Here is a 56,613-nt window from a genome sequence, read left to right on the forward strand (position 1 = left end):
GGCGGCGAATCGATCGGCAACCGAGACATCGCCGGCTATGCCGACGGCCCGGGTTTCCGGCTCGACGACGGCGTGCCACGCACCGAGACGCACGCGTTCGAGCTCGTGGCGATGTCAGAGCCCGGCGACGAGACCAGCATGTCGGGCGAGGGCTACTGGATCCTGCCCGTGGGCCTGGATGCCGATCGCTTCTCGGTCAACTACATCCGCGATCAGGCGGGCAACAGCTACGGCTCGACGGTGCAGCAGACGACATCGTCGCCGGCTGGTTTTGGCGCCCGCGCGCTCAGAGGCCCGATCGGCGCCAAGGGCACGATCCAGTACACGGTCGACGGTGCGGGCTCGGCGCTCAACGTGCAGGTCCACCTCTCGCCCGGCGGCGTCGACACCGCCGACGCGTTCCTGCGTGCGGCGCGGCCGGACCTCTGGACCGTCGACCACAAGCTCTCGGGGTTCACCTACCTGGTCGTGACGGTGGACCTGCGCCTGGAGCGCTTCCAGGGAGGCGTCCCGGAGATCACGGCGCGCGTGCGCGGCAAGAAGGTCTACGACTACCGTACCGGTCAGACCGTCTACAGCCGCAACCCGGCGCTGTGCCTGGCCGACTTCATCCGCTCTGAGGCAGGCTACAAGGCCGGAGCCGATCAGATCGAAGTGGACGCCGTCATCGGCGCGGCCAATGCCTGCGACGTCGCCGTCTACGACCCGGCCGTCGTCAACGTGGATCCGGCGACGTTCGGCTTCAGCACTGCTCGCTACACCTGCGACGGCATGTTCCGCTCCGACCAGGACCGTGACGCCACCCGCCAGCAGATCGAAGACGCGATGGTGGGCTTCAGCCTGGAATCCGGTGGCGTCTGGCGCATCCAGGCCGGCGCCTGGTCGACGCCTGTGCTCTCGCTGACCGACGACGACATGGTCATGCCGATGGCGATCGTGCAGACCTGCAATGTCGGCACCGCGCGCTACAACGGCGCCAAGGGAAGCTACGTCAACGCCACGCGCCTGGGCGTCACCGAGGACTTCACGCCCTACGTCAACGCGAACTTCCGGGCCCAGGACGTCAAGGACAAGTTCCTCGACACGACGCTGTCGTTCACCGGCAACCACATCCGCACCCAGCAGATCAGCCGCGTGCTGGTCGAGCAGAGCCGGGGCGGCTTCGTGGTGCAGGTCTTCCCGAAGATGTTCGCCTGGAACCTGCAGCCCGGCGACCGCATTGTGCTGAGCTCGGGGCTGTACGCGTTCACGAACAAGACGTTCCGCGTCCAGGACTGGACCTACCAGGCTGGCACGCCTGTGGCGCTGCAATGCGTCGAAGACGTCGAGGACTTCTACGACCAGATCGACGAGACGCGCGCGGACGCCGCGCCGAACACGAGCCTGCCGTCGCCCTTCCTGAAGCCTGCGCCGCCGCTCGACCTTGTCGTGCTCAGCGGCGAGAGCCAGATGGTCCAGCAAGACGGCGTGATGATCGTCCGCGCCAAGGTGCAATGGGCACAGTCGCCGGATCAGTATGTGCGCCAGTACGCGAACGGCGTGTGGATCGAGTGGCGTGCTGCTGGCACCGACGACGCCTGGCAAAAAGTGACGCTGCCCGGTGATTCGACTGAGCACTACCTGCTGGGCCTGCAGGTCAACCGGGTCTACGTGATCCGAGTGGCTTTCGTCACCCCCTACGCGTCCAGCGCTTGGTCGGTGGTGTCGCACGAGCTGCACGGCCTCGAGGGTCCGCCCGACAGCGTGCTCGGACTGGACGTGCGGCCCGAGCTCACCGGCATCTTTGCGTACTGGGACGAGCCGGCGGGCATCGACCTGCTCGGTTGGTCCGCGACGCAGATCCGCCGCGGCCTGACCTGGGAGTTGGCCGAAGACACGGTCCTGTTCGACGGCCGCGCCAGCAGCGCGAACCTCGGCTGGTTCCCGGCTGGCAGCCAGATCGTCTGGGCGGCGCACCACAACACGACGGGCAAGTGGTCGGCACCGGTCTACGACACGATCGAAATCCTGAGACCGAAGCAGCCGCTGCCGACGGCCTCGGCCGTCGACGGCAACCGGATCATCGTCCTGATCCCGAACGACGTGAAGGGCACGCAGCCGATCGCCTTCCTCGAAGTCAGCCTGGGCGAGGAGTACGGGGGGTCGGTCGTCCTGGCCCAGTTCCAGGGCAAACGCTTCGAGACCACCCAGTCGGAGTTCGGCCGCAAGGTGTTCTGGGTGGTGGCCGTCGACGTGGCGGGCAACCGCAGCGCGCCGGGCTATGCCGCCGTGGTCGTGCTGTCCTCGCCATCGAGCCAGATCGGCAGCATCAAGGGCACGCTGCAAGGCGCCATCGACGAGCTTGCACTGGCGCAGCTCGAGGGCGTGGTGATCGCCGACGAGAAGCTCGGCACCGCACAGGCCGGCATCTATGAGCGGGTCGAAGCCATCGTCACGGATCAGAAGGCGATGGCGACCCAGTTCGAGGGCATCACCGCCTCGTTCGACGACTTCCAGGCCTTTGCCACCAGCAAGATCACGGTGCTGGCCGACCAGTCTTCCGCCTCGGCCTCGCGCGTGGACATCCTGGCCGTGAAGACCGAGACCGCGCTGGCCGGCATCGTTGAGGAGTCCACCACCCGGGTGAGCGCAGTGAACGCCGTGGCCTCCCAGGTGACGACGGTGCAGTCGAGCGTGAGCGCGCTCGGCGGCACCGTCGGCGCGCTCACCGCCACCGTCCAGATCCAGGCGAACACGGTGGCTAACCTGGATGGCAACCTGGGCGCGCAACTCATGCTGCGCACCGAGGTGATCGGCAGCACGGGCAAGCGCGGCCTCGCAGGCATCTCCACGGGCGCGACGAGCTCCAGCGGTGGCACGCTGGTGCAGTCCGAGATCATCCTGTTCGCCGATCGCGTGCTGGTCGCCAACGACCCCACGGCAACGGTGCTCACACCGCTGCTGAAGGTCGAGGGCGGCATTGTCTACATCGAGACGGCGCGCATCAAGAACGCCGACATCGACACGCTCAAGGTGGCCGGATATGCGCTGTCTGTCACGTTATCGGCCTCGGGCGCGGGTATGGCTTCGGTGTCGTTCACGGTGCCGCCTGGTCAGATCTGGCGCGTGTCGCCACACGCATTCGCGCTCAATGGGCCCTCTGTCACGCGCAACTCGGCCAGTCCCTACACGGCCTATTTGTCCCTCACGGACGCGCCAACCTCTGACGTCACAGCCTCGCTCATCGGTGGCGGCGGTGAGAACGGAGGGGGAATTTATCGGTCAGGTGCCGTCATCAATGAGACGACAACCGACTACCCGGCGGGCGCCCGCACGATCACTGCTGCCTGGTCAGCCGACATCGGGACGGGTGACGGCTCGCCCCCCACCGTGCGCCTGACGGTGCGCATCGAAAAGCGAGGTGCTTGATGGCCGATACGCAACCCCTTGCGACGCCACGCGATTTCTGCGTCATCGACGCCAATGGCAAGGTGGTCATGCGAGGACAGACCCTGGACCTGCCGCAGATTGCTGGGCGCACCACCCTGGCGGAAAGGGCGCCAGAGAACAGCTTTCGTCTCGGGAATGCCTGGGTGCAGATGCCGCTCCAAACCGATCCAGCGCAGGTCTTTGACTGGCTCACCAAGACCTGGATCTACCCGGTCACGATCGCCGTGGGCAAGACCCTCGGCTCACTTGGCATCAAGCCGTAGGAATCACGCCATGCTCGAAAACACACGTCAGATCATCGGCCTGGAAAAGGCGATCGTCTCCAACCAGAGCGGTGCCGTGGCGCACTTCCACGTCGTCAAGCAGTACACCGTCAGCCACATCAGCAAGTCGTCGGCCGTCACGCTGGCCGGCTATGTCTCGCGCGAGATGTTCGATGCGGGCAAGGACCCGGTGCTGTTGGCGACCACGCAGATCCCCGCCATGCCAGTGTCCGGGAGGATCGAGGATCTGCCCACATGGTTCATCCAGCAGCTGCTCGCCGCCTCGGGGCATGACTACGTCGGCGCCACGCCGGTCCATGCGCCGGTCGACGGCATGGCCGAGCAGGCGGTAGGGCCTGGTGTTGAGGAGCCAGCCGCATGAGCAATTGGTATCGCGAAGGCACCATCAGCCTGGTCAACGGCAGCACGACTGTCACTGGCACCGGCACGAGCTGGCTGGAGAACGTGGCCGAATCGAACGGCCTGAAGACGCCGATCGGTCCCGAAGAGATCGAGAGCGTCACCAGCAACACCGTGCTCCAGCTGGTGACGCCCTACGCCGGGCCTACCATCAGCAACGTGGCCTACTCGATCATCCCGACCCAAGGCGTGGCAGTGTCGCTGGTCAAGAAGGTCGTTGCGCTGCTGTCCGCTTCGGGTGTCGTGAAAGACGCCTTCGCTGCTGGACAGCTGGCCAAGACCATCGACATGGAGAAGCGTGTCACCCTGACGCAGCTGGCTGCGGCGGCTGGCGTCGACCTAGTGGGTTATGACGGCGGCAGCCTGCAAGACATCGCGGATGGTGCCAAGACGATGCAGGGCTACGTGGCCCTGCGCGCCTACACCGGGCGCGCCAGGAGCGTGCGGCTGACCGCCGCGGGCATCGCCGGCATCTTCGAGCGCGACTTCGGCGACACCACGTCGGTGGACAACGGCGGCACCATCATCGTGGACGCGGGCAGCCGGCGCTGGAAACGCAGCTTCGCTGGCGACGCCAACATCCTGTGGTTCGGTGCGGGCGCCTCGGGCTCGACCGACGACACGGCGGCCATCCAGGCGGCATTCAACGCCGAGCCGCACATCTTCATCCCCAAGCGCGACTTCATCGTCAACGCGGTCGATCCGAACTACCCCAACGCCTCGTATGGCGGCGGCGTGAAGTTCAAGAACGGCAGCTTCGTCACCGCCGCCGCCGGTGCCCGATTCCTGGCCAAGAGCAACGCCAACACCGCGCCGGCCTACGTGATCGCCAATCTGCGCGACACGACCAACGTCACGATCTACAACCTGGAGGTGGTGGGCTCCGTCGACACCCACACCGGCTCGCCGGGCGAGTGGGGCATGGGCTTCTACGTCGCCGGCGCGATCAATCCGCGGCTGTTCAACTGCGTGGGGCGCAAGTGCTGGGGCGATGGCTTCTACGTGGGCAACTCCATCGAGACCAGCACCAACCCGACGACCGGCGGCATCCTCTCGAACTGCCTGGGCGATGACAACCGCCGCCAAGGCCTGTCGATCGTGTCATGGTCCAAGGGACTGGTCGACGGGGGCGAGTACAACAACACCGGCAAGACGAAGTTCGTGCAACCGGCCTATGGCATCGACATCGAGCCGGACCCCTCGGGCCAGGACGTGATCGATGTGGTGCTCATCGGCGTGCGCACCTTCGGCAACAAGTACGGCGGCCTGCAGCTGGTGCCGGGCTTCATGACCTCATCGAACTATGCGAGCCGGAACTACAACGTCACGGTGATCGGCTACGAGTCGCGCAAGGACGGCAGCTATGGGGCGCTGCGCTTCGCGAATCCGGACCTGAACCAGAGCGGCATGGTCGTCGCCAACAAGATCAACGGGTCGATCCGGCTGTCGGGCGTGAAGATCGTCGAGAGCGTCGGGCGCGGCGTGGACTTCGCACGCTGGATCCCAGCCTCGCCTGACGTGATCATCGACGGGATCGAGGTGATCGATCCGAACACGTCAGGAGGGGCGGCAACGCTGGAAGACCAGTCGGGCCTCGTCATGTTCATGGCCGCTGCGGATGCTGCAAAGCAGACCGGCCACGGCAAGGTGACGATCATCAATCCGCGCATCGTCGACACGCGCTCGCCGCCCAAGATCGTCCTGGCCATCCAGATGGGCGCCAGCGCAGGGCAGACCTTCTCGGGCATTGAGATCCGCAACCCATCGGGCTCGGGCTGGTCCTCGACCGCCAACGGCCTTGTGCGCGCGGTAAACGCGTCAGGTGTGTCGGTGACTTTCGACACGCCGCCCAACAGGGACTTTGCTGGCAGCACAGGGTCGACAAATGCTGCGTTCGCGGGCTATTCGATCGCGCTGTCAGCCAGCGGGGTCTTCACACTGCCGCCTGCGAACACATCGATCGGCCTGACCTACATCTTCCAGAACCGCTACGGCGTCACGATGCAGATCCGACCCGATGCGTCCGACACGGTCTTGGATCTTGGTCGCACGCCAGGCAACGACGTGGTGCTGACCGACAAGGGTGACCAACTGGCCATCAAGTCGATCGGCGGCAATGCCTGGGAGGTGGTGCGCTGCGTCGGGCGCTGCCGTGCGCTGGGCTTCTCGCGTCCTCCCACGATCGTCTATGTCGGCGCGATGCCGACGACCGGCGCCTGGGCGCGGGGCGACCAAGCCATTCGGATCGACGCCACGGTCGGGCAGCCCAAGGGCTGGATCCGCATCACAACGGGCAGTGGCAACGCGCTCGGAACCGACTGGGTTAGCCTGGGCAACCTGTGAAGCCCGATTGAGATTGACGCCCATCCCATGAAACCCGCTTCGGCGGGTTTTTCTTTGGCTGCGCCACGTGTGTCCCCGCGCGAGAGGGCTCTTCCTAGCATCGATTAGAACCCCCTCCCTGAAGGACCTGACCTATGAAACGCACCCTCGCCGTGCTCGCCGCCCTCGCGCTGGCGGGTGCCGCTTTCGCCGCGCCACCAGCCGGCACCAAGCTGGCCGACGAGGCCAACGCTGCCAGTACCAACTTCAAGCTGACGGCACCTGCCGTTGTCAGCTACGGCGCTGGCACGGCCTGGACCGAGAAGACGTTGGACGCTGGCGCCTACGTGTGCCACCCGGCGACGTTCGGGCTTTCTGGTGGGATGACGGTGCCTCGCAAGCAGTGCAAGTTCACCCTCAAGCGCGGTGGTGTTCCCGTTTCAGTGCCTGCCACCGATCCGATCCTCGGCGCCAAGCTCTCCGACGAGGGCGGCAGCTTCGAGTTGGCTGCGCCGACGCGCGTGGCCTGGGGCCTGGCGGGCAAGTGGCGCGTCGCCGAGTTGCCCGTCGGCAAGCACGCCTGCGCGGCGCCGACCTGGGGTGGCGTCGATCCGTTCGTCGGCATGCTCAAGGCTTGTCACGCTCCCACGACACTGCCGGTGTCTGTGGTCGAGCCCGTGCTGCAGCCGAAGCCCTCGCCGGAGCAAACGCCGACGCCGACGCCGCCCGTCGTCGTCGCGCCCACTCCCCCGGCAACGACCGATGGGGCGTGGCTCGCGATGGCAGAGAGCATGCACACCCTCAAGGGCCTCGAGTACCGCTTCGGCAAGAAGAGCGTCAAGGTGCAGAACCGGCCGACGCTGCAAGAGCCTGAGCACAAGCTGATGCCGCTGGGCGACATCCGTGGCTACGAGTTCGGGACGTTCAACAAGGACGCAGGCGACTACGCGTCCAACGTCCTGCATGCGATGTTTCTGCCCACCGACCCGAAAAAGCACTTCGGCGTGTCCGACCTGCAGGGCTCGGTCAGCGTGCACTACACGATCGGCACGAAGCCAGAATTCTCCTGGACCCGCTACATCCGCAACGATGGCGACGAGCGCTACAACGGGATGGAGCTGCGCCGCATGCGCGACGCCCAGGGTGTGAAGTTCGAGAACCCGGTCTGCACGGCGACCGGACATGGTCGTCCGACGTGGGGCACGATGTCGCTCAACTTCTTCGCCGACGGCACCTTCGGCACGCTGGGCGCCAACACGATGACGAACAAGACGCACGGCAAGCTGCCTGCGCATCTGAAGCCGGTTGCCTGCGCGATCAGTTCGTCCTACGAATACGCCGCGGCGGTGGTGTGGAACATCCAGACCAAGGCGAGCGAGGTCGCCGTCATCTCGCTGACTGGCCTGGGCGAAGGCAGCACGGTCGAGAAGCCCAACGCCGGCGGCGCCAATGGCGGTGAAGGCTGGTGGGGCGAACGGAACGAACCGCATCCCGGCATGCACAACCTGGGCAACATCGCGTTCGCCAAGTACCTGGGAAGTTTCCCGACGGGTTTGAAGTCCGCCACCTCGATCAGCTTCACGACGGGCCACCCGCGCCACGGCTACCTGAACGGCAGCGGCGTCGCTGAAGGTCAGAACGGCACGACGGGCAACACCGCCCGCTGGAAGGCCAACGAGCAGCAGCGCCAGGACTGGGCCACGGGCAAGTTCAGCAATCGCTACCCGCGCCAAGGTCTGATCATGGTCGGCTCGAAAGATGAGGCGACGGCGGTCCTCATCGACGCGTCGCCGCTGTTCCAGTTCATCAACAAGATGTACTTCAGCGACCGCACCACGTTCCTGAAGACGACGGACGTCGGCCCAGGCGCCGACCAATGGCCGTACAGCTTTGCGAAGGCGCCGGAGCAGATCCCGAAGATCGCCAAGGTGATCAAGACCGACAGCCCGGTCACGTCCGTGTTTCTGACGCCGATCTCCAACAAGGTCGAGTACTACGCAATCTACGGCACGGCGAAGGGCGACGCGCACGTCGTCACGCTCGGCGGCTTCCCCAGGGCGGTCGACCCGAGCAAGTGGGTCGAGACGGACAAGAAGTTCCTGGGCGAAAACCTGACCTGGATCACTCACGTGCGTGAGAAGGCCATCGGGCTGCAGACCGACCTCGTGGCCGATGTGATGCAGCAGTACATCTTCGTCTCGCGCGAAGAGAACGCGGCGACATGGGCGGACATCAACGGCGGAAAGATGACCGTGCGCCGGACGATGCAGGACAGCCGCATCCAGGACATGGTGGTCGCCGAAGACTACGACAACCACGGCACCGAGCAGTACCTGCTCGCCGTCGCCGACTTCGAGGGCGAGATGGTGCACAACGTCCTCTGGGGTCCGATGATCATGCACACGTACCCGGGCAAGCCTCGGTTCGAAATGAAGCCGGCCGGGGCCCAGTTCATGTACGGCGGTGGGATGAAGATGCCGGGCAAGGTGTTCAACATCTGCGTGGCGAACATCTCCTGAGGTGCTGGCCATGTCCCCCGACCTCAAGCAGCGCCTGACCGACTTCTACAACGCGCGCATCGTCGCCGGCTGGTACGCCAGCTGGGCAATGTGGCTGGGCCTGCTCGGCACCATGCTGCCGATCCTGCTCGACGGCGCACAGATGGCGCTCGACCACTGGCCCGAGCTGGCGCAGATGCTGGAACTTTCGCCGCGCAACACGCTGGTGCTGCAGCTGGTCATCGCCGCGCTGATCCCGCCAGCGCGCGCCTGGCAGCAGCGCTCGATGCAGGTCGCCGCGCTCAAGCAGGCGGCGCAGACCGGCAACGTCACTACGCGCGTGGGCCTGGACGCCGTCATCGTGGCCGTGCCCGGCACGTTCCCCCAAATGGTCCGGCCGGAAGAAAACGGGTAGCCGATGAGCCAGTCCTCTGTCATCGACGCCGTGGGGCTGTCGATCATCGTGGCCGCGTCGGTGTTCTCGCCGAAGATGGCTGAGGTGGTCGGGCCCTATGTGCTCATCGCCACGGCCGCCGTGATCGGCGCGTCCTTCGCGCTGGCCCGACGGTCCACATCCAGCCGGTGGGCGGCGGTCTTCTACTTCCTGCGCGTGGTCGGCCTGGCCATCCTGCTCACGGTGGGGCTGTCGGCCTGGCTGTCGACGAAGCACCCTGACTTTTCCGAGCGTGCACTGCTCGCGCCGGTGGCACTGCTCATCGGCTTCGTTGGTGACGGTTGGCCAGCGCTGCTCAGCAAGATCGTCTCGATGCTCTACGGCTTCATCGACATCGTGCGCGGCAAGGGGGGTGTCCAGTGATGGACTTCCTCATGCACCTCGAGACCAACCAGCCATTGGTGCTCTGCCTCAACGCGCTGCTGTGTCTGACGATCATGGGCATCTGCGTCTGCCGCCTCAACGCGATGGATCGCTACGTGCTCCTGCGCGTGCGCTTCGAGTACGTCTTCTGCATGACGGCTGGCTTCGTCAGCATGGCCCGGCCTTGGTGGGGCGAGAACGTAGGCTGGGCCAGCCTGATGCTCGAGACCGCCATCCTCATCATTTTCCTGTCGAGCTCGCACGCATGGCGGCCGGTTAGGACCACGGCGGGCGTCATCGACACCCCCCCGGAAAGCGCCCGGACCGACCTGGCGCCACTGGAGACCACACGATGACTTTTGACGAAGCTTTCGATCGCCTCATCGGTCATGAGGGCGCCTTCAGCCAGGATCCGCGCGACGCGGGCAACTGGACCAGCGGCCGCGTCAACGTCGGTCAGCTGAAGGGGACGAAGTTCGGGATCGCCGCCAACACCTACGGCGACCTCGACATCCGCAACCTGACGCTCGAGCAGGCCAAGGCCATCTACTACCGCGACTGGTGGTTGAAGGCTGGCGCCGACGAGCTGCACCCGGCCGTCGTCTTCCAGATGTGGGACTTCGCAGTCAACGCTGGCATGGGCACCGCCAAGCGCGCGCTGCAGTACGCCGCCGGCGTGGCCGTGGACGGCCAGATCGGGCCACTGACGATCGCAGCGGTCAAGGCCGCAGCCCTGAATGACATCCTGCTGCGCTTCAACGCCTTCCGTCTGCGGCACTACACGTCGCTGAGCACCTGGTCGACCTACGGCAAGGGCTGGACCAATCGCACCGCCGGCCAGCTCGACTATGCCGCCAAGGACAACTGATGCTGCGGCCCTACGCCATCCTCGCCGCCGTACTGGCGTGGGCCGCGTCTGCTGGCGGTGCCTTCCTGTATGGGAAGCACGTGGGCGCCGAGCACGAGATCGCCACGCAGGCCCGCATCGATAAGTCCATCGAGACCACGCGCGACGCCGCGCAGCAGGGAGCCGCCAATGCCATCGCCGCACTCAAGCCGGTCAACAAGACCATCGTCCAGAAGACTCAGCGCGAGATCACCGAGAACGTGGTGTATCGCGATTGCCGGGTTCCTATCGACGGGGTGCGCCTTGCCAACGAGGCCATCACCGGACAGCCAGCCGAGCCCGCTCGTGATCAGTAGCTGTCCCGCGCCCACGCCGCTGCTCGACAACTCGATGGGCAGCCTGCTCGCGAAGGTCGTCGAGCAGGGCAACACCTACCGCGAGTGCCGAGCCGCTGCGCTGGCTGGCCGCGCCACGCCCTGACCCCCTTCCTTCACCACACCCCAAAGGACCCACCATGGCCATCACCGCCGCCCTCGTCAACTCGTTCAAGCGCGAACTGCTCGCGATGTCTCCGCACACCGCGGCGGACGTCTACAAGATCGCGCTCTATCCCAGTTCGGCCACCCTGAGTAAGGCCACCGCTGCCTACAGCGCAACGGGTGAAGTCACGGGCGCCGGCTACACCGCTGGCGGTCAGACGCTCGCTGGCTTCGCTGCGACGTTGGACACGGACACCGCCATCCTCGACTGGACCACCGACCCGAGCTGGGCGAACGCCACGATCACGGCGCGCGGCGCGCTGATCTACAACTCGACGCGTGCCGGCGCCGCCGTGGCGGTGCTCGACTTCGGCGCCGACATCACCAGCACGAACGGCGCGTTCACGGTCACGCTGCCTGCGCCCACTGCCGCCGCTGGCGTGATCCGCATCGCCTGACATGCCGACGCCCCGTTCGCTGCTCCACCTGAATGGAGCCAATGGCTCCACGACGGTCACCAACGAGGTGACGGGCGGCTCGGCCGTCCCGTGGGCGTTTGTGAACGGGGGGTCGGTCTCAACCGCCGGGCCGTACCTCGGCTCGGGCATGGCGCTGTTGAACCGCGAACAGTCGCTCGCGACCACGGCCGCGATCGTGCCGACGGGCGACTGGACGCTGGCGTTCCGGCTCGGCATTGCAATGAACTCGGACAACGGCCGGGCGATCATTGCCACGCAGGGCAAGGACGGCGACCCCGGATCCTGGGTGCTGCAGACGGGCGGCGGCGGCGATACCGACATCTACTTCTACAAGCCGGGCGGTCCGGACATCGACGGTGCACTGGCATCTGGTCAAGCCGTCGCGATCAACAACAAGCTGAAGGCTGGAAACTGCTTCCTGGTCATTCAGTACATGTCCGGCGTCATGTCGGTTGGCTTCGCTGGCTCGGATGACACGCAGGTCACGCGGATCCTGAACGGACCCTACCCGGGCGGCCAGACGCCGCAGGGCATCCTTCGATTCAATACCCACATCACCTCCAGCGGCGGCCTGGAGGCGGACACCGGCACGTCGCGCGTCGATGAAGTGGTGTTCCAGGACGGCGGGGCGATCTACCCGACGTACCCGTTCACGAAGCCGACCACGGAATACGCGTTTGCGAGCGGGAGCACGGCGACGCCCGCAGGGGTGAGTGCCGCGGCGGCAATCGGCTCGGCGACTGCAAGGGGCGTGGCCCGGGCGACACCGGCGGGGCTGGGCGCCGCTGCAGCTGTTCGGGCGCCGGTGGCTACCGCCGGTGCGAGGGCGGCCGCTGCTGGTGTGGTGGGTGCTGCTGCGGTCGGCCAGCCTGCGGCGAGCGGCACGGTGGTCGTCTCTGCGGCGGCCGTGCCGGCGGGCGTAGCGGCTACCGGGGCGATCGGTCAACCCGTCAGCAGCGCCGCTGCGCGCGCAACACCAGCCGGTGCCGCCGCCAGTGCAGCCATTGGGACGCCAGCGGCAGCCGGCGGCATGGTCATCCCGGCGACTGCAACGCCGCCAGGCATCAGCGCGGGCAGCAGCACGGGCCAGCCGGCTGCCGGTGGCGCTGCTCAAGCGCAGCCGACTGGCGCCAACGCCGTCGCTGCGGTAGGCGCACCAACTGCAACGGGCGGGATCAGCAATCCCGGCGCCGCACAGCCGTCGGGTGTCGCAGCTGCCTCCGGCATCGGCGCAGCCGCAATCACGGGCCGCGCCCAGGCCGCGCCCGCAGGTGTCTCGGCGGCTGGCGCGACCGGTTCACCAGCAGCAAACGGTGGCACCAACGTTCCCGGCATGGCACAGCCAGGCGGCGTGGCCGGCGTGTGTGCCGTGGGCACACCATCACCCAGCGCCACGGCGCGCGCGCAGCCGCTTGGCGCAGCAGGCACCGGCGCGGTGGGCACTGTTGCCGCGAACGGTGGTTCGAACATTCCGGCCACTGCTCAGCCCGCCGGGGTGGCTGCCGCCGGCTCGGTGGCCACGCCCAGCACGGCCGGCGCAGCACAGGCTCTAGTGCCGGGTGTGGCAGTCGCCAGTGCAGTCGGCGCGCCGGCCGCTGCCGGCATCGCACGCGCCATGCCTGCGGGGACCGGTGCTCAGTCGAGCGTCGGCGCCGCTGCTGCATCGGGCGGCACCAGCACGCCAGCCATGGCGCAGCCGGCTGGGATCGCTGCAGCGGCGAGCGTTGGCCAGGTCGTCGCGCGCGCGGAGGCGGTGGTGCTGGCTGCCGGCGTGCAGGCGCAGGCCTTCATCGCACAGGCCGTCGCCAGGGCAGCCGGTACGGCCGGACCTGCCGGCGTGCAAGCCATCGGCCTGGTGGGCAGCTTCATCACCACGATCGATCCCACCGATTGGATCCGCACTGTCATTCCCGCCGAGCGCCGGGCCTGGGTCATGAGAGAGCCCTGAGCCACCGCATCCACACCTCCCTCAAACCCAATTCCGGAATCCCACCATGAGCGACAACGTTTCCATCACACCCGGCACCGGCGCTGCCGTCGCGACCGACGACGTCGGCGGCATCCACTTCCAGAAGATGAAGCTCGACGTCGGCGGGGACGGTGAGTCGAAGCCGCTCGGCCAAGCCAACCCGTTGCCGGTGAATGTCATCGGGGTGATCGCGCTAGATGCGGCCTCGCTCGCTGCCCTCGAATCGATCGGCGTCTCGAACTTCCCGGCTAACCAGCTCGTCACCTTGGCAGGGCCAGTCGCCCTCGACGCATCGGCGCTGGCCGCGCTGGAGTCGATCACGGTGCAGCAGTCGGCGCTGCCTGCGGGGGCGAGCACCGAGGCCACCTTGGCGGCGCTCCTGACAGCGCTCACCAGCACGCCGGCCGTCAACACGCTGGCCCAGCCTGGGGCTGCCCGCCAGCTGACCGCAACGACCACAGGGTCCGGCATCAGCACACCCCTGACAGCCCGCCGCATTTCGATGGTCGCGCTCGGTTCCGCCATCCGCTACTCGATCGGCGCAGGCACCCAGACGGCTGCACCCACCTCGCACTACATCGGCCAGGGCGAGCGGCTCGACTTGAGCGTGCCGGCAGGCGCGCAGATCGCCGTGGTCTCAGCGACGCCCACGGCGGGCGTGCTCGAGCTGACGGAGCTCACCTGATGCGCCAGCGTGCGACCTCGATGAGCGCGATCCGCAACCTGCTCATCGCCGCGCCGTCGCCCGCGGTCTGGACGCCTGCGTCTGAGCCGGCCGGCACCTTCTCGCTGTGGCTTGATGCCCAGGACCGGGGCTCCTACACCTCGTCGGGCGGCTTCATCGCCATGCTGGGGGACAAGTCCGGGTCGGGCAACCATGCGGTCCAAGCGGCCGACTCGCTCAAGCCGATCGAAATGGACGATGGCTTCAAGATCCAGGATGGCAGGTACTTCAACTCCGCGCTGTCCGCTTCGAACAACAGCGAGACCGCGTTCGTGGTCTGCAGCAACTTCGACCTGGGCGGCAACCGGACGATTCTGGGCGCGAGTGCGAACGGCGGCCGGCAGTTCCGCACCACGTCGAGCAACATGCAGCTGGTGCGAGCGTCGGTCGCGGCGGTGGCGACCAGTTCAAGCCTTCCCGTCCAGACCAACATCAACTGCATCCTGGAGTGCCAAGTGGAGCTCGGGGCGCCGGTGGTCTTCGGCTTGAACGGGGCGCTCCAGTCGACCGCCTCGCACACGACGGGCTTCAGCGCTGGCACGGTCACACAGATCGGGGCCAGCTTGGGCGGGCAGGGTGCCCAGATCACGGGCCGCGAAGTCCTGATCCTGCCGTCCAAGCCATCGGCTCAGCTGGCCGACCGAATCCGTACCTACTTGAAGTCCAAGTGGGCGATCAGCTGAAGGGCCAACGATGTTGCTGCTGCTTCGAACCCCATCCACCGTCCCGCCCGTTCTGATTCGCCCGTCGCGTTGGATCGTCTACGTGATCCCGGCGGAGAGCCGTCACTCCAACATCGAGAAGCTATGAGCCAAATTCGCTCCCCCGAACCCTTCTGGCGCACGACGGGCGTGAAGACGCCCTGGGGCCCGTTCGACCCCGATGCTCGGCTGAACTTCTCGTTCGATGTGAGCCCGTGGGTCACCTCGGCTGGAGTGGGGCTGGCTTTGGCGGACTGCGAGGTCCTGACTGACCAGAAGCTCCAGGCCAGTCGCGAGATCGACGGGCAGATCATCACCGTGCGCATGCAGGCGGCCGCGGGCCAGACCCTCGTCCCCGAGACCTACCTGTCGTTCCGCCTGCGCATGACGCTCAGCGACGGCCAACGCGATGACCGGACCTTCTGGCTGCTTGTGCGAGAGAGGTAAGAGCTTGAAAAAAGCCCGTTGACCTGGTGGAAGTCAACGGGCAAGACGGGCTCTCGACAGCCCCATGCATGAAGAAGATGGCGTCACTCGCATCAAGCAGCGTTCTTAAGCAAGGTCTACCTTGAGACTTTCACCCAAAGTCCGGCGCTAACCCGGTCCTGACACCATCAGGTCGAAATCTTACGGCAGCTACATGCTGTCCCCGAAGATTTCAGGCTGTGACTGCAGTGCGGGTATTGGCAGAGCATGCGGTTCCGCTTGGGTTATGACGTTGGCGACGGGCTAACGGATGTGACGTTCTACCTATACGTGCGAAAGGGGTAGTGCCTTCACAATGGCACGCATGAAAGATGACACCGAACCTGACAAGCTGCACATCGTCTGCCCACATTGCCACACCACCAACCGCGTACGCGCTGACCAGCTAGGCAGCGCGCCCGACTGCGGCAAGTGTCATCAAGTACTTTTCACTGGGCATTCGATCGCTCTGGACGAGGCGTCGTTCGACCGCCATGTGGCACGCAACGAGATTCCAGTGCTGGTAGATTTTTGGGCGCCTTGGTGCGGCCCCTGTCGTCAGATGGCGCCCGGCTTCGAAACGGCTGCCACCAAACTTGAACCGCACGTGCGTCTCGCCAAGGTTGACACCGAGGCCGTGCCGGCCCTCGGCAGGCGCTTCAACATCCGTAGCATCCCGACGCTCGCGTTGTTCAAAGGTGGTCGGGAGATTGCGCGACAGGCTGGCGCTATGGGGCCAGCCGACATAGTTCGCTGGGTTGAGGCCAATCTGCGCTGATCGACGGTCGCAAGAGCGTCCACACCACCAACACTGTATTCGCCGACAGCGTGGCGACGATGCAGATGAGGGCAGTTGATGGTCAAGCGCTGGTGTTAGGCTCATCCCTGTAGTTCTGTTTGCGCATGCTCGTTAGTGAGGGACAGCGAGATGATCAAACGTTTTGGCTAGTGGCGAAAAGACGTTAGTTAAATTCAGAATAGACTATTGATCTATTTAAAAATTTTATTATCAATTCAAGAATTTATGTAAGCTGCAGATCTGATGCAGATTTCGTTCATAAAAACTGTCATTTTGTAGGTAAAAAAGGAACAATTTATGCAAAATAAAAAACAATCAGCCGGCAATTCATCAAACAATGTGGATTTAGTCGGCGAGGGGGTTGTTGTTCCTTTTAAGCTTCATGGAATGTCAAATCAAGGAAGTTTGACAAGGGCGACCGCAGTTGTCGATCTTTCTGGTGCAGCTGCGCCGACTCGAAAGTTTGTAGCTGACTGTTTTGAAATCAGAAAAGAATTTGGGGAATATAGATTATTGTTTGGTCAACGCAAAGTTGACGGTAAATCTCTGAGGGCTATGTTGGATGTTAGATTTCCTATAGAACCAATGCCTGGAATGGCAGCGACTGTTTATGCGGGAATAGTCAGCATTCCCCTTGATGAAAAATTACAAAGCATCAATTATTTGATGGAATTTCTGGAAGAGCCTGAGCAATCTATTGCGTTGGCTGCGAATTTCACTCGAACGAATGCTGGTCCTGGTGCTACAACTATGGATTTTTTCAACTCTTCTGGGTTGGCATTGGCAAATTTTTTTACAACACAGAAATTATTCACCGATCCAGTTGTAAGATTAACTATGCCTAACCCCATGATGCTGCAATTCTCGAAAGAGCTTGAGAAAATTGTCCCTAAAAATATTGCGGTGCCAACATGAGTTTTGCAACCTTTGGGGATTTCCAAGATTTGAGCATAAGCAGCTGGATTAAAAATGCTTTTTCTGAAACGCAAAAAAAGTCTAAGATTTCTAGCTCTATAAAAAACAAATCAGAAAAGAAAGTTGATAAACCCAAATCAACTGTAAATTTTTTAAGGTTTGTTGCGGCTGGTGCAGCTCTCGCGCTTGCTGCAAATGTTCAAGCGGAAGTGAAAAATGACAAGGTCGAAGATCACGCATTCCAGTTTTCTATAGAAACTGAGAACCATCAAGACAACAATCAAAACTTCGCTGCTGAAGTAATCAGAAAAGAAGCAAGCAATGCAACTACTCAGCTGTCATTTGTAGCAAATAAAAACTTACTCACTCCAACTGCTTTTTCTATTGGTGAATTGCTGTTGCCGTCGACAAAAAATGCGTTGGGCGCTAGTGGTTTAATAAGACTTGAGCAGTTTCTTGCGCTGGAAGCGGGATGGGACTCAGGTTATGGAGAGCCATTAAATATTCGCTCTCTTGAAAAGCTCAGTTTTTTTCTAGAAGAATCTAGAATCCAGCCGCCGCGGCTGGGAACTTTTATGTCTCAGGACGGCAACTTAATAATAAACTGGCTTGACGCGAATAACAAAATAATAGAACTGGAGTTTTCTTCAAATCAAGTTTCTATATTTAAAGAAAAAGATAGCAGATCTTATGAACTGTTGTTAAAAAATTCTGGTTCAGTTGAAAAAATACTAAGAATTATCAATTCATGAGCGTAGGAAACGACGAGATTGTGGTTCGCGCTTTGCATGCTCCTTTTTGGAGTGAAGAACTCCAAAGAGGCACAAAAAGCGCATTTCAACAAACAGATATTTCTGTAAGCAGAGAAAAAATTGTTCCTTATGAAGACATAGTAAGAATTTTCAAGCATGATCTTGATAGACCAGCTTCTGACTCAAAGCCTGCTCGTCAGGTCCGTGGAACTGCTTCTCTAAGGGTGGATCAGGTCTTAACTGCTTGTGAAATAGAGAAAACCAAGCGTAAAGTCAATTTTGTAGAGAAGCCTGAGGCTGGATCTTTGGAGAAAGAAAAAAATCTTTCCCATGCTTTGATGACCGTCAGGGACAACAAAGATAATCCTAAAAAACTTCCTGATGCGGCAGCTTTTGCTGTTTTAGAATTGGCAACTATCAAAATAGTAAATTGAAAGAACTGCAGATATCGGTTTTAACTGGGTGAGATTCAATTTTTAACAACGAATAATCTGAGAGGCTTTCAACCATTAGCGCAGCACGAAGCAGTCCCACTCTTGGACATGCCAGCTCAGGTTGTCGACGTCCCACCCCATGAAGCGGATCTCGTTGTCCTGGACGGCAGTAATGCGGGCCTCGAAGAGTTCCGGACCGGGTGGGCGGATGTCGGTCTCACCGGGCGGGAAGTCCACGCGCACGGACAAGTACATGACCTCGCGGTCCTGGACTGTCTGACGGGCTGTGATCAGGTGACCCGTGAACCCAGTCTGCGGGCGATAGCGCGCGATGAAGCGGCCTTCTTTGCGGCGGAGTTCGACCCGTACTTTCATGCTGGATGAATGTACAGCAGTCGAGCTATTTTGATTTGTGCTGCGCCCGCATCGTGTCCACGTGGTCCGCCCAAGCCTGCATCATCTCCGCGCGCTGCGGCAGGTAGGTCGCGAAGTTGTAAGCCGCGCTGATCTTGTCGCGCTCCTGGTGCGCCAGCTGCAGTTCGATCAGGTCGTGCCGATGGCCAAGTTCATGCAGGATGGTCGAGGCCACCCCGCGGAACCCGTGCCCCGTCATCCGTCCCCGGTAGCCCATCCGGTAGAGCGCGAACAGGATCGTGTTGTTGCTCATGCAGGCCTCGTGGTCTCGCTCGCCTGGAAACAGGTAGTCTGGGCCGGTTCCTGACTCGCGGATCTGCTCGAGGACCTGCAGCGTCTGGCGCGACAATGGCACGAGATGGTCGGTGCGCATCTTCATCCGGCCGGCGGGCACACGCCAGAGCTTTGCTGCCATGTCGATCTCGCTCCACTGCGCCTGGATCAGCTCGGTGGTGCGCAGGAACGTGAGCGTCATCAGCTTCATCGCCAGCCGGGTGCGCGGATAGCCGGCGTACACCTCGATCTTGTTCAGCAGCTCGGGCATCTCCCGGGCGTCGAGCCGCGCGAAGTGACGTTCCTGTTTCGGCTTGAGGGCATCGCCAGGCTTCACCTGGGCCGCGACGTTCCGAGTGGCCAGCCCATGCGCCACCGCATACCGCAACACCTGTCCCGCCACCTGGAAGGCACGCCGAGCCAGATCGTTCGCGCCGCGTGCCTCGACTTTCTTCGCCAGCGCCAGCAGCATCGGCGCGGTGATCTTCGCCACGGGCAGTGCGCCGATCGCCGGGAAGATGTCGCCCTCCAGGCGCTGCATGACCTGGCCGGCGTGCTTGGGCGTGCGTGTCACGGACCAGGCCTTGTGCCATTCCCGCGCGATGGCCTCGAACGAGTTGTCGGCCGCGATGGCGGTGCGTCGCTTCTCTTCCTTGCGCTCGGCGCTCGGGTCGACACCCGTGCGGAGCAGGGCGCGTGCCGCGTCTCGCTTGCCTCGGGCTACCGCGAGGGTGGTCTCAGGGTAGGTGCCCAAGCTCAGACGCTTCTCTCTGCCCTCGAAGCGGTACTTCAGCCGCCACCACTTGCCGCCAGCCGGCGACACTTCAAGGTACAGCCCTTGGGCGTCAGAAAGCTTTCGGGTCTTCTCGGTCGGCTTGGCCTGTCGGATGGCAGTGTCGGTGAGGGGCATGGAGGAGGGCAGTGGGGGCAACAGGCTCTGGGGGCAACTTCCTGCCCCCTGACTTGCCCCCAATATAGTCCGGATGCCCCCGGGTTCCTGCGGTCCTTGGCGAACAAAGAAAAAGCCCGGCTCCCTATGAGGGACCGGGCTTTTTGGTGGTTCGCGAATGATCACGAACACTAAACTGGCGGAGCAGGCGGGATTCGAACCCGCGGAGGGCTATTAACCCTCACACGCTTTCCAGGCGTGCGACTTAAACCGCTCATCCACCGCTCCGCGAAGCCCTCGACTATAGCAGCGTTTCAAACCGGAGGCGCCGGCTTGCCAGCCTGCACCATGCGCATCGCCGACGCGATCAGCGCCGCGGTCTCGGTCATGTTGCCGGGCACGATCAGGGTGGTATTGGAGTCCGCGGCCACCTTGCTGAAGGCGTCGACCGCACGTTCTGCCACCTTCAGTTGAACGGCCTGTTGGCCGCCGGGCTGTCGGATGGCAGCGGCCACGCGCTCGATCGCGTCGGCGGTGGCCTCGGCCAGCGCGGTGATTGCCGCCGCCTCGCCCTGGGCGTTGTTGATCTGTGCCTGCTTCTCGCCCTCGGAGCGCGCGATGAACGCCTCGCGCTCGCCCGTCGCGATGTTGATCTGCTCCTGGCGCCGACCCTCCGAAGCGGCGATGAGCGCGCGCTTGCCGCGTTCGGCCGTGATCTGCGCCTGCATCGCCAGCAGGATTTCTTTGGGCGGCGTCAGGTCCTTGATCTCGTAGCGCAGCACCTTCACGCCCCAGTTGAGTGCCGCCTCGTCGATGGCGGCGACCACCTGCGCATTGATCACGTCGCGCTCCTCGAAGGTCTTGTCGAGCTCGAGCTTGCCCACCACGCTGCGCAGCGAGGTCTGGGCGAGCTGCGTGACGGCGACGATGTAGTTGGAAGAGCCGTAGCTCGCGCGCATCGGGTCGGTCACCTGAAAGTACAGGATGCCGTCGACCTGCAACTGTGTGTTGTCGCGCGTGATGCAGATCTGGCTGGGCACGTCGAGCGGGATTTCCTTCAGGCTGTGCTTGTAGGCGACCTTGTCGATGAAGGGGATCAGGAAGTTGGCGCCCGGTGTCATGGTGCTGTGGTACTTGCCCAGGCGCTCGCGCACCCAGGCGTTCTGCTGCGGCACGAACTTCACCGACTGGCTGATGAAGATGACGGCGATGACGAGGAAGACGATGGGAACGGAATATTCCATGCGACGCTTTCGATGACGGACAACGGATGAAGGAAGGGAGGCGAGAGGGAACGAGGACGTCGGTCGATGGCAGGATCGGGGCGAACCGTGCGGGACGCGGTCAGATCCGTTCGACGACCAGCCGGCTGCCGACGATCTCGCCGACGCGGTGCTCGCCCGGCGCGGTCGCCTGGCCGTCGCGTGGAATGGCGGTCCACTGGGCACCACGGTGACGCACGCTGGCGGTGCCATCGGCGTTCCAGCGTTCGATGTGGACGTGCGAGCCGATGTCCAGGTTGACGTCGCGGTTCGAGCGGCTGGGCAGCGGGGCGGGCCGGCGCCGGCGGATGGCGTACCAGACGGCCACCGCGCCGACACCCATCACCGCCGCCGCCGAGATCTGCGCGCCGAGCCCGAAACCCGCGTGCGCCGCGATCGCCGCGGCCGCGAAACCGATGCCCAGCAGCAGCAGGTAGATCGTGCCGGAGAGCAGCTCCAGCACGATCGTGCCTCCCGATATCAGCCACCAGAAAGTGGAATTGGCCATGTGCGCTTCCTCATTGAGCAATGACTGTCATTCTCGGTGCATCGAGGTACGTCGGCGTGTCATGCGGATTCCGTACACTTCGCGCCTTTCCCGATTCCCCACCACCGTTTTATCGCCTGCTTCCTGGAGCCTTGCCGCATGAAATTTCGCTTTCCCATCGTCATCATCGACGAGGACTTCCGCGCCGAGAACACCTCGGGCCTGGGCATCCGTGCGCTCGCGCAGGCCATCGAGAGCGAGGGCTTCGAGGTGCTGGGCGTCACGAGCTATGGCGACCTGAGCCAGTTCGCGCAGCAGCAGAGCCGCGCCAGCGCGTTCATCCTGTCGATCGACGACGAGGAGTTCACGCCCGGCCCCGACCTCGACCCGGCCGTGCTCAACCTGCGCAGCTTCATCGAGCAGGTGCGGCGTAAGAACGCCGAAGTGCCGATCTACATCTACGGCGAGACGCGCACCTCGCGCCACATCCCCAACGACATCCTGCGTGAGCTCCACGGCTTCATCCACATGTTCGAGGACACGCCGGAGTTCGTGGCGCGCCACATCATCCGGGAGGCCCGGAGCTACCTGGAGGGCGTGCAGCCGCCGTTCTTCAAGGCGCTGATCGACTACGCGGAGGACGGCTCCTACTCGTGGCACTGCCCGGGCCACTCGGGCGGCGTCGCCTTCCTCAAGAGCCCGGTCGGCCAGATGTTCCACCAGTTCTTCGGCGAGAACATGCTGCGCGCGGACGTCTGCAACGCGGTGGAAGAACTCGGCCAGCTGCTCGACCACACCGGCCCCGTGGCCGCCAGCGAGCGCAACGCGGCGCGCATCTTCAATGCCGATCACTGCTTCTTCGTGACCAACGGCACCAGCACCAGCAACAAGATGGTCTGGCACCACACGGTGGCGCCCGACGACGTGGTGGTGGTGGACCGCAACTGCCACAAGTCGATCCTGCACGCGATCATCATGACCGGCGCCATTCCGGTGTTCATGAAGCCCACGCGCAACCACTTCGGCATCATCGGACCGATCCCGAAGAGCGAGTTCGAGCCGGCGGCGATCAAGGCCAAGATCAAGGCCAATCCGCTGCTCGCCGGCGTCGACCACGACAAGGTCAAGCCGCGCGTGATGACGCTGACCCAGTCGACCTACGACGGCGTGATCTACAACACCGAGACCATCAAGACGATGCTCGACGGCTATGTCGACACGCTGCACTTCGACGAGGCGTGGTTGCCGCACGCCGCCTTCCACCCGTTCTACGGCGCCTACCACGCGATGGGCAAGCGCCGCGTGCGGCCCAAGGAGTCGCTGGTGTTCGCCACGCAGTCCACGCACAAGCTGCTCGCCGGCATCAGCCAGGCCAGCCACGTGCTGGTGCAGGACTCGCAGAACCGCGCGCTCGACCGCGACCTGTTCAACGAGGCCTACCTGATGCACTCGTCGACCAGCCCGCAGTACGCGATCATCGCCAGCTGCGACGTCGCCGCCGCCATGATGGAGCCGCCCGGCGGCACCGCCCTGGTGGAGGAGAGCATCCTGGAGGCGCTCGACTTCCGCCGCGCCATGCGCAAGGTCGAGGAAGAGTTCGGCAAGGACGAGTGGTGGTTCAAGGTCTGGGGTCCGGAGAAGCTCGTCGACGAGGGCATCGGCCGCGCCGAGGACTGGATCATGAAGGGCGAAGGCAGCACCGACAGCAAAGCGAAGAGCGCCAAGCGCAACTGGCATGGGTTCGGCAAGCTGGCCGACGGCTTCAACATGCTCGACCCGATCAAGTCGACCATCGTCACGCCCGGGCTCGACCTGCAGGGCAAGTTCGCCGACACCGGCATCCCCGCCAGCGTGGTGACGAAGTTCCTGGCGGAGCATGGCGTGATCGTGGAGAAGACGGGCCTCTACAGCTTCTTCATCATGTTCACCATCGGCATCACCAAGGGCCGCTGGAACACGCTGCTGACGGCGCTGCAGCAGTTCAAGGACGACTACGCGCGCAACCAGCCGATGTGGCGGATCCTGCCGGAGTTCTGCCAGCAGCACCCGGTCTACGAGAAGCTCGGCCTGCGCGACCTGTGCCAGCACATCCACAAGCTCTACGCGCGCTACGACGTCGCGCGCCTGACCACCGAGATGTACCTGAGCGACCTGACGCCGGCCATGAAGCCGAGCGACGCCTTCGCCCACATCGCGCACCGCAAGACCGAGCGCGTGGAGATCGACGAACTCGAAGGCCGCATCACGACCAGCCTCATCACGCCGTACCCCCCGGGCATCCCGCTGCTGATCCCGGGCGAGGTCTTCAACAAGAAGATCGTCGACTACCTGCGGTTCGCGCGCGAGTTCAACCGCGAGTGCCCGGGCTTCGAGACCGACATCCACGGCCTGGTGGCACGCATCGACGAGGCCGGAAAGAAGCGCTACTACGCCGACTGCGTGCGCCGCACGGAAGTCTGAGCGTCGTCGGCCGCGGCTTCAGCGGGCCGCTGCCGTCGCTGGCAGATCCTCCCGCACGCGCAGGAAGCGCGCGAAGCGCGGCAGTCCCCCCGCGTGGACGCCGTTGTACCGGTAGGTCACCCAGGCGCCCACGGGCGGCGGATCGTCGCGCTGGGCGTCGGTGAAACCGCCGCCCAGCCGGAAACGCTGGCCGTCGGGCATTTCCACCAGCAGCGCGCCCAGCCGGCCGGCATGGCGGCCCTTGCCGTCCAGGTGCGCGATCACGCGTGCCTCCGCGTCGTCGTGGGGCTTGACCTTGAGCAGATCGGCGTTGCGTTCGCCCCGGTAGGGCGACGCGCCGCGATGCAGCATCAGCCCCTCGCCGCCCATCCGCACGGTCTTGTCCATCAGCGCGCGCAGGGCTTCGTGCGTGGTGGCGCGTTCCTGCGCCACCGGCACGACCCATGGCGCGGCGACGATGGGCAGCAACTTGCGCAAGGCGTCCAGACGGGTCGTGAAATCGCCCGGCTGCCGCGGCAGGTCGAACACCATGAAGCGCATCTCGCGCCAGGCGAGGTCGTTGGGCGTCTGGCTGCGCACCGTCGAGACGGCGAGCGCGAAGCGGCCGCGGCCGGCCCACAGTTCCCCGTCCAGCGGCACGCGCGGCAGGGGCGCCACGAACCAGGCCGGGGCCACGACGCGCTCTCCGCCACGGGTCCAGAGGGCCGTGCCGTCCCAGTAGCCGCGTACGCCGTCGTATTTCTCGCTGATCCAGTAGTCGGCCAGGGGCAGGCCCTGGCGATAGACATCCGCCAGCATGAGCGGGGGCGGCGATGCCGCCAGCGAGTCGCCGGCACCGGCCGCGACCAGCAGGGCGAGTGCCGTGCGCAGGAAGGTGCGCCGTTCGAGCGTCATCGGGAAAGCGCCGGAGGCGTCTGGACCCGCCCGTCGCGTCGCAGTGGGTCGGGTCGCGCCACGGCGGTCGGGCTCAGGCCTCGGCGATGCCGCCGACCACCTGGCTGAAGCCGCCGTCCACGTAGGTGATCTCGGCCGTCACGCCGCTGGCGAGGTCGCTCAGCAGGAAGGCCGCGACGTTGCCCACCTCGTCGATCGTCACGTTGCGCCGGATCGGCGAGACGTCCGCGACCACCGACAGGATCTTGCCGAAGCCCTGGATGCCACTGGCGGCCAGCGTCTTGATCGGGCCGGCGCTGATGCCGTTCACGCGCGTGCCCTTCGGCCCCATCGACTCGGCCAGATAGCGCACCGACGCCTCCAGGCTCGCCTTGGCCAGCCCCATGGTGTTGTAGTTCGGCAGGGCGCGTTCCGACCCGAGGTAGGTGAGGGTGAGCAGGGCCGACTTGTCGTTCAGGTAGGGCCGGGCCGCCTTGGCCATGGCCGGGAAGCTGTAGGCGCTGATGTCGTGCGCGATGCGGTAGCCCTCGCGCGACAGGCCGTCGAGGAAGTCGCCGGCGATCGCCTCGCGCGGGGCGAAGCCGATGCTGTGGACGAAGCCGTCGAATCGCGGCCACGTCCGTGCCAGGTCCGTGAAGAGCTTGTCGATCTGGGCGTCGTCTGCGACGTCGCAGTCGAAGATCAGCTTGGAATCGAAGTGGGACGCGAACTCGGTGGTGCGGTCCTTGAAGCGCTCCCCGACATAGCTGAACGCCAGTTCGGCACCCTGCTGGTGGCACGCGCGGGCGATGCCGTAGGCGATCGAGCGGTTGCTCAGAACGCCGGTGATCAACAGCTTCTTGCCGGTGAGAAAACCCATGGATCCGTCTCCTGAAAATCGTGGGGCAGAATTCTCGCATGCGAATCTGGCTGCTCTCGGTGCTGGCTCTGGCGGCACTCCCGGTGAATCCCGCCTGGGCGGCGCACGCCTATGCCCAGTTCGGCGACATCCGCTATGCGCCCGGTTTCACGCACTTCGACGAGGCGAACCCCCAGGCACCCAAGGGCGGCGAGATCCGGCTGGTGCCGCCGACGCGGCCGACGAACTTCGACAAGTTCAATCCGTTCACGCTCAAGGGCGCGGCGCCCTACGGCATCGGCACGCTGATGATCGAGAGCCTGCTGACGGGCAATTCGCAGGAGCCCACCACCGCCTACGGCCTGCTCGCGGAGGACGTGGCGGTGGCGCCCGACAAGCGCTCGGCCACCTTCCGGCTGAATCCGAAGGCGCGCTTCCACGACGGCTTGCCGGTGCTGGCGGCCGACGTGGTGCATTCGTACGAGACGCTCGTGAGCCCGGCGGCGGCGCCGCAGTTCCGCACCATCTACGCCGAGGTCGCGGGGGTCCGCGCGCTCGACGAGCGCACGGTGCGTTTCGATTTCGCCAGCGCCAACCCGGAGCTGCCGCTGGTCGTCGGCGGCATGGCGGTGTTCAGCCGCGCCTGGGGACGGGGCAAGCCCTTCGATCAGGTCGTGACAGAGGTGCCGATCGGCTCCGGGCCGTACCGCATCGCCGATCCACGCATGGGCCGGGACATCACCTACACGCGCGATCGGGGCTATTGGGGCACCGACCTGCCGGTGCGGAAAGGGCTGTTCAACTTCGACCGCGTCAGCTTCAAGATCTACCTCGACGACACCTCGCGCTTCGAGGGACTGAAGGCGGGCGAATACGACTTCATGCGCGAATTCACCTCGCGCAACTGGGCGCGTCAGTACAAGGGCCGCCAGTTCGATTCGGGGGAGGTCGTCAAGCGCGCTTTCGAGAACCGCAACCCCGGCGACTTCCAGGGCTACATCTTCAACCTGCGCAATCCGAAGTTCCAGGACGTGCGGGTGCGCCAGGCCATCGGTCTGGCGATGGACTTCGAGTGGCTCAACCGGCAGCTGTTCTACGGCCTGTACAAGCGCGTGACGGGGTACTTCCCGAACAGCGAATTCCAGGCCGAAGGCCTGCCCAAGCCCGACGAACTCGCGTTGCTCGAGCCGCTGCGCGCCCGGCTTCGGCCGGAGGTCTTCGGGCCGGCGGCCGTGCCGGCGAGCACGGCGCCGCCGGCCAGCCTGCGCGAGAACCTGCGGCGCGCGCGCGGGCTGTTCGCCGAGGCCGGCTGGACGTACCGCGACGGCGCCCTGCGCAACGCCGCGGGCGAGCCCTTCACCATCGAGTTCCTCAACGACCAGCCCTCGCTCGTCCGCGTGGCGACGCCGTTCCAGACCGCGCTGCAGAAGCTGGGCATCCAGATGAGTTTCCGGACGGTGGACTTCTCCCTGGCACAGCAGCGCATGGACGACTTCCAGTTCGAGATGACGACGACCCGGCTGCCGGGCAGCACGGCGCCCGGAGGCGAACTGATCGAGCGTTTCGGCTCGAAGGCGGCGGCCACCCCGGGCTCGTCCAACGTCTGGGGGATCGCCGATCCGGCGGTCGACGTCCTGCTGGGCAAGGTCGTCGCGGCCACCACCCGGCCCGCGCTGTCGGCCGCGGTGCGCGCGCTCGACCGCGTGCTCGCGCATGGCCACTACTCGGTGCCGCAGTACTACGGCGATGCCTTCCTCATCGGTTACCGTCCGGGGCCGTTCGTGCTGCCCGCCATGGTTCCGCCGTACTACCAGCCCGACACGTGGGCGCTGAGCACGTGGTGGGCTTCGCCCGCCAACCGCTGACGCACCACCCGTCCCACCCGCTCCCATCCTTCCCGCCCGCCCGCCCGCCGATGACCAGCTACATCCTCAAGCGCCTGCTGCTCATGGTGCCCACGCTCCTGGGCGTGCTGCTGCTGACCTTCGTCGTGATCCAGTTCGTGCCGGGCGGTCCGGTCGAGCAGATGGTGGCGCAGCTGCAGGGGCGCGACTCCGGCGGCGAGCGGGCCGCCAGTTCGGGCGCCGGCTACCGTGGTCGGCAGGGGCTCGACGAGCGACGCATCGAGGACATCCGGCGGCTCTACGGTTTCGACAAGCCACCGGTGGAGCGCTTCTGGGACATGCTCAAGTCGTTCGCGCGTTTCGACCTCGGCACCAGTTTCTACCAGCGCAAGGACGTCTGGCAGCTGATCAAGGAGAAGCTGCCCGTCTCCATCAGCCTGGGTCTGTGGACCTTCTTCATCAGCTACCTGATCGCGGTGCCGCTGGGCGTGGCCAAGGCGGTGCGCGCCGGCTCGCGCTTCGACTTCGTGACCACGCTGTTCGTGCTGATCGGCTATGCGATCCCGGGCTTCGTGCTGGGCGTGGCGCTGCTGGTGGTGTTCGGCGGCCAGCTGCAATGGTTTCCGTTGCGCGGGCTCACCTCGCCCAACTGGGAGAGCCTGGGGTGGGGCGCGCGCATCGTCGACTACCTGTGGCACATCGCGCTGCCGGTGACGGCGATGGTGCTGGGCAGCTTCGCCGTGACGGCGATGCTGACCAAGAACTCCTTCCTGGAGGAAATCCGCAAGCAATATGTGCTGACCGCGCGCGCCAAGGGCCTGAGCGAGCGGCAGGTGCTCTGGACGCACGTGCTGCGCAATGCGCTGATCCCGATCGTCACGGGGTTCCCGGCCGCCTTCGTCGGGGCCTTCTTCACCGGCTCGCTGCTCATCGAGACGCTGTTCTCGCTCGACGGCCTGGGGCTGCTGAGTTACGAGAGCGTGATCCGCCGCGACTATCCGGTGGTGCTGGGCACGCTCTATTTCTTCACGCTGATCGGACTGGTGACCAAGCTCGTCTCCGATCTCTGCTATGTCTGGGTCGATCCCCGTGTCAAGTTCGATTGAGCCGGGCGCGCCCGCGCCGGTGTCCACGGCGCCGGTCACGGTGTCGGCGAGCCCGGGTCGCCGCGCCTGGCAGCGCTTCAAACGCAACCGCCTGGGCTTCTGGAGCCTGTGGGTGTTCGGGGTCCTGGTGGTGCTGAGCCTGTTCGCCGAGGTGCTGTCGACCGACAAGCCGCTGATCGTGCGTTATGAGGGCCAGACCTATTTCCCCGTGTTGCGCGACCACTCGGAGAAGACCTTCGGTGGCGACTTCGAGACGCCCGCCGACTACCTCGATCCCTTCATCCGCGAGCGCATCACCGGTGGCGCCAACTGGGCCGTCTACGCGCCCAATCCCTACGGCCCGAAGACGCTGAACTACTTCGCCACCGCGCCCAATCCGGCGGCACCCTCGCGCGAGAACTTCCTGGGCAGCGACGACCGTGGGCGCGACCTGCTGGCGCAACTGGTCTACGGCTTCCGGGTCAGCGTGCTGTTCGCGCTTGCCCTGACCGCCATCGGCGTGGTGCTGGGCGTCCTCACGGGCGCCGTCCAGGGCTTCTTCGGCGGCCGGACCGACCTCGCGTTCCAGCGCTTCATCGAGATCTGGGGCTCGATGCCCGAGCTCTACCTGCTCATCATCTTCAGCGCCATCTTCGCGCCCAGCGTGGCGCTGCTGCTGGTGCTGCTGAGCCTGTTCGGCTGGATGGGGCTGTCGGACTACGTGCGCGCCGAATTCCTGCGCAACCGCCAGATGGACTACGTTCGCGCCGCGCGCGCGCTGGGCGTGTCGAACCTGCAGATCATGCGGCGCCACATCCTGCCCAACAGCATGACGCCGATCGTCACGTTCCTGCCGTTCCGCATGAGCGCGGCGATCCTGGCGCTGACGTCGCTCGATTTTCTGGGCCTGGGCGTGCCGCCGGGCACGCCGTCGCTGGGCGAACTGCTCAGCCAGGGAAAGGCCAACATCGACGCCTGGTGGATCTCGCTGTCGACTTTCGCGGTGCTGGTGATCACGCTGATGCTGCTGACCTTCATGGGCGACGCCCTGCGCGACGCGCTCGATCCGCGAAAGGCCGACCGATGACCGCACCCGATACCGCACCCCCGCTGCTCGACGTGCGGGGGTTGCGCGTGGGCTTCGGCGGACGCGACGTGGTGCACGGCATCGACTTCCGGATCGCGCCGGGCGAAAAACTCGCGCTGGTGGGCGAGTCCGGTTCCGGCAAGACCGTGACCGCCCTGAGTCTTTTGAGGCTGGTGCCCGACGCCGAGGTCGTCGGGGTCGCGCGCTTCGCGGCCGCCACGACGGCCGGCGGCGACGCCCCCCGGGACCTGCTGTCACTGCCCGAGCATGCCCTGCGCGGCGTCCGGGGCAAGGAGATCGCCATGATCTTCCAGGAGCCGATGACCGCGCTCAATGCGCTCTATACCGTCGGCGAGCAGATCGCCGAGGTGCTCGAACTGCACGAGAGCCTGTCCAGGCGCGACGCGCACGCGGCCGCCGTCCGCCTGCTCGCCGACACCGGCATTCCCGAGCCCGAACGGCGCGCACGGGCCTTTCCGCACCAGCTCTCCGGTGGCCAGCGCCAGCGGGCCATGATCGCCATGGCCCTGGCCTGCAAGCCGCGCCTGCTGCTCGCCGACGAGCCCACGACCGCGCTCGACGTCACCGTGCGCGCCCAGATCCTGGACCTGCTGGCCGACCTGCAGCGGCGCCACGGCATGGCGGTGCTGCTCATCACGCACGATCTGAACCTGGTGCGCCGTTTCGCCGACCGGGTGGCGGTGATGGAGCAGGGCCGCATCGTCGAGACGGGCGCGGTCGGCGACGTGTTCGGCTCGCCGAGCCATCCCTACACCCGGCGCCTGATCGACAGCCGCCCGACGCGCGACGTCCTGCCACCGCCGCCGGACGAGGCGGTCGCGCCCCTGCTGCAGGCGCGCGGGCTGCGTGTGAGCTACGCGACGCCGCTGCCGGGCCTGCGAGGCTGGTTCGGCAAGGGCGCCTTCGTCGCCGTGCAGGGCGCCGACTTCCACATCGCCCCGGGCGAGACCCTGGGCGTGGTCGGCGAATCCGGATCCGGCAAGTCGACGCTCGCGCTGGCGGCGCTGGGACTGCTGCGCCACACCGGCGACTTGGCGGTGGAAGGCCGCCCGTGGGGGGAAGGGCGCCGACAGGACCGGGCGTTGCGGCGCGCGATGCAGGTCGTGTTCCAGGACCCGTTCTCGTCCCTGTCGCCCCGCATGACGGTCGAGCAGATCGTCGGCGAAGGCCTCACGGTGCACGAGCCAGGGCTCGACCTGGCCGCGCGTCGCGTGCGTTCGCTCGCGGCGCTGGCGGACGTCGGTCTGACCGAAGCGCTGTTTCCGGCGCTGCTCGACCGCTACCCGCACGAATTCTCCGGGGGTCAGCGCCAGCGCTTGGCGATCGCGCGGGCGCTCATCGTCGGGCCCCGGCTGCTGGTGCTCGACGAGCCCACCAGCGCGCTGGACGTGACGATCCAGAAGCAGGTGCTCGCCCTGTTGCAGCGGCTGCAGCGCGAGCGTGGGCTGGGCTATCTGCTCATCACGCACGACGTCGAGGTCATCCGCGCCATGGCCCATCGCGTGATCGTGATGAAGGACGGTGCCATCCTGGAGGCCGGCCCCGTGGACCGCGTGCTCGACGCGCCCGACCATCCCTACACCCGCCAGCTGGTCTCCGCCGCGCGGCTGTCCTAGCACCGACACGAACGGAAACCGCGAATGCCGCCTTCCCAAGACGATCGACGCGCCGCCTGGCGGGCGGCGCTGGCCTGCATGGTGACGCTGTCGGTGGCGATGGGCCTGGGTCGCTTCGCCTTCACCCCGATGCTGCCGATCATGCTGCACGAGGGACGGCTCGACCTGCAGGCCGGCGGGCTGCTGGCGTCGCTCAACTACCTGGGCTACTTTCTCGGTGCGGTGACCTGCGCCGCCCTGAAGGTGCGCGCGGCGACGATGGTGCGCGGCGGGCTGCTGGCCACGGCCGCGCTGCTCCTGGGCATGGGGCTGCTGCACGGTTTCACCGCCTGGGGCACGTTGCGAACCCTGGCCGGCGTGATGAGCGCCTGGGTCTTCGTCTTCGCCTCGGGCTGGGGCCTGCGCCGGCTGGCGGAGACCGGCGGGTCGCAGCTCGCCGGCGTGATCTATTGCGGCCCGGGCATCGGCATCGCGGTGACGGGGCTGCTCGGCGGCGTGGCGGGCCGCTGGGGCGCCGATGCCGCCTGGATCGGCTTCGGGATGCTGGCGCTGGTCCTGATCGCGGCGATCTGGCGCGTGTTCGACGACGGTGCCGTGGCGGCGGCGGGCGGGTCGGGCCCTGCGGTGGGCCCGCGTCCGGCGTCGCCGCGCGACCGCGCCGATGCCGGGTGGCTGGTCGGGCTGTATGGACTGGCCGGCTTCGGCTACATCATCACGGCCACGTTCCTGCCCCTGATCGCGCGCCAGGCCCTCCCGGGCTCGAACTGGCCCGACCTGTTCTGGCCGCTGTTCGGCCTGGCGATCGTGCCCGGCGCGCTGATCGGCTCGCGCGCGCCCGCCGCGTGGGACAACCGGCTGCTGCTGTCGGTGGCCTACGCGCTTCAGGCGCTGGGTGTGGTGCTGACCGTGGTCTGGCCGACGGTGGCCGGCTTCGCGCTGGGCAGCCTGCTGCTGGGCATGCCGTTCACGGCGATCACGCTGTTCGCCGTGCGCGACGCCCGGCGGTTGCGCGGCAACGCCGCCGCCGGGCTGATCGGCTATGCGACGGCGTCCTATGGCGTCGGCCAGATCCTGGGTCCCCTGTTCGCCGCACCGCTGGCGCACCGCACCGGCTCGTTCGCCGTGCCGCTCCTGGTGGCCGCATTGGGGTTGGGCATCGGCTCGCTGCTGTTCGCACGGGTCTGGTGGCGTTCACGCGCCGGAACGAGGCTCGTCGGGGCCTGAACATCGGCGCGCGCGCCTGGGCGACGTAGCCATTTGGCATATAATCCGAAGCTCACGACCAAACGGGCGGGTACCAACCGCCCGTTTTTTTATGGGTCGAAACATTTCCGATGCGGCGTCCGCGGGCTGGCGACGCGGCATCGGACGCACCCCGGAATCCCAAAGGCGCTAACAGACACGTGGCATTGCAGCAGACAGTGGAACAAACCGTGGCCGGTCTCGGCTACGACCTCGTCGAAATCGAACGATCGGCGGGTGGATTGCTGCGTGTCACGATTGATTTGCCCTGGATCGCCCCCAGCTCGGAAGCTGTGGCGGCAGGCGTCCCCGAACCCTTCGTGACGGTCGAGGATTGCGAGAAGGTCACGCGGCAGTTGCAGTTCGCCCTGGAAGTCGACGGCGTCGACTACAAGCGCCTTGAAGTCTCCTCGCCGGGCATTGATCGCCCGCTGCGCAACCAGCAGGATTTCGAGCGGTTCGTCGGCGAGGTGATCGACGTCACGCTCAAGGCACCCATGGGTGCGGCGGCCGGCGGCCAGGTCGCCGCCAATCGCAAGAAGTTTCGCGGCACGCTCGAGCGTGCCGACGGTGGAGGTTGGCAGATCGTCTGGAGCGACGCGCCGGCTGTGAAGCCGGGACAGAAGATCGGGAAGAAGCGCGCGCTCGCACCGTTGCAGGCGCTGGGCTTCGTGCTGGAGGAGTTGCGCGAAGCGCGGCTCGCGCCGATCGTGGATTTCAAGGGCCGCAGGGCCAGGGCCGCCGAAGGTTCGACGCAGCGGGGTCCGGATGACGTCGCTTCGGAGGATGGCGGCATGGAAATGTCGGACTGACAAGAGGAGCTAGGGGCAATGAATCGCGAAATGTTGATGTTGGTGGATGCGATCTCGCGCGAGAAGAACGTCGAGCGCGACGTCGTCTTCGGCGCGGTCGAATCCGCGCTGGCGCAGGCCACCAAGAAGCTCTATCAAGGCGAAGTGGACATCCGCGTGGTGGTGGACCGCGACAGCGGCAATTACGAGACCTTCCGTCGCTGGCACGTCGTTCCCGACGAGGCCGGCCTCCAATTGCCCGAGCAGGAGATCCTGCTGTTCGAGGCCAAGGAGGAGATGCCCGACATCGAGGTCGACGAGTACATCGAGGAGTCGGTGGATTCGGTGCCGATCGGGCGCATCGGCGCGATGGCCGCCAAGCAGGTGATCCTGCAGAAGATCCGCGACGCCGAGCGCGAGATGCTGCTGAACGACTTCATGTCGCGCGGCGACAAGATCTTCGTCGGTACCGTCAAGCGCCTGGACAAGGGCGACATCATCGTCGAAGCCGGCCGTGTCGAGGGACGCCTGCGCCGCAGCGAGATGATCGCCAAGGAAAACCTGCGCAACGGCGACCGCGTGCGGGCCATGATCATGGAGGTCGACCTGACGCTGCGCGGTGCGCCGATCATCCTGTCGCGCTCCGCGCCGGAATTCATGATCGAGCTGTTCCGCCAGGAAGTGCCGGAGATCGAGCAGGGTCTCCTCGAGATCAAGAGCTGTGCGCGCGATCCGGGATCGCGCGCCAAGATCGCCGTGCTCTCGCACGACAAGCGCGTCGACCCGATCGGTACCTGCGTCGGCGTGCGTGGCACCCGCGTGAATGCCGTGACCAACGAACTCGCCGGCGAGCGCGTCGACATCGTGCTGTGGAGCGAGGACCCGGCGCAGTTCGTGATCGGTGCCCTGGCGCCTGCGAACGTCTCGTCGATCGTGGTGGACGAGGAAAAGCATGCCATGGACGTGGTCGTCGACGAGGAGAACCTCGCGATCGCCATTGGCCGGGGCGGCCAGAACGTGCGCCTGGCTTCCGACCTCACGGGTTGGAAGATCAACATCATGGACGCCAACGAGTCGGCCCAGAAGCTCGCGCTCGAAACCGATTCCAGCCGCAAGCTGTTCATCGAGAAGCTCGACGTCGACGAGGAGATCGCCGACATCCTGATCAATGAAGGTTTCACGAGCCTGGAGGAGGTGGCCTACGTGCCGATCTCCGAACTGCTCGAGATCGAAGGCTTCGACGAGGACACGATCAACGAGTTGCGCACCCGTGCCAAGGATGCGCTGCTCACGATGGAAATCGCCAAGGAAGAAAGCGCCGAAGGCGTCTCGCAGAACCTGCGCGACCTCGAAGGCCTCGACGCCGAACTCATTCCGAAATTGGCCGAGGCGGGTGTCCATACCCGCGACGACCTGGCCGACCTCGCGGTCGACGAACTCACCGAGATCACCGGCCACAGCGCCGATGACGCCAAAGCCCTCATCTTGAAAGCCCGCGAACACTGGTTCGCGGGCCAAGAGTGACGGTCATGGAGGCACGAAGCACATATGTCCAGCACCACAGTCGCCGAGTTCGCGAACGAACTCAAGAAGACCCCCGAAACCCTGCTTGACCAGCTCAAGAGCGCCGGCGTGCCCAAGGCGGCGCCCACCGATGCCTTGACCGAGGCCGACAAGCAGCGGCTGCTCGGTTTCCTCAAGGCCAGCCACGGCACGGTCGAGCCGGAGCGCAAGAAGATCACGCTCGTGAAGAAATCCACCAGCGAGATCAAGCAGGCCGATGCCATGGGCCGTGCGCGCACGATCCAGGTCGAGGTGCGCAAGAAACGAACGTTCATCCAGCGCGACGACGCTCCGGCGTCGCCGCCCGAGCCCGTGCAGGCGATGCCGGTGGAGCCGCCTGTCCAGGAGCCCGTGGTGCCCAAGGTCGACGAGGCCGAACTGGCGCGTCGCGAGGAAGAGGCACGCCGTCAGGCCGAGCTGATCCGCCGCCAAGAAGAGGAGCTGGCCGAGAAGCGCCGGCAGCGCGAGGCGACCGAGGCCCTGGCCCGCGAGCAGGCCGAGCGTGTCGACCAGGCCGAACTGGCCGAGCGCCAGGCGCGCGACAAGGTCGAAGCCGACGCGGAGGCACGCCGCAAGGCGGTTGCCGCGGCCACTGCGGCGACCGCCGCCACCAACGCGTTCTCCAAGAGCATCGCGCCGTCCCATCGCGCGGCCGCCGCGGCTGCCGAGAAGGCCGCTGCCGAGAAGGCCGTCGCGGAGAAGGCAGCCGCGGAGAAGGCAGCCGCTGCGTCCGCTGCCGCTGCACAGACCCGCGAGGATGCGAAGGCCAAGGTCGCCGCCGAATCCAAGGCCCGTGCCGACGAGGAAGCCGCACGTGCCAAGGACTTGGACGAACGCCGTCGCAAGGCGCTGGCCGAGGCCGAAGCCATCCGCGCCATGATGAACGCACCGGCCCGCGTGCTGGTGCCGCACAAGGCGCCGGAGAAGGAGATTCCGAAGCCCGCCGTCAAGGGCACGCTGCACAAGCCGGTCGCCCCTGTGGCCCGCCCGGGCGCGCCCGCTGCACCGGGTGCCGCCGCTGCGCCCGGAGCGGCCGCCGGCAAGGAAGTGAAATCGGCCAAACTCTCCTCGAGCTGGGCGGGTGATCCGGCCAAGAAGAAGGAAATCAAGACCCGTGGCGATGCCAGTGGTGGCGTCGGACGTGGGAACTGGCGTGGCGGTCCGCGTGGACGCCGCGGCAGCAACGACCGTGGGGGGCATGACGACCAGCACGTCCAGTCCGCACCGGTGGAAGTCCGCGTGCTCGAAGTGCACGTGCCCGAGACCATCACCGTCTCGGAACTGGCGCACAAGATGGCCGTCAAGGCCCAGGAAGTCATCAAGCAGCTGATGAAGCTGGGCATGATGGCGACCATCAACCAGTCGCTCGACCAGGACACCGCGATGATCATCGTGGAGGACATGGGCCATACGGCCGTGGTCGCCGCGTTGGACGATCCCGAAGCGTTCACCGACGAGGACGTCGGCGCACAGGCGGGCGAATCGCTGCCGCGCGCTCCCGTCGTCACCGTCATGGGCCACGTCGACCACGGCAAGACCTCGCTGCTGGACTACATCCGGCGCGCCAAGGTGGCCGCGGGCGAGGCTGGCGGTATCACCCAGCACATCGGCGCCTATCACGTCGAGACCGATCGCGGCATGGTGTCGTTCCTCGACACGCCCGGCCACGAAGCGTTCACCGCCATGCGTGCCCGGGGTGCCCAGGCCACCGACATCGTCATCCTGGTGGTGGCGGCCGACGACGGCGTGATGCCGCAGACCAAGGAAGCCATCAAGCACGCGAAGGCGGCCGGGGTGCCGATCGTGGTGGCGATCAACAAGGTCGACAAGCCCGATGCCAACCTCGATCGCGTCAAGCAGGAACTGGTGGCCGAGGAGGTCGTGCCCGAAGAGTACGGCGGCGAGGTGCCGTTCGTGCCCGTGTCCGCCAAGACGGGACAGGGCATCGACGACCTGCTCGAGCAGGTGCTGCTGCAGGCCGAGGTGCTGGAACTGAAGGCGCCGGTCGAAGCCGCCGCCAAGGGCCTGGTCATCGAGGCGCAACTCGACAAGGGCCGCGGCCCGGTCGCGACCGTGCTGGTCCAGTCCGGTACGCTCAAGACCGGTGACGTGGTGCTGGCCGGCTCGACCTATGGACGCGTGCGGGCCATGCTCGACGAGAACGGGCGTTCGAGCAAGTCCGCCGGACCGTCGATCCCGGTCGAGATCCAGGGTCTGACCGAGGTGCCGCAGGCTGGTGACGAATTCATGGTGATGGCCGACGAGCGCCGGGCGCGCGAGATCGCCACGTACCGCGCCGGCAAGTTCCGCAACACCAAGCTGGCCAAGCTGCAGGCTTCCAACCTGCAGAGCGTCTTCACCGACCTGTCGGCGGGCGAGGTGCAGACACTGCGCCTGATCATCAAGGCCGACGTGCAGGGTTCGCAGGAAGCCCTGGCGCAATCGCTGCTCAAGCTGGCGACCGAGGAGGTCAAGGTGCAGGTGGTGTACGCCGGTGTCGGCGGCATCAGCGAGAACGACATCAACCTCGCGATCGCTTCGAAGGCGGTGGTGATCGGCTTCAACGTGCGTGCCGATGCCGGTGCGCGCAAGCTGGCCGAGAACAACGGCGTTCAGCTGAACTACTACAGCATCATCTACGACGCGGTCGACGAGATCAAAGTCGCCATGTCGGGCATGCTTGCGCCGGAGCGTCGCGAGGAAGTCATCGGCACGGCCGAGATCCGCACGGTGTTCGTCGCCTCGAAGATCGGCACGGTCGCGGGCTCGTACATCACGTCGGGCTCGGTCAACCGGGGCGCGCATTTCCGGCTGCTGCGCGACAACGTCGTGGTCTACACCGGCGAGATCGATTCGCTCAAGCGGCTCAAGGACGACGTGCGCGAGGTCCGCGAGGGCTTCGAGTGCGGCATCAAGCTCAAGAACTACAACGACATCAAGGAAAACGATCAGTTGGAGTTCTTCGAGATCCGGGAAATCGCCCGGACCTTGTAAGGCGAAGAACCGAGCATGCCCAAGAGAAAACCCGCCGCGCCCAACCGTTCGTTCAAGGTCGCCGATCAGATCCAGCGCGATCTGACCGAGCTGATCGCGCGCGAACTCAAGGACCCGCGTGTGGGCATGGTCACGATCCAGGCAATCGAGGTCACGCCGGACTACGCGCACGCCAAGGTGTTCTTCAGCGTCCTCACCGGCGATCCGGTGGAGACGACCGAGGCACTGAGCCAGGCCGCCGGCTTTCTGCGCAGCGGCCTGTTCAAGCGTCTGCACATCCACACCGTGCCGACGCTGCATTTCGTGTTCGACCGCACCACCGAGCGCGCGGCCGACATGAACGCGCTCATCGCCCAGGCCGTCGCCTCCCGTTCCAAGGACGAGTAGCCATGAACGCGCCACGCACGAGGGTGCAGCGGCGCCCCGTGCATGGGGTGTTGCTGCTCGACAAGCCACTCGGACTTTCGAGCAACCAAGCGTTGCAGAAGGCCAAGTGGCTGCTGCGCGCCGAGAAGGCGGGCCACACCGGCACGCTCGATCCGCTGGCCAGTGGCGTGCTGCCGCTGTGCTTCGGCGCGGCGACCAAATTCAGCCAGCTGCATCTGGAAGCCGACAAGACCTACGAGGCCACTGCGCGTCTGGGCGTGAAGACGACCACCGGCGATGCCGAGGGCGATGTCGTGTCCGAGCGTCCCGTGCGCGTCGCTGCGGCCGATCTGGCGCTCGTGGAAGCACGTTTCACAGGCTCGCTTCGCCAGATGCCGCCGATGCACAGTGCCTTGAAAAAGGATGGCAAGGCGCTCTATGAGTACGCCCGTGAAGGCATCGAGGTCGAGCGCGCGCCGCGCGACATCGTGGTCCATGCACTGTCGCTGGAACTGATCGAGCCCGACCTCATCCGCATCGTGGCGACCGTCAGCAAGGGCACCTACATCCGCACCCTCGGCGAGGACATCGGCGAGGCGCTCGGTTGCGGCGCGCACTTGCGCTCGCTGCGTCGCCTGGCCACGGGCGATTTCGCCGTCGCGCGCTGCGTGACGCTCGACGCGCTCGAGGCGATGGACGAACACCTGCGGCAGGCCCGACTGCTGCCCGTCGAGTCGCTGGTCGCGGGCCATGACCGTGTCACGCTCGACGTCGACGATGCGGCACGTTTCCTCTCCGGCCTGCGCCGGCGGGGCGATTGGGCCGATGCCGAGGAGATCGCCGTCTTCGGCAGCCAGCCGGCGGCGTTCCTCGGGACGGCCCATGCGCGCGCACGAGAACTGATACCGGGGCGTTTGCTGAACCCCATCGAAATCCAGCAAATCCTTTTGAACGCACCTGTGAACGCAACTTTCTGCGAAACGACACCATGAGTACCAAGCAAATCCGCAACATCGCCATCATTGCCCACGTGGACCATGGCAAGACCACGATGGTCGACCAGCTGCTGCGCCAGTCGGGCACCTTCGCCGACCACGAGAAGGTCGTCGACACCGTGATGGACAACAACGCCATCGAACGCGAGCGCGGCATCACCATCCTGGCCAAGAACTGCGCGGTGAGCTGGGAAGGCACGCACATCAACATCGTCGACACCCCCGGCCACGCGGACTTCGGCGGAGAGGTCGAGCGCGCCCTGTCCATGGTGGACGGCGTCGTGCTGCTCATCGACGCCCAGGAAGGCCCGATGCCGCAGACCCGCTTCGTGACGAAGAAGGCGCTCGCGCTGGGCCTGAAGCCCATCGTGGTGGTCAACAAGGTCGACAAGCCCGGTGCGAATCCCGACAAGGTCGTCAACGCCGCCTTCGACCTGTTCGACAAGCTCGGCGCCACCGACGAACAGCTGGACTTCCCGGTCGTCTACGCCTCGGGCATCAACGGCTGGTCGTCGCTGGAGGAAGGCGAGCCCAACGAGCAGTGGGGTCCGGACATGTCCGCACTCTTCAACACCATCCTGAAGCACGTGCCGTCGCAGAAGGGTGACCCGGCCGCGCCGCTGCAGCTGCAGATCTCCGCGCTGGACTTTTCGACCTTCGTCGGCCGCATCGGTGTCGGTCGCATCAGCGCCGGCACGGTCAAGCCCATGATGGACGTCGTCGTCATGGAAGGTCCGGACGGCAAGGTCGTCAAGGGCCGCGTCAACCAGGTGCTGAAGTTCCACGGCCTCGACCGTGTGCAGGCGACCGAGGCCGGCCCGGGCGACATCGTGCTGATCAACGGGCTGTCGGAAATCGGCATCGGTGTGACGATCACCGACCCGTCCAATCCGGCCCCGATGCCGATGCTCAAGGTCGACGAGCCGACCCTGACGATGAACTTCTGCGTCAATACCAGCCCGCTGGCCGGCCGCGAAGGCAAGTACATCACCAGCCGCCAGATCTGGGACCGCCTGCAGAAGGAACTGCAGCACAACGTCGCACTGCGCGTGAAGGAGACCGACGAGGAAGGCATCTTCGAGGTGATGGGTCGCGGCGAACTGCATCTGACCATCCTGCTGGAGAACATGCGCCGCGAAGGCTACGAGCTGGCCGTGTCGAAGCCGCGCGTGGTGTTCCGCGACGTCGACGGCGTGAAGCACGAGCCGATCGAGCTGGTCACGGCCGACATCGAGGAAACCCATCAGGGTGGCGTGATGCAGGCGCTGGGCGAGCGCAAGGGCGAGCTGGTGAACATGGAGTCCGACGGCCGTGGGCGCGTGCGCCTCGAGTACCGCATCCCGGCACGCGGACTGATCGGTTTCACCAACGAGTTCCTGAACCTGACGCGCGGTTCGGGCCTGATCTCGAACATCTTCGACAGCTACGAGCCGCACAAGGGCGACATCGCCAGCCGCAAGAACGGTGTGCTGATCTCCATGGACGACGGCGAGATCTTCACGTACGCGCTGGGCAAGCTCGACGATCGCGGCCGCATGTTCGTCAAGGCGAACGATCCGGTGTACGAAGGCATGATCGTGGGCATCCACAGCCGCGACAACGACCTGGTGGTGAATGCCACGCGCACCAAGCAGCTGACCAACTTCCGCGTCTCCGGCAAGGAAGATGCGATCAAGATCACGCCGCCCATCGAACTCACCCTGGAATACGGCGTGGAGTTCATCGAGGACGACGAACTGGTCGAGATCACGCCCAAGAGCGTGCGTCTGCGCAAGCGCTACCTCAAGGAACACGAGCGCAAGCGCGCCAGCCGCGACTGAGCGATTGAGCCGCCCTGGGCGGCATTTGGAGCGTCTGGTGGACCTCCCCCGACCAGCGTTCCCATGAAAAAACCGGCGCATGCGCCGGTTTTTTCATGTCTGGGGGTGCGTCGACCACCCATCCAGGGGCGGCCGTCCGCGACCGCGGCGAATCCGCTCAGGGCCGTGCGACCTTCCAGACGCCGCCGACACCGTCGCCGGTCCGGTCGCCGGCCTTCGCGTCCTTGGCCCAGTAGTAGAGCGGTGCGCCCTTGTAGGCCCACTGCCGCGCGCCGTCGTCGCGCACGACGACGCTGTAGTCGCCCATCGTCCTGGCTGCGGGAGGCGCGGTCAGCGCCGGCCAGTTGGTGATGCACGGACCATTGCACACGGACTTGCCGCTGCCCACCACATCGCGGCCGAAGGTGTAGAGCGTCATGCCGTTCGGGCCGACGAGCACGCCGTCGGCCGTGCGCGTGGGCGTGTCCGCCATGGGTGCCGACGTCGTCCTCGACATCGGGGAGTAGCTGCCGCAGCCCGCGAGGAGGGCGGTGGCGAGGATCGATGCGGTGATCAATTTCATGGAATCTCCTGGTGTGGTGGTCGAAACTGGAAAAACCTTCGGAAGCGTCGGCAGTCTAGCCGCCCGGCTGACGCAATTCACGGTGCTTGATCAGCTTGGCTGGATTGCCGGCATAGACGCCCCATGGTTCGAGCGAACGGAAAGCCACGCCACGCGCGCCCAGGACCACGCCTTCTCCGACATCCACGCCCGGTCCCACGAATGCTTCCGCGGCGATCCAGGCCCGCGCGCCGATGGTGATCGGTCGCGTCGTGAGCTGGAACGCCGGCGAGGCGATGTCGTGCGACCCCGCGCACAGGTGCGCGCCCTGCGACACGATCGCGTCATGTCCGATGCGGATCGGCGCCATGTTGTAGCAATTGACGCGCGGTCCGATGAGCGCACGCTCGTCCATGTGGAGATGGGGCGGATACCAGACTTTGGCCGTGCCGCGGACGTCGCTTCCCGGCGCCATCGTCGCGCCGAACGTCCGCAGCAGGAAGCGGCGCCAGGCGCGCAGCGGCGGCGGTGTCCACGAGGCGAGCAGGGCCCAGGTCAGCATCCAGAGGGCGCGCAGCAGCCGGTTGGAGAGCGGGAAGCTCGGACCGCCGCCGAGAGGGTTGGATCGCTCGGCGTCGAGTGGTTGGAGTGCCATGGTGGGTGGATCGAGTGGATTGGAATCGTCTGAGGGACGAGGGCGTGGTCAGCGGCTGCGGCTCTTCATGGCACGCTCGACTTCCCGCTTGCCTTCGCGGTCCTTGATGGTGTCGCGCTTGTCGTGTTCGGCCTTGCCCTTGGCCAGGGCGATCTCGCACTTCACCTTGCCGGCTTTCCAGTGCAGGTTCAGTGGAACGAGCGTGTAGCCCTTCTGCTCGATCTTGCCGGTGAGCTTGCGGATCTGTTCCTTGTGAAGCAACAGCTTCTTGGTGCGGACCGAGTCCGGCGTGGTGTGCGTGGAGGCACTGCGCAACGGATTGATCTGGCAGCCGACGATGAACATCTCGCCGTCACGGATCATCACGTAGCCGTCGGTCAGCTGCACCTTGCCTTCGCGCAGCGACTTCACTTCCCAGCCTTCGAGTACCAGGCCCGCTTCGAAGCGCTCCTCGAAGAAGTAGTTGTATGCCGCCTTCTTGTTGTCGGCGATTCGCGAGGAGGGATCTTGGGTTTTCTTGGTGGCCATGGCTGTCTGATGTTGGGTCGCATGCCATCAATACAATCGAAGCGCACACACCGTGCCGATTCTATGAAAACCGTTCACAAGTCAGTCCTCATTTGGTACACCGCCGAAGAGATGTACGCCCTGGTCACTGACGTGGCGAGCTATCCCCAGTTCCTTCCCTGGTGCGACAGGACCCGTGTGCTCGACGCGGACGATGCGGGCATGACCGCCGAGATCGGCCTGTCCTTCGGGGGCATGCGGCAGAAGTTCACGACCCGCAACACGCACGTCCCTGGACGCGAGGTCCGCTTGAAGCTGGTCGATGGTCCATTCTCCAACCTCGATGGCATCTGGAAGTTCGAACCCGTGGGCGAGGCCGGCGAGCGGGCCTGCCGGGTCGAACTCGACCTGAGCTATGGCTTCAGCAACTTCGCGCTCCAGGCCGTCGTGGGGCCGGTCTTCGACAAGGTGGCGTCGAGTCTGGTCGAAGCCTTCGTCAAGCGAGCTGAACAGGTCTACGGCGCCACGACTTGACGACCATCGTCATCACGCTCGTGTGTTCGCCCGCGCCTCGGGAGGTGTTCGAGCAGATCTTCGACATCGCGCCGGGAACGACGATCGCGGACGCGGTGGCCGCCAGCGCGCTGACCGATCGTTTTCCGGACCTCGACTGGCGTGCCATGACACCGGGTGTCTGGGGCAAGGTGTGCGAATGGCGTCGTGTGCTGGCCGACGGCGATCGCCTGGAGTTGTGTCGGCCGTTGACGGTCGACCCCAAAGTGGCCCGGCGCGAGCGCTTTCAGCGCCAGGGCGCCCGCACCACCGGATTGTTCGCACGCCGTCGAGAAGGCGGGAAGGCCGGCTACTGAGTCCGGCGATCGCGGCGTGGGGGGCGACGCGGTTCCTGGGCGCGGATGCTCAGCTGCATTCGCCGTCGATGATCGACTGGAGACGTCGGTTTTCGGCTTCCCGGGCGCCGTCGTCCATGATTTCGCGTTCGCCATTGGCGTTGATGCGGGCGATGCGGATGCCGCTGTCGAAGGTGGCTCTGCCCTGACGGGCCCGTGCGCAGTTGTCGGCCCTGGTCCTGGCGATGCGTTCGGCCTCGGCCATCTGGCGGGCCTTCTCTGCATCTTCGGCGCGGCGCGTCTTCTCCTCGAGTTCCCGGTCGACACCCGAAGGCCGGGTCAACCCGGCCGGGGCACTCGCGCGCGACTGCGCCGCCGATGCGGGCGTGGCCGGCACCGGAGGTGAGGCCGGTGTCGTGATCGAAGCGGAATTCCCAGGACGACGCACGATGTTCTTCTCCGGCACGCTGATGGGTGGCGCCTGGTCGCTGAACACCTTCTTGCCATTGCTGTCGATCCACTGCCATTGCGCCGTGGCGGCCATCGACAGCATGCCCAGGCAGGCCAGCACGAGACGACGCGAATTTTTCATCGGTGGCAGTTTAGCCCCGCCTCGCCCGCATGGAAACGAAACGGGGCGTCGTCGCCGAGGCCTGGCGCAGTCGCCCTGCGGGCGCGGCGCGCGTGCGAATGCGTGCGCCGCGCTCGTTACAATCCTTCTTTTGGAGCCTCACCCATGCGCCTTCTAGGCAAAGCGCTCACCTTCGACGATGTGTTGCTGGTGCCAGCGTTCTCTCAGGTCCTGCCCAAGGACACCTCCCTCGCCACCCGGTTCTCCCGCAACATCTCGTTGAATCTGCCACTGATCTCGGCGGCCATGGACACCGTGACCGAAGCCCGCCTCGCGATCGCGATCGCGCAGGAAGGCGGCATCGGGATCGTGCACAAGAACCTCACGGCACAGCAACAGGCGGCGGAGGTAGCGCGCGTCAAACGCTATGAATCCGGCGTCCTGCGCGACCCGGTGGTCATCACCCCGGCTCATTCGGTGCGGCAGGTCATGGCGCTTTCCGAGCAACTGGGGATTTCCGGCTTTCCGGTGGTCGATGCTGGCAAGGTGGTGGGCATCGTGACCGGGCGCGATCTGCGCTTCGAGAACCGCCACGACGTGCCGGTCAGCGAGATCATGACGCCCCGCGACCGGCTCATCACGGTGCCCGACGGCACCACGCTCGCCGATGCGAAGGCGCTGCTGAACAAGTACAAGCTCGAGCGCCTTCTGGTGATCAACGACGATTGGGAGCTCAAGGGCCTCATCACCGTCAAGGACATCACCAAGCAGACCACGTTCCCCAATGCCGCACGGGACGCCAACGGTCGCCTGCGCGTGGGTGCGGCGGTCGGCGTGGGCGAGGGCACGGAAGAGCGCGTCGAGGCGCTGGTGCGCGCCGGGGTCGACGCCATCGTGGTCGACACCGCCCATGGGCACAGCAAGGGCGTGATCGAGCGCGTGCGCTGGGTCAAGCAGAACTATCCGCAGATCGACGTGGTCGGCGGCAACATCGCCACGGGCGACGCTGCGCGAGCCCTGGCCGATGCGGGCGCAGATGCGGTGAAGGTGGGCATCGGTCCGGGATCGATCTGCACGACCCGCATCGTCGCCGGCGTGGGCGTGCCGCAGATCATGGCGGTCGACAGCGTGGCGACCGCGCTGCAAGGCACAGGCGTGCCCCTGATCTCCGACGGTGGGGTGCGCTACTCGGGTGACATCGCCAAGGCCTTGGCCGCCGGTGCGAGCACGGTGATGATGGGCAGCATGTTCGCCGGCACCGAAGAGGCTCCCGGCGAGATCGTTCTGTATCAGGGCCGCAGCTACAAGAGCTACCGTGGCATGGGCTCCATCGGTGCCATGCAGCAGGGCAGCGCAGATCGCTATTTTCAGGAATCGAGCACCGGCAACCCCAACACGGACAAGCTGGTGCCTGAAGGCATCGAAGGACGTGTTCCGTACAAGGGCTCGATCGTCTCCATCATTTATCAGATGGCCGGTGGTGTTCGCGCCAGCATGGGCTACTGCGGCTGCGCCACCATCGACGAGATGAAGGAGCGCGCCGAGTTCGTCGAGATCACGTCGGCTGGCATCCGAGAGAGTCACGTGCACGACGTGCAGATCACGAAGGAAGCCCCCAACTACCGGGCTTCCTGAACAGGTTCACTCCATCCCCACATCGCACGCCGCGACGAGTCACGGCGTGCCTCGGCGATCACCATCGATGCATCAAAAAATCCTCATCCTCGACTTCGGCTCGCAAGTCACCCAGTTGATCGCACGACGCGTGCGCGAAGCCCATGTGCTGAGCGAGGTCCATCCGTGCGACGTCACCGACGAGTGGATCCGCGAATACGCCAAGGACGGCTCGGTCAAGGGCGTGATCCTGTCGGGCAGCCATGCCAGCGTCTACGAGGAATCGACGGACAAGGCGCCCCAATCGGTGTTCGAGCTCGGCGTGCCGGTGCTCGGCATCTGCTATGGCATGCAGACCATGGCGCACCAGCTCGGCGGCAAGGTCGAGAGCGGTCACCAGCGCGAGTTCGGCTTCGCTTCGGTGAGCGCGCGTGGTCACACGGCACTGCTCGACGGGATCGCCGACTTCACGACCGACGAAGGCTCGGGCATGCTGGACGTCTGGATGAGCCATGGCGACAAGGTCACCGAACTGCCGCCTGGCTTCCGTCTGATGGCCTCGACCGAGAGCTGTCCGATCGCCGGCATGGCCGATGACGTGCGCCGCTTCTACGCCGTGCAGTTCCACCCCGAAGTCACGCACACCAAGCAGGGACAGGCGATCCTGGAGCGCTTCGTCCTCGGGATCTGCCAGGCCCGTCCCGACTGGGTGATGCGCGACCACATCGCCGAGGCCGTGGCGCTGATTCGCGAACAGGTCGGGGACGAGGAGGTGATCCTGGGGCTTTCGGGTGGTGTCGATTCATCGGTCGCGGCCGCCTTGATCCATCGCGCCATCGGCGATCAGCTCACCTGCGTGTTCGTCGATCACGGGTTGCTGCGTCTCAACGAAGGTGACGTGGTGATGGACATGTTCGTCGGCAAACTGCATGCCAAGGTGATCCGCGTCGACGCGAGCGACTTGTTCCTCGGCAAGCTCGCCGGCGTGAGCGATCCCGAAGCCAAGCGCAAGATCATCGGTGGCGAGTTCGTCACCGTGTTCAAGCAGGAGGCCGCCAAGCTCCTGAGCGCCGGTGCCAAGGGCGCGAAATGGCTGGCGCAGGGCACGATCTATCCGGACGTCATCGAGTCCGGCGGTGCGAAGAGCAAGAAGGCCGTCACGATCAAGAGCCACCACAACGTGGGCGGTCTGCCCGCGCAGCTCGGCCTGAAGCTGCTGGAGCCGTTGCGCGATCTGTTCAAGGACGAGGTGCGGGAGTTGGGCGTCGCGCTCGGTCTCCCGCCCGAGATGGTGTATCGCCATCCGTTTCCCGGTCCGGGGCTGGGCGTTCGGATCCTGGGGGAAGTGAAGAAGGAATACGCCGATCTGCTGCGACGGGCCGATCACATCTTCATCGAGGAGTTGCGCAATTTCCAGGATCCGGCGACCGGCAAGAGCTGGTACGACCTTACCAGTCAGGCATTCACCGTCTTTCTGCCCGTCAAGAGCGTCGGGGTGATGGGTGATGGCCGCACCTACGACTATGTCGTCGCGTTGCGTGCGGTGCAGACCAGTGATTTCATGACCGCCGACTGGGCCGAATTGCCCTACGCACTCCTGAAGAAGGTATCGGGACGGATCATCAACGAAGTGCGTGGCATCAATCGCGTCACCTACGACGTGAGTTCCAAGCCGCCGGCGACCATCGAGTGGGAATGACGCCACGGCCTCGCGGTAGCGAGCGGTCGATCCGACCACTCGCCATTGACCACTGACCACTGACCACTGAACAGACGGGCCCTGGCATCCTTGGCGAGGATGGCCGGTCTCTCGGTCGAGCACTCGGTACTTGCGTTTTTCCGTTTGCGTGATGAGAATGGTTCTCAATTCTGTTAACCACGTCGTACAGACAGGCTCGGGAAAGCATGGACATCGCCTCCAACCCATCCAGCTCGGTCATGGACGAGCATCGCGTCTTGGTGCGCCACTACGGTCGGACACAGTTGCGATGCAGCGAGTTGATCGAGCGACAAGCCGCTGAAATCAGCGTTCTACAGGCGCAGGCGATTCGGTTGCGCGGGGCGCTGGTGGTGCGTGAGACGGCGCTTTCATGGGCGCGTGAAGCGCGACCGACGCTGGAAGCTGAGATCCCATCGCCAAGGAGCCGAGTGGTGCTGCTTCGCCGGATCGATTGGCTCGTCGAGCGCATCCAGGAGCTGATGCGGGAGCGGTTGCATTGGCAGTGGCGTCGTGATCAGGATCTGCCTATCGCGTCGTCGAATACCGAGGACGGCGTCATCGTCGCTGGCACCACAGTCTCGGCGGAGCCGCTCGGGACCGCCGAATGCACGGTCGACGATGTCGAGGCGTTCGAAGCCAGTCTGGTTACCGCCGATCTGGTGATCTGCCAGACGGGATGTCTCAGTCATGACGCCTACTGGCGGGTGCAGGACCATTGCAGGCGCACGGGAAAAGCCTGCGTGGTGATGGCGCGTCCCGATGTGTTGCGGATCGTCCGGGTTCACGCGTCCGACCCGGCGGAGGCGCCGAACGACCGTTGAAGGCAGCGTTCTGGACCGGTCTGGCGGATGAGCGCACGGCATCCGATGGGGCAGGATCTGCTCCCAGTCGGTGAACATCGCCTGGTTCAGAGGCCCTTGCGCACCGCTTCGGCCAGTGCCAGGACGCTCAAAGGTGCGGAGCCTTCGGCTTTGTTGTTGATCGTCACATACACCGGATGACCTGCCGCAGCCGTTCCGCGGATGACGCGCGAGAGGTGATCGCGGGTCTCCGGGTCCGGATCCACCAAGCGATCGAATGGCTCGTACAGATCCTTGGCGACTTCGTAGCCATAGGCGCCATGGCGTCGATGCAGATTCCAGCGCGCGACCATTGGGCCGGGCCAGAGCGCCCGCAGCATCGGAAGTTGGGCTTCGATGGGGGGCATCTTCGCGTGCAGGCCGAGGCAGTAGGTCGCACCCGCCTCACGCAGCACCACTGCCAGCGCCGGTGAAACGAGTTCCGGATTACGGACTTCGACAGCCACCACGCCGTCCGGTGCGACGCAACGGATGGAGGGGAGGGCCTCCAGCATTCGGGACAGATCCGCGAGCACCAGCGGAAGTCTGGCGAGCATCGAGGCGGGCAACGGGCTCAATTGAAATACCAGTGCACCGACCTTGGAGCCAAGGCCCTCCATGGCGGGACGAACGAATTCGCGAACGGCGATTTCCGGATCCAGGAACGCCTCATTGCGCTGCATGCCTCGACCCTGGTTGCCACGCAGCATGGCATCGGACAGGAGGTTCGGCGCTTTCACGACGAAGCGGAAGTCGTCCGGAACCTGCGCTGCCAACGTCGCATATTCGCTGCTGCTCAATGGCTTGTAGAACGACCGGTCGAGGCTGACGGTACGCAGCAAGGGATGCCGCGCATAGGCGGGCAGACCTTCGCGGGCGAGTTGACTGGCCTTGTACTCGTCAGCCCATACCACGCCTGCCCAACCTGGAAAGCCCCAGGACGACGTGCCGAGTCGGACCGCCTCCGGCAATGCCTTCGCCAGGTCGGTCACCTGTGCATCCGCGACCTGTGGCTCGACGCCGACACGGCTTGGCGCTGTGCTCCTGCCGGGCTTCACATGGCTTTGAATCGCTTCGACACGATCGGTCTCGTCGGGAAAAAGTGAGTCCTGCATGATGAGACGACGATTCTCGCTGTTGGATGCCAGGACGCGCGACGCAGAGGGTGAAAGACAATCTGCCCCGAACAACATAAGGAGTGCCTCGCATGCGTGGATTCGGACTCATCGGCATGGTCTTGGCATTGGCGATTCTCGTAGTGACATTGACACAGCGGCAGACAGCGCTCGAAGGCTCAGCGGCAAGGCCTCGTGCGTCGTCGGACGAAGCTGTCGGCGGGACGGCCCTTGGCGGGCAGGCGCGACAGGACTTGCAGCAGGCATTGGACGCTGCGATGCGAGCCCCACGTTCCGATCCCGACGCGCAATGACGACCGATGCCCACTGGATGAGTTTTGCCCTCGAGGAGGCACGGCTGGCAGGGGAGGCCGGTGAGGTGCCGGTCGGGGCGATCCTGGTCAAGGATGGTGCGATCGTCGCCACCGGACGCAACTGTCCGGTGACGTCGTCCGACCCGTGCGCGCATGCCGAGATCCATGCGCTGCGTGCCGGTGCCGCGTTGCTCGGGAACTACCGGCTCGACGGGTGCGAGCTTTTCGTCACGCTCGAGCCCTGCGCCATGTGCGCCGGCGCCATTCTCCACGCGCGGATTGCCCGGGTCGTGTACGGTGCACGCGACCCGAAAACCGGCGCGGCAGGGTCCGTGCTGGACCTTTTCGCGCTGCCTCGCCTGAACCACCACACCCGCGTCCAGGGCGGCGTCCTGGAGGAGCGCAGTGCCGAACTGCTCCAATCCTTCTTTCAGGCAAGACGCGATGAATCGCGTCGTCGCGCGAGACCGTTGCGTCATGACGGCTTGCGCACGCCGTCGCAGTGCTTCGCCGGTCTGACCGATTGGGCATGTGCCGCCTCGTGGTCCAAGTTCGGTTATGTGCAAAACGGCTGGCGAATGCACTGGCTTGATAGTTCTGCTAACGGCTGTAGCGTTTTCAAAAACACGGTGATCTGCCTTCATGGACCGGGGCAATGGAGCTACCTGTTCAGACATCTGATGGCGGTTCCTGACATCCGTTGGCTGGCGCCTGATCTGGTCGGTTTTGGAAAAAGTGACAAGCCGAAGCGAGCGTCGGTTCACAGTTGGGGCTGGCACTGCGAAACGGTTCTGGAATGGCTGGACGCCTGTCAGTCGCAACCCGTGCGAATCGTGCATGCCGCGAGCGCAATGCCGCTTGTCGAACTGCTGCTCGATAGAGCGCCGCACAGGTTTGCGACGGCATCACCTGCGGTGGTTCCAGATGACCACGCAGGCGATGTCTCGGCAGCTTGGCGCGCCCCGTTTCCCGATCGCGGTCATGAAGCGGCGTTGATCGCGCTGGGGCGGGGGGACACCGAATCTTCGGGTCCGACCCTGGCGCAGGCGACGGAGTTTGGTCAGGCCCTTCGAAGTTGAACGGAGTCGCCGATGGGATACTTCCGGCCGTGAGCAAACATATCTACATCTTTTCCCCGTCCAGCGCCGTGCGGGACAAGGTTGCATTCCGGCGTGGCGTCAAGCGCCTGCAGGCGTTGGGTCACGAGGTCGAGGTCGACGAAGCGGCACTCGCGGTGCATCAGCGTTTCGCGGGCGATGACGCCACGCGTCTGGCCGCCATCGCGCGTGCGGCTGCCAGTGGCGCCGATGTCGCAATGACCACGCGAGGGGGCTACGGACTGACACGCATCCTCGATGACATTCCCTACCGGGACATCGCCGCCGCCATCGACCGCGGGACCGCTTTCGTGGGCTTCAGCGACTTCACAGCGTTCCAGAATGCCTTGCTGGCACGAACCGGCGCCGTCAGCTGGGCGGGGCCGTCCGTCGGAGAAGACTTCGGGTCGGCCGAAGGGCCGGACGACATCATGGAAGCCTGTTTCGATGATTTCATGACGGGGCGAGGGGAGGGCACCGGATGGCGATTGCCAGCACGCGCCGGCATTGCCCCTGCGCTGGAACACATCCGGCACGCCAAGTTGTGGGGAGGCAACCTGACCGTGCTCACCAGCTTGATCGGGAGCCCTTATTTCCCGGATGTCGATCAAGGCGTGTTGTTCCTGGAGGATGTGGGAGAGCATCCCTATCGCATCGAGCGGATGCTGGAACAGCTGCGGCACGCCGGCATCTTGGCCAAACAGCAGGCCGTGCTGCTCGGGCACTTCACCGCCTTCAGAAAAACGCCGAACGACCGCGGCTTCGGACTGCGCGGTGTCTCGGACCGCCTTCAGTCCCAGCTTCGCGTACCGGTGATCACCGGGCTTCCATTCGGGCACGTGCCGACCAAGGTGCTGCTTCCCGTCGGTGCGAACGTCGACATGGACGGGGAGGGCAGGGAAATCATCATGATGTGGGGACATCTGTCCACTGGTGGTCACAGCCATGGCGATTCACATGAACACGCTTCACACGAGAATTGAGGCGCTAGGAATGTTCGAGACAAGACCGCCGGTGGGGCCGAGGGGCCATGGCGGACGGCAAACAGCCCCGAAACGCACGATCGATGGTCGTCGTCATCTGGCGTGCCATCTCGTCGCCCTCGAATTCGCCAAGCGCCAGGACCACGTCTTGCCGAAGGTACCAGAGCGATTCCATGTCTTGCGCAAACCATACCCGTTGCCGGGTCCGGCTCACCCGTTCACCCTCACGGGATTCCAGCAGCATGAGCATCATCGACCTGGCACGCTGGAAGTGGCGATCGTGGCTGCGGCGTTTTAGGAATGCCGGTAGTGCGATGAGCCGAAACAAGCTGGAGCTGGACATGGGTATCGGGCTGTGCAGGCGCATTGCAGGCGTTGCGGCCGGCGCGTGGTGGTGATGGCAAGTGATCTTCGCCAAACAACGGCTCGGACGCGATCGCATATCTCACAGTCCAGCGGGAAAATCGATGGGCTGGCCGATTTCCTGCTCTATGCGTCTCATCGCAGAGGCAGGTTGCAGGCATCGCCTTCACTAAAAAGAGCTTTGCCATAATCAGCAGACGCTTGCAATCAAGAATTCCACGCCATGCGCACTCATTCGACGGTAGTTTTTGCGGATCTCACGGGAAGCACCGGCGTTTTCGAATCCATGGGGAACGTGCGGGCCGCCGAGACGGTCACCCGTCTCACGCAGTGGATCGCCGCCGTGTGCGAAGCCAACCAGGGTCGTGTCGTGAAAATGCTGGGCGATGGCGTGCTGGCCATCTTCGGTTCTGGCAGCCAGGCCACGCGTGCGGCACTCGAAATGCAGCGCAACCATCAGAAACGATTGCAGTCGTGGCCAGAGACGCTGCGCATGGACCTGCAGATCGGACTCGCCAGTGGCGATGTCATCGAAGTCGACGGCGACTGTTACGGCGATGCCGTCAACTTGGCCTCCAGACTCAGCGACCTGGCCGGACCGAGACAGATCTGGGCGACCCAGTCCGTGATCGATCAACTCGTCGTCAACGAGGTTCGTCATCGCAGTCTGGGTCCGATCAACATCCGCGGCCGAAGCGAAATGCCGGTCGTTCATCGCATCGACTGGCAGGAAGAGTCGATGGAATCCCTGACCATGCCGGCATCACTGGCACAGATGAGTCGAACCTCGGACCTGTCCTTCGGCAAGATCGAGTTGGTGTGGATGGATGTGAGACAGGTTTTCAGCGTCACGGACTTGCCGATCTATCTGGGCCGTGTCGACGACGCGGAGTTTGTCGTCAACGATCCGCGCGTATCGAGGTTGCATGCACGCATCGAGTCGAGGAAGGGAAGTTGCGTGCTGGTGGATGTCAGCACGTACGGCACGTGGGTTCAGTTCAATAACGCCGGGGCCGGTGCCAGTACCGAGATCGCATTGCGTCGCGACGAGTGCGTGTTGCATGGCAGCGGGCAGATCAGCCTGGGCGCGCCCCTGATGGATCTGAGCGCGCCAACGATCAGCTTCCGTGCCATGGTCAGCAACTGAAACAGCATTTCCGCTGCAGGCAACGGTGGCCAGAGAAAGGGGCCCGCTGGACACTTGAAAAATAATCCTTGCATCTGTCATTTAACATAATATACATTGTATTTAGTGATAATCAGAGTTTCAAGCGATCAGTACGCCCAGGCAGACGGCCGTCGACAGCCTTGAGCTTGGTCGCCGCAACCGCATTCACTCTCGATCGCCCGTGAAGACACTGACGATCTGATCGGCTTGCCTGCGTTGAGCAGAACGTTTTTCCATCCCGAGCCGTGCTCGGGGCCCATGGAATTCGACCGTCGTCGGGACCATCAGGTTCTACGACGCACGGTCCATTGCGGCTGCGTCAGCGACAAGACCCATTTGGGCATACGCCAAGGTGTCCAAACAGCCGCGTCGGGAGCCGATTGAAGGATCTTCGACAGAGATTGAGCGGCTTTCTAGCCACGATTCGACTTGAACAGTGATCCCATACGGCACACATGAAGTCTTCTCGCTTCGGCGAAACATCGCCCTGCTCCACCCCACTCATCGATCCTAGAAAACCGCATTTCGGTTAATCTGCTAACGTTTCTTCTCTTTTGAACATCTTCCAATAAGACTTTTCCTTCACGTATACCGTTAGCAGAGTTATGCAATCATCATTGCCGTTTGAAAGCGAATCGCCTTTTGAAGGCCTGAAACAACCGTTTGAAGACTGGTTGGCGGATCAGGTCGCCTTGGGCACCTTAAGACAACCTTCATCGATCCAGGTCTATCGCGACATGTGGGGTGGATTCACGGGCTGGGCACTGGCACAGACGCCTCCTGTCACGCTGTCAAGCATCACGACCGGCGATCTGCAGGCGTTTCAGACCGCTCGGTTCGGCATGAAGAGTTCAGACTTGTCACTGTCGCCACGTCATGCGCTCCGGCTGCTGCGTCTGGTGGATCGTGTCCTGAAGCATCAAGCTGCCCAGACGGGTCTTGCTCCCAATGAAGCCGCTGCGGAATGGATCGCCGCGCAACCCGAGATCCGCTATGCCGAATCCTCGCAATCAGATCCCCTGCCCGATTTCCTCTCCATCCGAGAAACGCGCTATCTGATCACTTTCCTCTCTGCAGCACGACCTCGGCCCGGCCTGCAGGGATCGGCCCGGGACAACCCAATCAACATGCCTTGGCAGCAGATTCGCAATCGCACCGCCGTCGGACTGCAACTGGGCGGTGGGCTGACACCAGCCGATGTCCGGGCATTGACGCTCCGGTCACCAGTCTCTCAAGGAGGCCGTGTCAGGGACCGCCCATGGAAGATCGCCGTTCCCAGCCACGGAAACTGGCCGGCGAGGGAGACGCCCATCGCACCGTGGGCCGGCGAACTGCTTCACCACTGGATGAAGGTCAGACAGGACGCGGCAATCGCCGGTGACTTCCTCTTCCCATCCACGCGCACGGGCAAACAGTGGAGCCGCGACTCGCATTACATGTGTGCGAACAAGGTACTGGAAGAAGCTGGCATCGACAGCATCGAAGGCGGCTCGTTCCGATTGCGTCACACGTTCGCATTGAGGCAGTTGCGTCGAGGCACGGCGTTCGAGCAGGTTGCAACGTGGCTCGGCGTGGAACCGGAATCCATGACCCAATACGGCCGACTCATGGAAAACACGCCCGAGGACGCATGAAGGCGAGCGCTACCACGCTCCCGTGGAGGGCTTCTTGGCCTTGACGGCTTTGGACAAGAGATCGATCGCATCGGGGCGCTGACCCCGCCTTGCGAAATCCTCGGCCGTCATGCCCTGCTGGTTCTTCTGCAACGGATCGGCACCTTCGGCCAGCAGCAACTCGACGCCCGGTGTCGAGCCGTACATCGCCGCCATCATGAGCGGCGTGGTTTCGTTCGGAGATGGCGCGTCGATGAACGCATGATTCTCGAGGAGCAATTTCATGATCTCGATGTGGCCATTCGTCGCGGCATAGTGAAGCGGTGTCCAGCCCGGCTTGTTCACCGCCGCATCGCGCGCGATGAGCTTGCGCACCAAGGCTTCGTCGCCGCGCAGCGAGGCGAGCATCAGCGGACTCTCGTCGTTGGCGTTTCGCGCATCGATGTCGGTCTTCTTGAAGCCCAGCAGCACGTCGATGACCCTCGGCGACGGTTCACGCAAGGCCAGCAGGAGCCCGGTCTGCCCGGTCTCGTTGCGGGTGTTCGGGTCGAACCCCCGATTGAGCAGCGATGAGACGCCGCTGGCGTTGTCGGAACGAACGGCCCTGAAGAAATCGTCGAAAGAGCCGGCATGCGACGAAAGACAAGCGACGAGCGCGAAAAGGCACAGTAGTTTCTTCAAGGGAACTCCAATCATTGGACGCCGGAAAACAGGACATCGAAGTTGCGGCTCGTGGCCTCGGCGATGGCTTCGACGGGCAGGCCGCGCAGTTCCGCGACCTGGCGTGCCACCAGCGGCACGAGCGCCGGACTGTTGGGCTTTCCGCGATAGGGAACCGGCGCCAAGTAGGGGCTGTCCGTCTCAATGAGCATGCGCTCGAGTGGGACGAAGGCCGCGACGTCGCGCAGGTCCTGGGACTTCTTGAACGTGATGATGCCGGAGAAGGAAATGAAGAAACCGAGGTCCAGGGCCGCGCGGGCCACGGCGGCGGTTTCCGTGAAGCAATGGAAGACGCCACCGGCCGACCCGGTGGAGCCGTCCTCGCCCTCCTCCCTGAGCAGCCTCAGCGTGTCTTCCGACGCCTCGCGCGTGTGGATGACCAACGGCTTGCCGACCTGCCGCGCGGCACGGATGTGCACGCGGAACCGGTCACGCTGCCAGTCCATTTCGGCGATGGTGCGCCCCCCCTTGCGGGCCTCCATCTGGTAGTAGTCCAGCCCCGTTTCGCCGATGGCGATGACCTTGGGCTGCCGTGAGCGCGTCACGAGGTCTTCCACGGTCGGCTCCGCGATGCCCTCGTTGTCAGGATGGACGCCGACGCTGGCCCAGATGTTGTCGTAACGCGCGGCCAGCGCCTGTACCGCCTCGAATTCCTCGAGTCGCGTGCAGATGCACAGCGCCCGGTCGACCC

General features: G+C 64.9%; 54 protein-coding genes and 1 tRNA gene (2 of these 55 only partly in view). 41 read left to right on the forward strand and 14 right to left on the reverse strand.

Translation table 11 applies throughout. From position 1 onward, the window contains the following. From NF681_11470 to NF681_11560, 19 genes are all read left to right on the forward strand, one after another. Positions 1–3,408, forward strand: the 3' portion of a protein-coding gene (locus NF681_11470; protein ID UST52963.1) for a DUF1983 domain-containing protein. Its footprint begins 417 nt before the window's first position; 3,408 of the gene's 3,825 nt are visible here — the last part of the coding sequence; its start codon lies off the left edge, out of view; its stop codon occupies positions 3,406–3,408. Next, positions 3,408–3,692: a hypothetical protein gene (locus tag NF681_11475; protein UST52964.1), complete on the forward strand. Its 285-nt coding sequence runs from the start codon at positions 3,408–3,410 to the stop codon at positions 3,690–3,692. Before NF681_11470 ends, NF681_11475 begins: the two co-directional genes overlap by 1 nt. Positions 3,693–3,702: 10 nt before the next feature. Next, on the forward strand, positions 3,703–4,074 hold the full coding sequence (locus NF681_11480) for a hypothetical protein (protein ID UST52965.1): 372 nt from the start codon (positions 3,703–3,705) through the stop codon (positions 4,072–4,074). Continuing rightward, positions 4,071–6,455: a hypothetical protein gene (locus tag NF681_11485; GenBank protein ID UST52966.1), complete on the forward strand. Its 2,385-nt coding sequence runs from the start codon at positions 4,071–4,073 to the stop codon at positions 6,453–6,455. The genes NF681_11480 and NF681_11485 overlap by 4 nt, the downstream gene beginning before the upstream one ends. A 152-nt stretch (positions 6,456–6,607) precedes the next feature. Beyond that, positions 6,608–8,953, forward strand: coding sequence for a hypothetical protein (locus NF681_11490; protein UST52967.1), 2,346 nt, complete (start codon positions 6,608–6,610; stop codon positions 8,951–8,953). Between the two features lie 10 nt (positions 8,954–8,963). After that, a complete protein-coding gene (locus tag NF681_11495; GenBank protein UST52968.1) occupies positions 8,964–9,347 on the forward strand; it encodes a hypothetical protein in 384 nt (127 codons plus the stop codon). 3 nt (positions 9,348–9,350) lie between these two features. Continuing rightward, positions 9,351–9,749 (forward strand): hypothetical protein, encoded by a 399-nt coding sequence (locus tag NF681_11500; protein UST52969.1) that lies wholly within the window; start codon positions 9,351–9,353, stop codon positions 9,747–9,749. Positions 9,750–9,760: 11 nt separating this feature from the next. Then, on the forward strand, positions 9,761–10,105 hold the full coding sequence (locus tag NF681_11505) for a hypothetical protein (protein ID UST52970.1): 345 nt from the start codon (positions 9,761–9,763) through the stop codon (positions 10,103–10,105). After that, positions 10,102–10,617 carry a secretion activator protein gene (locus NF681_11510; protein ID UST52971.1) on the forward strand — a complete coding sequence of 172 codons (516 nt, stop codon included), beginning with the start codon at positions 10,102–10,104 and terminating at the stop codon, positions 10,615–10,617. The genes NF681_11505 and NF681_11510 overlap by 4 nt, the downstream gene beginning before the upstream one ends. Beyond that, complete coding sequence (locus NF681_11515) at positions 10,617–10,952, forward strand: hypothetical protein (GenBank protein UST52972.1); 336 nt, start codon at positions 10,617–10,619, stop codon at positions 10,950–10,952. The genes NF681_11510 and NF681_11515 overlap by 1 nt, the downstream gene beginning before the upstream one ends. A gap of 158 nt (positions 10,953–11,110) precedes the next feature. Then, complete coding sequence (locus tag NF681_11520; GenBank protein UST52973.1) at positions 11,111–11,533, forward strand: hypothetical protein; 423 nt, start codon at positions 11,111–11,113, stop codon at positions 11,531–11,533. Position 11,534: 1 nt separating this feature from the next. Next, positions 11,535–13,502: a hypothetical protein gene (locus tag NF681_11525; protein ID UST52974.1), complete on the forward strand. Its 1,968-nt coding sequence runs from the start codon at positions 11,535–11,537 to the stop codon at positions 13,500–13,502. Between the two features lie 46 nt (positions 13,503–13,548). Further along, complete coding sequence (locus tag NF681_11530; GenBank protein ID UST52975.1) at positions 13,549–14,208, forward strand: hypothetical protein; 660 nt, start codon at positions 13,549–13,551, stop codon at positions 14,206–14,208. After that, positions 14,208–14,930 (forward strand): hypothetical protein, encoded by a 723-nt coding sequence (locus NF681_11535; protein ID UST52976.1) that lies wholly within the window; start codon positions 14,208–14,210, stop codon positions 14,928–14,930. The genes NF681_11530 and NF681_11535 overlap by 1 nt, the downstream gene beginning before the upstream one ends. A gap of 123 nt (positions 14,931–15,053) precedes the next feature. Next, a complete protein-coding gene (locus NF681_11540; protein UST52977.1) occupies positions 15,054–15,395 on the forward strand; it encodes a hypothetical protein in 342 nt (113 codons plus the stop codon). A gap of 343 nt (positions 15,396–15,738) precedes the next feature. Then, the gene (gene trxC, locus NF681_11545) at positions 15,739–16,191 is read left to right on the forward strand and encodes a thioredoxin TrxC (GenBank protein UST52978.1); all 453 of its coding nucleotides are present in this window, start codon (positions 15,739–15,741) and stop codon (positions 16,189–16,191) included. Between the two features lie 318 nt (positions 16,192–16,509). Beyond that, the gene (locus NF681_11550; protein UST52979.1) at positions 16,510–17,127 is read left to right on the forward strand and encodes a hypothetical protein; all 618 of its coding nucleotides are present in this window, start codon (positions 16,510–16,512) and stop codon (positions 17,125–17,127) included. Next, positions 17,124–17,879 (forward strand): hypothetical protein, encoded by a 756-nt coding sequence (locus NF681_11555; protein ID UST52980.1) that lies wholly within the window; start codon positions 17,124–17,126, stop codon positions 17,877–17,879. The genes NF681_11550 and NF681_11555 overlap by 4 nt, the downstream gene beginning before the upstream one ends. Beyond that, a complete protein-coding gene (locus tag NF681_11560) occupies positions 17,876–18,313 on the forward strand; it encodes a hypothetical protein (protein ID UST52981.1) in 438 nt (145 codons plus the stop codon). The genes NF681_11555 and NF681_11560 overlap by 4 nt, the downstream gene beginning before the upstream one ends. 75 nt (positions 18,314–18,388) lie before the next feature. On the opposite strand, the gene NF681_11565 is transcribed toward NF681_11560, so the two are convergent. The 5 genes from NF681_11565 to NF681_11585 form a co-directional block, all read right to left on the reverse strand. Continuing rightward, positions 18,389–18,568, reverse strand: a complete 180-nt coding sequence (locus NF681_11565; protein ID UST52982.1) for a hypothetical protein — start codon at positions 18,566–18,568, stop codon at positions 18,389–18,391. A 145-nt stretch (positions 18,569–18,713) separates the two neighbouring features. Continuing rightward, positions 18,714–19,910 carry an integrase arm-type DNA-binding domain-containing protein gene (locus tag NF681_11570; protein ID UST52983.1) on the reverse strand — a complete coding sequence of 399 codons (1,197 nt, stop codon included), beginning with the start codon at positions 19,908–19,910 and terminating at the stop codon, positions 18,714–18,716. A gap of 176 nt (positions 19,911–20,086) precedes the next feature. Beyond that, positions 20,087–20,177 (reverse strand) — tRNA-Ser (locus tag NF681_11575). A 26-nt stretch (positions 20,178–20,203) separates the two neighbouring features. Then, on the reverse strand, positions 20,204–21,133 hold the full coding sequence (locus NF681_11580) for a paraslipin (protein UST52984.1): 930 nt from the start codon (positions 21,131–21,133) through the stop codon (positions 20,204–20,206). 100 nt (positions 21,134–21,233) lie between these two features. Next, positions 21,234–21,659, reverse strand: coding sequence for an NfeD family protein (locus tag NF681_11585; GenBank protein ID UST52985.1), 426 nt, complete (start codon positions 21,657–21,659; stop codon positions 21,234–21,236). Positions 21,660–21,797: 138 nt separating this feature from the next. Between NF681_11585 and NF681_11590 the strand changes: the two genes are divergently transcribed. Then, positions 21,798–24,098: an arginine/lysine/ornithine decarboxylase gene (locus tag NF681_11590; GenBank protein UST52986.1), complete on the forward strand. Its 2,301-nt coding sequence runs from the start codon at positions 21,798–21,800 to the stop codon at positions 24,096–24,098. Positions 24,099–24,116: 18 nt separating this feature from the next. Here the strand turns inward: NF681_11590 and NF681_11595 are convergent, their stop codons facing one another. Then, entirely contained in the window at positions 24,117–24,896 is a 780-nt protein-coding gene (locus NF681_11595) for a DNA ligase (GenBank protein UST55747.1), read from the reverse strand. A gap of 169 nt (positions 24,897–25,065) precedes the next feature. After that, entirely contained in the window at positions 25,066–25,851 is a 786-nt protein-coding gene (gene fabI, locus NF681_11600; protein ID UST52987.1) for an enoyl-ACP reductase FabI, read from the reverse strand. 38 nt (positions 25,852–25,889) lie between these two features. Between fabI and NF681_11605 the strand changes: the two genes are divergently transcribed. The 11 genes from NF681_11605 (at position 25,890) to typA (ending at position 41,254) form a co-directional block, all read left to right on the forward strand. Continuing rightward, entirely contained in the window at positions 25,890–27,695 is a 1,806-nt protein-coding gene (locus NF681_11605; GenBank protein UST52988.1) for an extracellular solute-binding protein, read from the forward strand. A 50-nt stretch (positions 27,696–27,745) separates the two neighbouring features. Continuing rightward, entirely contained in the window at positions 27,746–28,780 is a 1,035-nt protein-coding gene (locus tag NF681_11610; protein ID UST52989.1) for an ABC transporter permease subunit, read from the forward strand. Continuing rightward, positions 28,746–29,846: an ABC transporter permease gene (locus NF681_11615; GenBank protein UST52990.1), complete on the forward strand. Its 1,101-nt coding sequence runs from the start codon at positions 28,746–28,748 to the stop codon at positions 29,844–29,846. Before NF681_11610 ends, NF681_11615 begins: the two co-directional genes overlap by 35 nt. Next, the gene (locus NF681_11620; protein UST52991.1) at positions 29,843–31,483 is read left to right on the forward strand and encodes a dipeptide ABC transporter ATP-binding protein; all 1,641 of its coding nucleotides are present in this window, start codon (positions 29,843–29,845) and stop codon (positions 31,481–31,483) included. Before NF681_11615 ends, NF681_11620 begins: the two co-directional genes overlap by 4 nt. Positions 31,484–31,507: 24 nt before the next feature. Beyond that, positions 31,508–32,707, forward strand: coding sequence for a YbfB/YjiJ family MFS transporter (locus tag NF681_11625; GenBank protein UST52992.1), 1,200 nt, complete (start codon positions 31,508–31,510; stop codon positions 32,705–32,707). Between the two features lie 179 nt (positions 32,708–32,886). Beyond that, complete coding sequence (gene rimP / locus NF681_11630; protein UST52993.1) at positions 32,887–33,537, forward strand: ribosome maturation factor RimP; 651 nt, start codon at positions 32,887–32,889, stop codon at positions 33,535–33,537. Between the two features lie 18 nt (positions 33,538–33,555). Beyond that, on the forward strand, positions 33,556–35,040 hold the full coding sequence (nusA, locus tag NF681_11635; protein UST52994.1) for a transcription termination factor NusA: 1,485 nt from the start codon (positions 33,556–33,558) through the stop codon (positions 35,038–35,040). Positions 35,041–35,064: 24 nt separating this feature from the next. Then, positions 35,065–38,073, forward strand: a complete 3,009-nt coding sequence (gene infB / locus NF681_11640; GenBank protein UST52995.1) for a translation initiation factor IF-2 — start codon at positions 35,065–35,067, stop codon at positions 38,071–38,073. A 15-nt stretch (positions 38,074–38,088) separates the two neighbouring features. Then, positions 38,089–38,460: a 30S ribosome-binding factor RbfA gene (gene rbfA / locus NF681_11645; protein ID UST52996.1), complete on the forward strand. Its 372-nt coding sequence runs from the start codon at positions 38,089–38,091 to the stop codon at positions 38,458–38,460. Between the two features lie 2 nt (positions 38,461–38,462). Continuing rightward, positions 38,463–39,431: a tRNA pseudouridine(55) synthase TruB gene (gene truB, locus NF681_11650; protein UST52997.1), complete on the forward strand. Its 969-nt coding sequence runs from the start codon at positions 38,463–38,465 to the stop codon at positions 39,429–39,431. Then, a complete protein-coding gene (typA, locus tag NF681_11655) occupies positions 39,428–41,254 on the forward strand; it encodes a translational GTPase TypA (GenBank protein ID UST52998.1) in 1,827 nt (608 codons plus the stop codon). Before truB ends, typA begins: the two co-directional genes overlap by 4 nt. A gap of 157 nt (positions 41,255–41,411) precedes the next feature. Here typA and NF681_11660 read toward each other — a convergent pair whose 3' ends face one another. Genes NF681_11660 through smpB form a run of 3 tightly spaced genes read right to left on the reverse strand, consistent with a single transcriptional unit; the run spans position 41,412 to position 42,978 of the window. Beyond that, positions 41,412–41,816 (reverse strand): ATP-binding protein, encoded by a 405-nt coding sequence (locus tag NF681_11660; protein UST52999.1) that lies wholly within the window; start codon positions 41,814–41,816, stop codon positions 41,412–41,414. Positions 41,817–41,871: 55 nt separating this feature from the next. Continuing rightward, positions 41,872–42,450, reverse strand: coding sequence for a putative colanic acid biosynthesis acetyltransferase (locus tag NF681_11665; protein ID UST53000.1), 579 nt, complete (start codon positions 42,448–42,450; stop codon positions 41,872–41,874). A gap of 48 nt (positions 42,451–42,498) precedes the next feature. After that, a complete protein-coding gene (gene smpB, locus NF681_11670; protein UST53001.1) occupies positions 42,499–42,978 on the reverse strand; it encodes an SsrA-binding protein SmpB in 480 nt (159 codons plus the stop codon). A gap of 63 nt (positions 42,979–43,041) precedes the next feature. Here smpB and NF681_11675 point away from each other — a divergent pair, with 63 nt between their 5' ends. Together NF681_11675 and NF681_11680 are read left to right on the forward strand one after the other, a co-directional pair. Continuing rightward, complete coding sequence (locus tag NF681_11675) at positions 43,042–43,491, forward strand: type II toxin-antitoxin system RatA family toxin (protein ID UST53002.1); 450 nt, start codon at positions 43,042–43,044, stop codon at positions 43,489–43,491. Between the two features lie 5 nt (positions 43,492–43,496). Further along, positions 43,497–43,826: an RnfH family protein gene (locus NF681_11680; GenBank protein UST55748.1), complete on the forward strand. Its 330-nt coding sequence runs from the start codon at positions 43,497–43,499 to the stop codon at positions 43,824–43,826. A 49-nt stretch (positions 43,827–43,875) separates the two neighbouring features. Here NF681_11680 and NF681_11685 read toward each other — a convergent pair whose 3' ends face one another. Then, positions 43,876–44,397, reverse strand: a complete 522-nt coding sequence (locus NF681_11685) for a DUF4124 domain-containing protein (protein UST53003.1) — start codon at positions 44,395–44,397, stop codon at positions 43,876–43,878. Between the two features lie 144 nt (positions 44,398–44,541). On the opposite strand from NF681_11685, the gene guaB reads away from it, so the two are divergent. From guaB to NF681_11700, 3 genes are all read left to right on the forward strand, one after another. Continuing rightward, complete coding sequence (guaB, locus tag NF681_11690; protein UST53004.1) at positions 44,542–46,011, forward strand: IMP dehydrogenase; 1,470 nt, start codon at positions 44,542–44,544, stop codon at positions 46,009–46,011. Between the two features lie 67 nt (positions 46,012–46,078). Next, entirely contained in the window at positions 46,079–47,689 is a 1,611-nt protein-coding gene (gene guaA / locus NF681_11695; protein ID UST53005.1) for a glutamine-hydrolyzing GMP synthase, read from the forward strand. Positions 47,690–47,895: 206 nt separating this feature from the next. Then, the gene (locus tag NF681_11700) at positions 47,896–48,531 is read left to right on the forward strand and encodes a DUF2325 domain-containing protein (protein ID UST53006.1); all 636 of its coding nucleotides are present in this window, start codon (positions 47,896–47,898) and stop codon (positions 48,529–48,531) included. An 86-nt stretch (positions 48,532–48,617) separates the two neighbouring features. On the opposite strand, the gene NF681_11705 is transcribed toward NF681_11700, so the two are convergent. Continuing rightward, the gene (locus NF681_11705) at positions 48,618–49,664 is read right to left on the reverse strand and encodes a DUF72 domain-containing protein (protein UST53007.1); all 1,047 of its coding nucleotides are present in this window, start codon (positions 49,662–49,664) and stop codon (positions 48,618–48,620) included. A 310-nt stretch (positions 49,665–49,974) separates the two neighbouring features. Here NF681_11705 and tadA point away from each other — a divergent pair, with 310 nt between their 5' ends. From tadA to NF681_11730, 5 genes are all read left to right on the forward strand, one after another. Next, positions 49,975–51,057 carry a tRNA adenosine(34) deaminase TadA gene (gene tadA / locus NF681_11710; GenBank protein ID UST53008.1) on the forward strand — a complete coding sequence of 361 codons (1,083 nt, stop codon included), beginning with the start codon at positions 49,975–49,977 and terminating at the stop codon, positions 51,055–51,057. 29 nt (positions 51,058–51,086) lie between these two features. Further along, complete coding sequence (locus tag NF681_11715; GenBank protein UST53009.1) at positions 51,087–52,058, forward strand: LD-carboxypeptidase; 972 nt, start codon at positions 51,087–51,089, stop codon at positions 52,056–52,058. 242 nt (positions 52,059–52,300) lie between these two features. Beyond that, positions 52,301–52,456: a hypothetical protein gene (locus tag NF681_11720; GenBank protein ID UST53010.1), complete on the forward strand. Its 156-nt coding sequence runs from the start codon at positions 52,301–52,303 to the stop codon at positions 52,454–52,456. A 188-nt stretch (positions 52,457–52,644) separates the two neighbouring features. Further along, positions 52,645–53,568 carry an adenylate/guanylate cyclase domain-containing protein gene (locus NF681_11725; protein ID UST53011.1) on the forward strand — a complete coding sequence of 308 codons (924 nt, stop codon included), beginning with the start codon at positions 52,645–52,647 and terminating at the stop codon, positions 53,566–53,568. Between the two features lie 626 nt (positions 53,569–54,194). Beyond that, on the forward strand, positions 54,195–55,223 hold the full coding sequence (locus NF681_11730; GenBank protein UST53012.1) for a site-specific integrase: 1,029 nt from the start codon (positions 54,195–54,197) through the stop codon (positions 55,221–55,223). Positions 55,224–55,232: 9 nt separating this feature from the next. On the opposite strand, the gene NF681_11735 is transcribed toward NF681_11730, so the two are convergent. Further along, positions 55,233–55,883: an ankyrin repeat domain-containing protein gene (locus NF681_11735; GenBank protein ID UST53013.1), complete on the reverse strand. Its 651-nt coding sequence runs from the start codon at positions 55,881–55,883 to the stop codon at positions 55,233–55,235. A gap of 11 nt (positions 55,884–55,894) precedes the next feature. Further along, positions 55,895–56,613, reverse strand: partial view of a TatD family hydrolase gene (locus tag NF681_11740; GenBank protein ID UST53014.1) — the 3' portion only. 85 nt of this gene lie beyond the right edge of the window; only the last 719 of its 804 coding nucleotides appear in the window; its start codon lies off the right edge, out of view; the stop codon is at positions 55,895–55,897.

The organism is Comamonadaceae bacterium OTU4NAUVB1 (assembly GCA_024372625.1).
Taxonomy (GTDB): domain Bacteria; phylum Pseudomonadota; class Gammaproteobacteria; order Burkholderiales; family Burkholderiaceae_C; genus Variovorax.

What these genes read in the sequence shown, in the direction of transcription:
- NF681_11475 (UST52964.1), top strand. Translation starts at nt 3,408, where the DNA reads ATGGCCGATACGCAACCCCTTGCGACGCCACGCGATTTCTGCGTCATC.
- NF681_11480 (UST52965.1), top strand. Translation starts at nt 3,703, where the DNA reads ATGCTCGAAAACACACGTCAGATCATCGGCCTGGAAAAGGCGATCGTC.
- NF681_11485 (UST52966.1), top strand. Translation starts at nt 4,071, where the DNA reads ATGAGCAATTGGTATCGCGAAGGCACCATCAGCCTGGTCAACGGCAGC.
- NF681_11495 (UST52968.1), top strand. Translation starts at nt 8,964, where the DNA reads ATGTCCCCCGACCTCAAGCAGCGCCTGACCGACTTCTACAACGCGCGC.
- NF681_11500 (UST52969.1), top strand. Translation starts at nt 9,351, where the DNA reads ATGAGCCAGTCCTCTGTCATCGACGCCGTGGGGCTGTCGATCATCGTG.
- NF681_11505 (UST52970.1), top strand. Translation starts at nt 9,761, where the DNA reads ATGCACCTCGAGACCAACCAGCCATTGGTGCTCTGCCTCAACGCGCTG.
- NF681_11510 (UST52971.1), top strand. Translation starts at nt 10,102, where the DNA reads ATGACTTTTGACGAAGCTTTCGATCGCCTCATCGGTCATGAGGGCGCC.
- NF681_11515 (UST52972.1), top strand. Translation starts at nt 10,617, where the DNA reads ATGCTGCGGCCCTACGCCATCCTCGCCGCCGTACTGGCGTGGGCCGCG.
- NF681_11520 (UST52973.1), top strand. Translation starts at nt 11,111, where the DNA reads ATGGCCATCACCGCCGCCCTCGTCAACTCGTTCAAGCGCGAACTGCTC.
- NF681_11525 (UST52974.1), top strand. Translation starts at nt 11,535, where the DNA reads ATGCCGACGCCCCGTTCGCTGCTCCACCTGAATGGAGCCAATGGCTCC.
- NF681_11530 (UST52975.1), top strand. Translation starts at nt 13,549, where the DNA reads ATGAGCGACAACGTTTCCATCACACCCGGCACCGGCGCTGCCGTCGCG.
- NF681_11535 (UST52976.1), top strand. Translation starts at nt 14,208, where the DNA reads ATGCGCCAGCGTGCGACCTCGATGAGCGCGATCCGCAACCTGCTCATC.
- NF681_11540 (UST52977.1), top strand. Translation starts at nt 15,054, where the DNA reads ATGAGCCAAATTCGCTCCCCCGAACCCTTCTGGCGCACGACGGGCGTG.
- trxC (UST52978.1), top strand. Translation starts at nt 15,739, where the DNA reads ATGAAAGATGACACCGAACCTGACAAGCTGCACATCGTCTGCCCACAT.
- NF681_11550 (UST52979.1), top strand. Translation starts at nt 16,510, where the DNA reads ATGCAAAATAAAAAACAATCAGCCGGCAATTCATCAAACAATGTGGAT.
- NF681_11555 (UST52980.1), top strand. Translation starts at nt 17,124, where the DNA reads ATGAGTTTTGCAACCTTTGGGGATTTCCAAGATTTGAGCATAAGCAGC.
- NF681_11560 (UST52981.1), top strand. Translation starts at nt 17,876, where the DNA reads ATGAGCGTAGGAAACGACGAGATTGTGGTTCGCGCTTTGCATGCTCCT.
- NF681_11565 (UST52982.1), bottom strand. Translation starts at nt 18,568, where the DNA reads ATGTACTTGTCCGTGCGCGTGGACTTCCCGCCCGGTGAGACCGACATC.
- NF681_11570 (UST52983.1), bottom strand. Translation starts at nt 19,910, where the DNA reads ATGCCCCTCACCGACACTGCCATCCGACAGGCCAAGCCGACCGAGAAG.
- NF681_11580 (UST52984.1), bottom strand. Translation starts at nt 21,133, where the DNA reads ATGGAATATTCCGTTCCCATCGTCTTCCTCGTCATCGCCGTCATCTTC.
- NF681_11585 (UST52985.1), bottom strand. Translation starts at nt 21,659, where the DNA reads ATGGCCAATTCCACTTTCTGGTGGCTGATATCGGGAGGCACGATCGTG.
- NF681_11590 (UST52986.1), top strand. Translation starts at nt 21,798, where the DNA reads ATGAAATTTCGCTTTCCCATCGTCATCATCGACGAGGACTTCCGCGCC.
- NF681_11595 (UST55747.1), bottom strand. Translation starts at nt 24,896, where the DNA reads ATGCTGGCGGATGTCTATCGCCAGGGCCTGCCCCTGGCCGACTACTGG.
- fabI (UST52987.1), bottom strand. Translation starts at nt 25,851, where the DNA reads ATGGGTTTTCTCACCGGCAAGAAGCTGTTGATCACCGGCGTTCTGAGC.
- NF681_11605 (UST52988.1), top strand. Translation starts at nt 25,890, where the DNA reads ATGCGAATCTGGCTGCTCTCGGTGCTGGCTCTGGCGGCACTCCCGGTG.
- NF681_11610 (UST52989.1), top strand. Translation starts at nt 27,746, where the DNA reads ATGACCAGCTACATCCTCAAGCGCCTGCTGCTCATGGTGCCCACGCTC.
- NF681_11615 (UST52990.1), top strand. Translation starts at nt 28,746, where the DNA reads ATGTCTGGGTCGATCCCCGTGTCAAGTTCGATTGAGCCGGGCGCGCCC.
- NF681_11620 (UST52991.1), top strand. Translation starts at nt 29,843, where the DNA reads ATGACCGCACCCGATACCGCACCCCCGCTGCTCGACGTGCGGGGGTTG.
- NF681_11625 (UST52992.1), top strand. Translation starts at nt 31,508, where the DNA reads ATGCCGCCTTCCCAAGACGATCGACGCGCCGCCTGGCGGGCGGCGCTG.
- nusA (UST52994.1), top strand. Translation starts at nt 33,556, where the DNA reads ATGAATCGCGAAATGTTGATGTTGGTGGATGCGATCTCGCGCGAGAAG.
- infB (UST52995.1), top strand. Translation starts at nt 35,065, where the DNA reads ATGTCCAGCACCACAGTCGCCGAGTTCGCGAACGAACTCAAGAAGACC.
- rbfA (UST52996.1), top strand. Translation starts at nt 38,089, where the DNA reads ATGCCCAAGAGAAAACCCGCCGCGCCCAACCGTTCGTTCAAGGTCGCC.
- truB (UST52997.1), top strand. Translation starts at nt 38,463, where the DNA reads ATGAACGCGCCACGCACGAGGGTGCAGCGGCGCCCCGTGCATGGGGTG.
- typA (UST52998.1), top strand. Translation starts at nt 39,428, where the DNA reads ATGAGTACCAAGCAAATCCGCAACATCGCCATCATTGCCCACGTGGAC.
- NF681_11660 (UST52999.1), bottom strand. Translation starts at nt 41,816, where the DNA reads ATGAAATTGATCACCGCATCGATCCTCGCCACCGCCCTCCTCGCGGGC.
- NF681_11665 (UST53000.1), bottom strand. Translation starts at nt 42,450, where the DNA reads ATGGCACTCCAACCACTCGACGCCGAGCGATCCAACCCTCTCGGCGGC.
- smpB (UST53001.1), bottom strand. Translation starts at nt 42,978, where the DNA reads ATGGCCACCAAGAAAACCCAAGATCCCTCCTCGCGAATCGCCGACAAC.
- NF681_11675 (UST53002.1), top strand. Translation starts at nt 43,042, where the DNA reads ATGAAAACCGTTCACAAGTCAGTCCTCATTTGGTACACCGCCGAAGAG.
- NF681_11685 (UST53003.1), bottom strand. Translation starts at nt 44,397, where the DNA reads ATGAAAAATTCGCGTCGTCTCGTGCTGGCCTGCCTGGGCATGCTGTCG.
- guaB (UST53004.1), top strand. Translation starts at nt 44,542, where the DNA reads ATGCGCCTTCTAGGCAAAGCGCTCACCTTCGACGATGTGTTGCTGGTG.
- guaA (UST53005.1), top strand. Translation starts at nt 46,079, where the DNA reads ATGCATCAAAAAATCCTCATCCTCGACTTCGGCTCGCAAGTCACCCAG.
- NF681_11700 (UST53006.1), top strand. Translation starts at nt 47,896, where the DNA reads ATGGACATCGCCTCCAACCCATCCAGCTCGGTCATGGACGAGCATCGC.
- NF681_11705 (UST53007.1), bottom strand. Translation starts at nt 49,664, where the DNA reads ATGCAGGACTCACTTTTTCCCGACGAGACCGATCGTGTCGAAGCGATT.
- tadA (UST53008.1), top strand. Translation starts at nt 49,975, where the DNA reads ATGACGACCGATGCCCACTGGATGAGTTTTGCCCTCGAGGAGGCACGG.
- NF681_11720 (UST53010.1), top strand. Translation starts at nt 52,301, where the DNA reads ATGAGCATCATCGACCTGGCACGCTGGAAGTGGCGATCGTGGCTGCGG.
- NF681_11725 (UST53011.1), top strand. Translation starts at nt 52,645, where the DNA reads ATGCGCACTCATTCGACGGTAGTTTTTGCGGATCTCACGGGAAGCACC.
- NF681_11730 (UST53012.1), top strand. Translation starts at nt 54,195, where the DNA reads ATGCAATCATCATTGCCGTTTGAAAGCGAATCGCCTTTTGAAGGCCTG.